The organism is Litoreibacter sp. GN1-5, from assembly GCF_055693805.1.
The window spans coordinates 1,637,343-1,691,483 of the sequence record NZ_JBVFUP010000001.1 but is presented as its reverse complement, the minus strand read 5'-3'; the positions used below and the strand labels follow the sequence as shown (position 1 = coordinate 1,691,483).

Annotated in this window: 58 protein-coding genes, 1 tRNA gene and 3 pseudogenes (2 of these 62 running past the window's edge); 26 read left to right on the top strand and 36 right to left on the bottom strand. The window is 54.1% G+C overall.

Annotated features, from left to right (window positions below; translation table 11 throughout):
* Positions 1 to 727, top strand: the 3' portion of a protein-coding gene (locus tag ACZ1HF_RS08715; RefSeq protein ID WP_472657122.1) for a hypothetical protein. Its footprint begins 404 nt before the window's first position; the window shows 727 of its 1,131 coding nt (coding positions 405-1,131); its start codon lies beyond the left edge, outside the window; the stop codon is at positions 725 to 727.
* 959 nt (positions 728 to 1,686) lie between these two features.
* Here ACZ1HF_RS08715 and ACZ1HF_RS08710 read toward each other — a convergent pair.
* The 4 genes from ACZ1HF_RS08710 to ACZ1HF_RS08695 form a co-directional block, all read right to left on the bottom strand.
* Positions 1,687 to 2,145 carry a hypothetical protein gene (locus ACZ1HF_RS08710; RefSeq protein WP_472657121.1) on the bottom strand — a complete coding sequence of 153 codons (459 nt, stop codon included), beginning with the start codon at positions 2,143 to 2,145 and terminating at the stop codon, positions 1,687 to 1,689.
* 40 nt (positions 2,146 to 2,185) lie between these two features.
* Positions 2,186 to 2,476, bottom strand: a complete 291-nt coding sequence (locus tag ACZ1HF_RS08705) for a hypothetical protein (protein ID WP_472657120.1) — start codon at positions 2,474 to 2,476, stop codon at positions 2,186 to 2,188.
* Positions 2,477 to 3,015: 539 nt separating this feature from the next.
* Positions 3,016 to 4,035 carry a quinone oxidoreductase family protein gene (locus ACZ1HF_RS08700; RefSeq protein WP_472657119.1) on the bottom strand — a complete coding sequence of 340 codons (1,020 nt, stop codon included), beginning with the start codon at positions 4,033 to 4,035 and terminating at the stop codon, positions 3,016 to 3,018.
* A 143-nt stretch (positions 4,036 to 4,178) separates the two neighbouring features.
* On the bottom strand, positions 4,179 to 5,282 hold the full coding sequence (locus ACZ1HF_RS08695; protein ID WP_472657118.1) for an acetoin utilization protein AcuC: 1,104 nt from the start codon (positions 5,280 to 5,282) through the stop codon (positions 4,179 to 4,181).
* Between the two features lie 143 nt (positions 5,283 to 5,425).
* On the opposite strand from ACZ1HF_RS08695, the gene ACZ1HF_RS08690 reads away from it, so the two are divergent.
* The 3 genes from ACZ1HF_RS08690 (at position 5,426) to ACZ1HF_RS08680 (ending at position 7,078) form a co-directional block, all read left to right on the top strand.
* Positions 5,426 to 5,902, top strand: coding sequence for an NUDIX hydrolase (locus ACZ1HF_RS08690; RefSeq protein WP_472657117.1), 477 nt, complete (start codon positions 5,426 to 5,428; stop codon positions 5,900 to 5,902).
* A 61-nt stretch (positions 5,903 to 5,963) separates the two neighbouring features.
* Positions 5,964 to 6,407, top strand: coding sequence for a DUF1178 family protein (locus ACZ1HF_RS08685; protein WP_472657116.1), 444 nt, complete (start codon positions 5,964 to 5,966; stop codon positions 6,405 to 6,407).
* Between the two features lie 14 nt (positions 6,408 to 6,421).
* Entirely contained in the window at positions 6,422 to 7,078 is a 657-nt protein-coding gene (locus ACZ1HF_RS08680) for an SDR family NAD(P)-dependent oxidoreductase (protein WP_472657115.1), read from the top strand.
* Positions 7,079 to 7,281: 203 nt separating this feature from the next.
* Here the strand turns inward: ACZ1HF_RS08680 and ACZ1HF_RS08675 are convergent, their stop codons facing one another.
* The 3 genes from ACZ1HF_RS08675 to ACZ1HF_RS08665 are packed head-to-tail and all read right to left on the bottom strand — an operon-like array spanning position 7,282 to position 9,107.
* Positions 7,282 to 8,361, bottom strand: coding sequence for a 5-(carboxyamino)imidazole ribonucleotide synthase (locus ACZ1HF_RS08675; protein WP_472657114.1), 1,080 nt, complete (start codon positions 8,359 to 8,361; stop codon positions 7,282 to 7,284).
* The gene (purE, locus tag ACZ1HF_RS08670; RefSeq protein WP_472657113.1) at positions 8,354 to 8,842 is read right to left on the bottom strand and encodes a 5-(carboxyamino)imidazole ribonucleotide mutase; all 489 of its coding nucleotides are present in this window, start codon (positions 8,840 to 8,842) and stop codon (positions 8,354 to 8,356) included. Before purE ends, ACZ1HF_RS08675 begins: the two co-directional genes overlap by 8 nt.
* Positions 8,843 to 8,888: 46 nt before the next feature.
* Positions 8,889 to 9,107, bottom strand: a complete 219-nt coding sequence (locus ACZ1HF_RS08665; protein WP_472657112.1) for a YdcH family protein — start codon at positions 9,105 to 9,107, stop codon at positions 8,889 to 8,891.
* Between the two features lie 173 nt (positions 9,108 to 9,280).
* Between ACZ1HF_RS08665 and ACZ1HF_RS08660 the strand changes: the two genes are divergently transcribed.
* The 3 genes from ACZ1HF_RS08660 to ACZ1HF_RS08650 are packed head-to-tail and all read left to right on the top strand — an operon-like array spanning position 9,281 to position 10,798.
* Complete coding sequence (locus ACZ1HF_RS08660; RefSeq protein ID WP_472657111.1) at positions 9,281 to 9,694, top strand: Hsp20 family protein; 414 nt, start codon at positions 9,281 to 9,283, stop codon at positions 9,692 to 9,694.
* Between the two features lie 4 nt (positions 9,695 to 9,698).
* Entirely contained in the window at positions 9,699 to 9,926 is a 228-nt protein-coding gene (locus ACZ1HF_RS08655) for a DUF1150 family protein (RefSeq protein ID WP_472657110.1), read from the top strand.
* Positions 9,923 to 10,798, top strand: coding sequence for a PhzF family phenazine biosynthesis protein (locus tag ACZ1HF_RS08650; RefSeq protein ID WP_472657109.1), 876 nt, complete (start codon positions 9,923 to 9,925; stop codon positions 10,796 to 10,798). The genes ACZ1HF_RS08655 and ACZ1HF_RS08650 overlap by 4 nt, the downstream gene beginning before the upstream one ends.
* 43 nt (positions 10,799 to 10,841) lie before the next feature.
* Here the strand turns inward: ACZ1HF_RS08650 and ACZ1HF_RS08645 are convergent, their stop codons facing one another.
* On the bottom strand, positions 10,842 to 12,548 hold the full coding sequence (locus ACZ1HF_RS08645; protein ID WP_472657108.1) for a bifunctional sulfate adenylyltransferase/adenylylsulfate kinase: 1,707 nt from the start codon (positions 12,546 to 12,548) through the stop codon (positions 10,842 to 10,844).
* Between the two features lie 66 nt (positions 12,549 to 12,614).
* Entirely contained in the window at positions 12,615 to 13,556 is a 942-nt protein-coding gene (gene trxB, locus ACZ1HF_RS08640; protein ID WP_472657107.1) for a thioredoxin-disulfide reductase, read from the bottom strand.
* Between the two features lie 184 nt (positions 13,557 to 13,740).
* Between trxB and ACZ1HF_RS08635 the strand changes: the two genes are divergently transcribed.
* Complete coding sequence (locus ACZ1HF_RS08635; RefSeq protein WP_472657106.1) at positions 13,741 to 14,241, top strand: Lrp/AsnC family transcriptional regulator; 501 nt, start codon at positions 13,741 to 13,743, stop codon at positions 14,239 to 14,241.
* 8 nt (positions 14,242 to 14,249) lie between these two features.
* Here ACZ1HF_RS08635 and ACZ1HF_RS08630 read toward each other — a convergent pair whose 3' ends face one another.
* Positions 14,250 to 15,050 carry a Hint domain-containing protein gene (locus ACZ1HF_RS08630; RefSeq protein WP_472657105.1) on the bottom strand — a complete coding sequence of 267 codons (801 nt, stop codon included), beginning with the start codon at positions 15,048 to 15,050 and terminating at the stop codon, positions 14,250 to 14,252.
* 311 nt (positions 15,051 to 15,361) lie between these two features.
* Here ACZ1HF_RS08630 and ACZ1HF_RS08625 point away from each other — a divergent pair.
* The 3 genes and pseudogenes from ACZ1HF_RS08625 to ACZ1HF_RS08615 all read left to right on the top strand — a co-directional run bounded on the left by ACZ1HF_RS08625 (position 15,362) and on the right by ACZ1HF_RS08615 (position 18,042).
* A pseudogene (locus ACZ1HF_RS08625) lies at positions 15,362 to 16,329 on the top strand (IS481 family transposase).
* A 40-nt stretch (positions 16,330 to 16,369) separates the two neighbouring features.
* Positions 16,370 to 17,335: a tetratricopeptide repeat protein gene (locus ACZ1HF_RS08620; RefSeq protein WP_472657104.1), complete on the top strand. Its 966-nt coding sequence runs from the start codon at positions 16,370 to 16,372 to the stop codon at positions 17,333 to 17,335.
* Positions 17,317 to 18,042 carry a sulfotransferase family protein gene (locus ACZ1HF_RS08615; RefSeq protein ID WP_472657103.1) on the top strand — a complete coding sequence of 242 codons (726 nt, stop codon included), beginning with the start codon at positions 17,317 to 17,319 and terminating at the stop codon, positions 18,040 to 18,042. The genes ACZ1HF_RS08620 and ACZ1HF_RS08615 overlap by 19 nt, the downstream gene beginning before the upstream one ends.
* A 4-nt stretch (positions 18,043 to 18,046) precedes the next feature.
* Here ACZ1HF_RS08615 and ACZ1HF_RS08610 read toward each other — a convergent pair whose 3' ends face one another.
* The 4 genes and pseudogenes from ACZ1HF_RS08610 to lgt all read right to left on the bottom strand — a co-directional run bounded on the left by ACZ1HF_RS08610 (position 18,047) and on the right by lgt (position 21,201).
* Positions 18,047 to 18,193, bottom strand: a complete 147-nt coding sequence (locus tag ACZ1HF_RS08610) for a hypothetical protein (protein ID WP_472657102.1) — start codon at positions 18,191 to 18,193, stop codon at positions 18,047 to 18,049.
* Between the two features lie 314 nt (positions 18,194 to 18,507).
* On the bottom strand, positions 18,508 to 19,260 hold the full coding sequence (gene pgeF / locus ACZ1HF_RS08605) for a peptidoglycan editing factor PgeF (protein ID WP_472657101.1): 753 nt from the start codon (positions 19,258 to 19,260) through the stop codon (positions 18,508 to 18,510).
* Positions 19,257 to 20,318, bottom strand: coding sequence for a class I SAM-dependent methyltransferase (locus ACZ1HF_RS08600; RefSeq protein ID WP_472657100.1), 1,062 nt, complete (start codon positions 20,316 to 20,318; stop codon positions 19,257 to 19,259). Before ACZ1HF_RS08600 ends, pgeF begins: the two co-directional genes overlap by 4 nt.
* Positions 20,315 to 21,201, bottom strand: a pseudogene (lgt, locus tag ACZ1HF_RS08595) (prolipoprotein diacylglyceryl transferase). The gene ACZ1HF_RS08600 and the pseudogene lgt overlap by 4 nt, the downstream one beginning before the upstream one ends.
* Before the next feature lie 95 nt (positions 21,202 to 21,296).
* Between lgt and ACZ1HF_RS08590 the strand changes: the two are divergent.
* The 5 genes from ACZ1HF_RS08590 to ACZ1HF_RS08570 all read left to right on the top strand — a co-directional run bounded on the left by ACZ1HF_RS08590 (position 21,297) and on the right by ACZ1HF_RS08570 (position 26,276).
* A complete protein-coding gene (locus ACZ1HF_RS08590; RefSeq protein ID WP_472657099.1) occupies positions 21,297 to 21,587 on the top strand; it encodes an accessory factor UbiK family protein in 291 nt (96 codons plus the stop codon).
* 97 nt (positions 21,588 to 21,684) lie between these two features.
* Complete coding sequence (locus tag ACZ1HF_RS08585) at positions 21,685 to 22,473, top strand: transporter substrate-binding domain-containing protein (RefSeq protein ID WP_472657098.1); 789 nt, start codon at positions 21,685 to 21,687, stop codon at positions 22,471 to 22,473.
* Between the two features lie 45 nt (positions 22,474 to 22,518).
* The gene (locus ACZ1HF_RS08580) at positions 22,519 to 23,313 is read left to right on the top strand and encodes an amino acid ABC transporter permease (RefSeq protein ID WP_472659010.1); all 795 of its coding nucleotides are present in this window, start codon (positions 22,519 to 22,521) and stop codon (positions 23,311 to 23,313) included.
* A gap of 114 nt (positions 23,314 to 23,427) precedes the next feature.
* A complete protein-coding gene (locus ACZ1HF_RS08575; protein WP_472657097.1) occupies positions 23,428 to 25,440 on the top strand; it encodes a M3 family metallopeptidase in 2,013 nt (670 codons plus the stop codon).
* Positions 25,440 to 26,276, top strand: a complete 837-nt coding sequence (locus tag ACZ1HF_RS08570) for an inositol monophosphatase family protein (protein WP_472657096.1) — start codon at positions 25,440 to 25,442, stop codon at positions 26,274 to 26,276. Before ACZ1HF_RS08575 ends, ACZ1HF_RS08570 begins: the two co-directional genes overlap by 1 nt.
* A 26-nt stretch (positions 26,277 to 26,302) precedes the next feature.
* On the opposite strand, the gene ACZ1HF_RS08565 is transcribed toward ACZ1HF_RS08570, so the two are convergent.
* Positions 26,303 to 26,797, bottom strand: a complete 495-nt coding sequence (locus tag ACZ1HF_RS08565; RefSeq protein WP_472657095.1) for an SH3 domain-containing protein — start codon at positions 26,795 to 26,797, stop codon at positions 26,303 to 26,305.
* A gap of 112 nt (positions 26,798 to 26,909) precedes the next feature.
* Here ACZ1HF_RS08565 and ACZ1HF_RS08560 point away from each other — a divergent pair, with 112 nt between their 5' ends.
* The gene (locus ACZ1HF_RS08560; RefSeq protein WP_472657094.1) at positions 26,910 to 27,896 is read left to right on the top strand and encodes a 2-hydroxyacid dehydrogenase; all 987 of its coding nucleotides are present in this window, start codon (positions 26,910 to 26,912) and stop codon (positions 27,894 to 27,896) included.
* 67 nt (positions 27,897 to 27,963) lie between these two features.
* Here ACZ1HF_RS08560 and ACZ1HF_RS08555 read toward each other — a convergent pair whose 3' ends face one another.
* Positions 27,964 to 28,587 carry a hypothetical protein gene (locus ACZ1HF_RS08555; protein ID WP_472657093.1) on the bottom strand — a complete coding sequence of 208 codons (624 nt, stop codon included), beginning with the start codon at positions 28,585 to 28,587 and terminating at the stop codon, positions 27,964 to 27,966.
* A gap of 310 nt (positions 28,588 to 28,897) precedes the next feature.
* Here ACZ1HF_RS08555 and ACZ1HF_RS08550 point away from each other — a divergent pair, with 310 nt between their 5' ends.
* Both ACZ1HF_RS08550 and ACZ1HF_RS08545 read left to right on the top strand, forming a co-directional pair.
* Positions 28,898 to 29,377: a hypothetical protein gene (locus ACZ1HF_RS08550; protein WP_472657092.1), complete on the top strand. Its 480-nt coding sequence runs from the start codon at positions 28,898 to 28,900 to the stop codon at positions 29,375 to 29,377.
* A gap of 281 nt (positions 29,378 to 29,658) precedes the next feature.
* Entirely contained in the window at positions 29,659 to 30,687 is a 1,029-nt protein-coding gene (locus tag ACZ1HF_RS08545; RefSeq protein WP_472657091.1) for an IS110 family RNA-guided transposase, read from the top strand.
* A gap of 323 nt (positions 30,688 to 31,010) precedes the next feature.
* Here ACZ1HF_RS08545 and ACZ1HF_RS08540 read toward each other — a convergent pair whose 3' ends face one another.
* The 3 genes from ACZ1HF_RS08540 to ACZ1HF_RS08530 all read right to left on the bottom strand — a co-directional run bounded on the left by ACZ1HF_RS08540 (position 31,011) and on the right by ACZ1HF_RS08530 (position 34,614).
* The gene (locus ACZ1HF_RS08540; RefSeq protein WP_472657090.1) at positions 31,011 to 32,375 is read right to left on the bottom strand and encodes a TolC family outer membrane protein; all 1,365 of its coding nucleotides are present in this window, start codon (positions 32,373 to 32,375) and stop codon (positions 31,011 to 31,013) included.
* A gap of 25 nt (positions 32,376 to 32,400) precedes the next feature.
* On the bottom strand, positions 32,401 to 33,054 hold the full coding sequence (locus ACZ1HF_RS08535) for a protein-L-isoaspartate O-methyltransferase family protein (RefSeq protein ID WP_472657089.1): 654 nt from the start codon (positions 33,052 to 33,054) through the stop codon (positions 32,401 to 32,403).
* 108 nt (positions 33,055 to 33,162) lie between these two features.
* A complete protein-coding gene (locus ACZ1HF_RS08530; protein WP_472657088.1) occupies positions 33,163 to 34,614 on the bottom strand; it encodes a cobyric acid synthase in 1,452 nt (483 codons plus the stop codon).
* A 52-nt stretch (positions 34,615 to 34,666) separates the two neighbouring features.
* On the opposite strand from ACZ1HF_RS08530, the gene ACZ1HF_RS08525 reads away from it, so the two are divergent.
* Positions 34,667 to 35,239: a cobalamin biosynthesis protein CobQ gene (locus tag ACZ1HF_RS08525; protein ID WP_472657087.1), complete on the top strand. Its 573-nt coding sequence runs from the start codon at positions 34,667 to 34,669 to the stop codon at positions 35,237 to 35,239.
* 30 nt (positions 35,240 to 35,269) lie between these two features.
* On the opposite strand, the gene ACZ1HF_RS08520 is transcribed toward ACZ1HF_RS08525, so the two are convergent.
* Positions 35,270 to 35,725, bottom strand: coding sequence for an Lrp/AsnC family transcriptional regulator (locus tag ACZ1HF_RS08520; RefSeq protein WP_472657086.1), 456 nt, complete (start codon positions 35,723 to 35,725; stop codon positions 35,270 to 35,272).
* Positions 35,726 to 35,845: 120 nt separating this feature from the next.
* Between ACZ1HF_RS08520 and putA the strand changes: the two genes are divergently transcribed.
* Both putA and ACZ1HF_RS08510 read left to right on the top strand, forming a co-directional pair.
* A complete protein-coding gene (gene putA, locus ACZ1HF_RS08515; protein WP_472657085.1) occupies positions 35,846 to 39,229 on the top strand; it encodes a bifunctional proline dehydrogenase/L-glutamate gamma-semialdehyde dehydrogenase PutA in 3,384 nt (1,127 codons plus the stop codon).
* Between the two features lie 42 nt (positions 39,230 to 39,271).
* Positions 39,272 to 40,012 (top strand): rhomboid family intramembrane serine protease, encoded by a 741-nt coding sequence (locus ACZ1HF_RS08510; RefSeq protein ID WP_472659009.1) that lies wholly within the window; start codon positions 39,272 to 39,274, stop codon positions 40,010 to 40,012.
* 37 nt (positions 40,013 to 40,049) lie between these two features.
* Here the strand turns inward: ACZ1HF_RS08510 and efp are convergent, their stop codons facing one another.
* Positions 40,050 to 40,613, bottom strand: a complete 564-nt coding sequence (gene efp / locus ACZ1HF_RS08505; RefSeq protein ID WP_472657084.1) for an elongation factor P — start codon at positions 40,611 to 40,613, stop codon at positions 40,050 to 40,052.
* A gap of 206 nt (positions 40,614 to 40,819) precedes the next feature.
* Between efp and ACZ1HF_RS08500 the strand changes: the two genes are divergently transcribed.
* On the top strand, positions 40,820 to 41,134 hold the full coding sequence (locus ACZ1HF_RS08500; protein ID WP_472657083.1) for a DUF6280 family protein: 315 nt from the start codon (positions 40,820 to 40,822) through the stop codon (positions 41,132 to 41,134).
* A gap of 50 nt (positions 41,135 to 41,184) precedes the next feature.
* Here the strand turns inward: ACZ1HF_RS08500 and ACZ1HF_RS08495 are convergent, their stop codons facing one another.
* The 5 genes from ACZ1HF_RS08495 to ACZ1HF_RS08475 form a co-directional block, all read right to left on the bottom strand.
* Positions 41,185 to 41,553, bottom strand: a complete 369-nt coding sequence (locus ACZ1HF_RS08495; protein ID WP_472657082.1) for a VOC family protein — start codon at positions 41,551 to 41,553, stop codon at positions 41,185 to 41,187.
* Positions 41,554 to 41,590: 37 nt separating this feature from the next.
* Positions 41,591 to 41,676: transfer RNA gene (locus ACZ1HF_RS08490), tRNA-Leu, on the bottom strand.
* Positions 41,677 to 41,717: 41 nt separating this feature from the next.
* Positions 41,718 to 42,266 (bottom strand): tetratricopeptide repeat protein, encoded by a 549-nt coding sequence (locus ACZ1HF_RS08485; protein ID WP_472657081.1) that lies wholly within the window; start codon positions 42,264 to 42,266, stop codon positions 41,718 to 41,720.
* A 52-nt stretch (positions 42,267 to 42,318) separates the two neighbouring features.
* The gene (gene metG / locus ACZ1HF_RS08480; RefSeq protein WP_472657080.1) at positions 42,319 to 44,028 is read right to left on the bottom strand and encodes a methionine--tRNA ligase; all 1,710 of its coding nucleotides are present in this window, start codon (positions 44,026 to 44,028) and stop codon (positions 42,319 to 42,321) included.
* A gap of 80 nt (positions 44,029 to 44,108) precedes the next feature.
* Complete coding sequence (locus ACZ1HF_RS08475; protein WP_472657079.1) at positions 44,109 to 44,687, bottom strand: YceI family protein; 579 nt, start codon at positions 44,685 to 44,687, stop codon at positions 44,109 to 44,111.
* A gap of 152 nt (positions 44,688 to 44,839) precedes the next feature.
* Between ACZ1HF_RS08475 and ACZ1HF_RS08470 the strand changes: the two genes are divergently transcribed.
* Positions 44,840 to 45,883, top strand: a complete 1,044-nt coding sequence (locus tag ACZ1HF_RS08470; protein WP_472657078.1) for an aldo/keto reductase — start codon at positions 44,840 to 44,842, stop codon at positions 45,881 to 45,883.
* Positions 45,884 to 45,937: 54 nt separating this feature from the next.
* Positions 45,938 to 46,462 carry a lipocalin family protein gene (locus tag ACZ1HF_RS08465; RefSeq protein ID WP_472657077.1) on the top strand — a complete coding sequence of 175 codons (525 nt, stop codon included), beginning with the start codon at positions 45,938 to 45,940 and terminating at the stop codon, positions 46,460 to 46,462.
* 71 nt (positions 46,463 to 46,533) lie between these two features.
* Here the strand turns inward: ACZ1HF_RS08465 and ACZ1HF_RS08460 are convergent, their stop codons facing one another.
* The 4 genes from ACZ1HF_RS08460 to ACZ1HF_RS08445 form a co-directional block, all read right to left on the bottom strand.
* Entirely contained in the window at positions 46,534 to 47,163 is a 630-nt protein-coding gene (locus ACZ1HF_RS08460) for a 3-oxoacid CoA-transferase subunit B (protein ID WP_472657076.1), read from the bottom strand.
* A gap of 1 nt (position 47,164) precedes the next feature.
* On the bottom strand, positions 47,165 to 47,431 hold the full coding sequence (locus tag ACZ1HF_RS08455; RefSeq protein ID WP_472657075.1) for a hypothetical protein: 267 nt from the start codon (positions 47,429 to 47,431) through the stop codon (positions 47,165 to 47,167).
* Positions 47,431 to 48,126 carry a CoA transferase subunit A gene (locus ACZ1HF_RS08450; protein ID WP_472657074.1) on the bottom strand — a complete coding sequence of 232 codons (696 nt, stop codon included), beginning with the start codon at positions 48,124 to 48,126 and terminating at the stop codon, positions 47,431 to 47,433. Before ACZ1HF_RS08450 ends, ACZ1HF_RS08455 begins: the two co-directional genes overlap by 1 nt.
* 233 nt (positions 48,127 to 48,359) lie before the next feature.
* Positions 48,360 to 48,587 carry a hypothetical protein gene (locus ACZ1HF_RS08445; RefSeq protein ID WP_472657073.1) on the bottom strand — a complete coding sequence of 76 codons (228 nt, stop codon included), beginning with the start codon at positions 48,585 to 48,587 and terminating at the stop codon, positions 48,360 to 48,362.
* 124 nt (positions 48,588 to 48,711) lie between these two features.
* Here ACZ1HF_RS08445 and ACZ1HF_RS08440 point away from each other — a divergent pair, with 124 nt between their 5' ends.
* Positions 48,712 to 49,407, top strand: coding sequence for a M48 family metallopeptidase (locus ACZ1HF_RS08440; RefSeq protein WP_472657072.1), 696 nt, complete (start codon positions 48,712 to 48,714; stop codon positions 49,405 to 49,407).
* 97 nt (positions 49,408 to 49,504) lie between these two features.
* Here the strand turns inward: ACZ1HF_RS08440 and ACZ1HF_RS08435 are convergent.
* From ACZ1HF_RS08435 to ACZ1HF_RS08410, 6 genes and pseudogenes are all read right to left on the bottom strand, one after another.
* A protein-coding gene (locus tag ACZ1HF_RS08435; RefSeq protein WP_472656335.1) for an IS630 family transposase occupies positions 49,505 to 50,465 on the bottom strand; the annotation gives its coding sequence in 2 pieces (ribosomal slippage) (positions 49,505 to 50,119 and positions 50,121 to 50,465; 960 coding nt in all).
* Positions 50,466 to 50,760: 295 nt separating this feature from the next.
* Positions 50,761 to 51,381, bottom strand: coding sequence for a 30S ribosomal protein S4 (gene rpsD / locus ACZ1HF_RS08430; protein ID WP_472657071.1), 621 nt, complete (start codon positions 51,379 to 51,381; stop codon positions 50,761 to 50,763).
* 131 nt (positions 51,382 to 51,512) lie between these two features.
* Positions 51,513 to 52,208, bottom strand: a complete 696-nt coding sequence (locus ACZ1HF_RS08425) for a M50 family metallopeptidase (RefSeq protein ID WP_472657070.1) — start codon at positions 52,206 to 52,208, stop codon at positions 51,513 to 51,515.
* 4 nt (positions 52,209 to 52,212) lie between these two features.
* The gene (locus ACZ1HF_RS08420) at positions 52,213 to 53,217 is read right to left on the bottom strand and encodes a Hint domain-containing protein (protein ID WP_472657069.1); all 1,005 of its coding nucleotides are present in this window, start codon (positions 53,215 to 53,217) and stop codon (positions 52,213 to 52,215) included.
* A 229-nt stretch (positions 53,218 to 53,446) separates the two neighbouring features.
* Positions 53,447 to 53,713, bottom strand: coding sequence for a hypothetical protein (locus tag ACZ1HF_RS08415; RefSeq protein ID WP_472657068.1), 267 nt, complete (start codon positions 53,711 to 53,713; stop codon positions 53,447 to 53,449).
* A gap of 286 nt (positions 53,714 to 53,999) precedes the next feature.
* Positions 54,000 to 54,141 (bottom strand): annotated as a pseudogene (locus tag ACZ1HF_RS08410) (IS5/IS1182 family transposase); its annotated part runs 356 nt beyond the window's last position; the annotation flags it as partial.

The window sequence follows — 54,141 nt, the reverse complement described above, 5'->3', positions numbered from 1 at the left end:
GCTTGTTGCTGTCTTCGCAAACCCGTGTTGCGAGGCAAGTTCTGTAGGGTTCTTCCATATGGGCACCACCAGTGTGGACGCTCAATTCGCCCTTACGCTTGACATACAAGACGCCGACGCACCGGGCAGTTGCGTCTGGACCAAAGATGAGACACGCGTGGTGGTGACAGATCAAACCGATCTTACAGGGCTATACCCTGACGACCTGACGCTCATCCCGGAGTATTGCGACTATTTTGGGAAGTTTGACGATGACGCGCTGTCACATCGTTTGACGTATTTTCAGGACATGCCGAATGATTATATCTCTGTCCCCGATGGCACGGTGTTTCATTGCACGCTCGACAATCGCACTCATGCGGTGACGGTCACGTTGGTGGACGACATCTATACCTACAGCTATGGCCCCCTTGATGGCCCGCCCGAGCTGGAGATGCGCCGCAACAAGGATCAGGTGAAAGTGCTGCCCGACAACGGCGCTGGCCCGTCCCGTTTCGGCTATATCGAGTTTGAAAATGACGGTTTTGTCTACGCGACCCACTATTCCTATGAGCTGTTCGAACTGGATGACAGGCTGATCCCTTCTGATCCCGGCTCACCCTTTCCGAACCGGACCTTTTCCCGCGCGCTGGTGGTCAGTGAGGGCAGGGCCTCTAACATCGTGTTTGACCGGGAATGTCTTCTGGACACGTCCTATGATGAGATAGGTTTTCTGGATCGTTCTTAGGCACCGAACGCAGGTGTCACCGAACCTTAACGGCTGGGCGCTAAAAGCCTTTCCCGAGCGCTCATCGCAGCGGGCATGGCAGAAATTCCCCGGCCCGCAGCACCCAAGCAGAGATCCGGCTTCTGAAGACAGCCCCCGCGTGTCCGCACGCATATCGGGTCGAGGCAGCCACCTGATTTTTGTACAAACCGCCGGGTGACGCCGGCACAGGTATGGGGGCTACCCCCATGGGCAACGCACCTCTGGCGGCGCCGCCATTTTGATTTGGGACAAGCGGCTCTGAGCAGCCCGGATGACCAATTCCACATGAAAGAGCCTGAACCATTCCTAAGCGCCCCGCGCATTGGGGGTTTAGGTGTTGCAGAACGTCAGATGGTTTTGATGCGCCGATGACCGCTCTGCGCAGAAAGCTGACGGCGCAAAATTGCAAAGCTCAGTTCAGACTTGAGGCGAGCCAAGCCTATAACCGCCTTCGAACCATGGAAGCGGTTTCTGCGGCTGCAACCCACAAAGCTGACGTTAGCCATCGTTCCTTAGCTTTCCATCCGGCTCGACCAAGGATTGTTGCAATATTGACTCGACTTGTCCGCGTCGGATTTGCTCGCGTTCAATTTAATTGTAGGTTAGGTGGGCGTGAGTCAGGTTGTGCCCATCGCTTTAGTGCATATCACCTTCTCAGGGCCTGTAATCCCTTACCGCGAAGGAGTCGAACGGCAGTGGGAAACGACAGTTTCCCACTTGCCAAACCTAAAACGCAGATAAGCGCGAACGCTTACAGGCATAGGCCAAGTACAGTGTGCCATAAATTGCACCTCCATAGCTAACGTCGAAATACAGTTCGACACTCGCGGATCACCTCATGCGGTCCACCAATAGGAGGCACTTGGTTCTAAGAGGGCGTGCGATGGGCACGTCGCATTAATACAAGCTGGGATTGTGATAGGCAAGAAATTGCCAGCTTAACTTACGTTGTTTGCCTTGCGTGCGTTTTTTGCACCTTGTGACGAAATCAGCACCCACGCCGAGAAGGCCTTCTTGTCGCCGTTGCTGGCTGATCTAAGCGCTCTCATGCTTAGCTGAGCAATCTCGTACCACGTTTCCCCATCTGCTTTGCTGAACTTGATATCTGGATCATAGTCATCCTTGTGGCGATATTCTTGCAGCTGATGAAATGCGTCTGCGAATTCTAGAATGCAGGGTGGAAACGCCACTGTATTTGCTTGCTCGCAAGCTTTCTTGCAAACGCCATGGTTTAGACCACGGTATACTTCCACCCATGCCTTGTTGGGTCGCTGGCTTGGTGTTCGCCCAACCAGCGAATTTGCACAAGTTCGCGCCAAAGCATGGAACACCGCATAGTAAGCTGAACTTATTGAACGACGAATTTCGGATTGTGATGGTCTTTTGGTGTTGGCCAATCGTCTAGCAACAGCCAAATGCCCATCCGCAAGTTTAGCGTCAGGCATGCACGCCCGAGTTGATCTGTGGTGTAATCACCGGGAAAAACCCTGACCATTCACTACCCAAGGCCTCACGCACCTTTCCAGTCAGCCCAAAGTAGCCTTTGGCCAGCGCCTCAGGTCGTTCAGTCGTGGTGATCAAGACTTCGATCCGAATTTTGTGTTCAACTCGATCAACTTCAATGGATGACACCTCGATTTTTGAAGCCGCATTCAGATCAAATTTCGTGCGAATTACATCTAATAATTCATCTGCCACGACCTTTTGCAACGTAGTTGGTACAGTCATCAATCTCTCCCATCAACAACGCCGTGTTGGTCCAGCGCTTGCACGAACACTATACACAGCTTTTCATGGTCATCTACAAAATATGTAGGCTCAATGTGTCGCATTCAAGGCGAACGCCAGGTAACACTGGTTCGAAGGTGATCACAAAAAGGTTCACAAAGGGTCAATTGTGAGCGTGTCGCCGATGTCTGCTTTGGCTATGTCGGTGCTTTGCCGGAGCGCTTGCAGCAAAGGTCCGGAATCCTCCCCGCCTGCGGGAATCAGAAGTTTCCACTCGCTGTAAAATCGTGTCCGCAAAGGGCTGATTCCAGTAGTTGGAGCGAGGGGGCAAACTGCAGCAATGTCCGCACAACCGACCTTGGGCTAAAAGTGTTCGACGTTTGGGTCAAGAGTAGCTAACGGTTACGCGCCTGCATATTCAGAAAACGGTGGCACCGAGTCAAAGGTCCGGAACGTTCCACAGGTGTGGCCGTTTTCGTGATCATAGCATCGCTTTAGATCGACCGGCTCACATATAATATCTGATTATATGACGGCTGTCAGATTGAGATAACTATCTTTCCGACATGATCCGCTCTTGCAAGGGCTGTAAAGGCGTCTGGCGCATCTTCAAACTTGTAGGTTTTATCCAGAACCGGGCTCAGCTTATCTGCGTAGGACATTCCGATCTCAATCATGTCTTGCAACAGGTCAGGATGTTGCAGGAGGCGGAAAATCGTGAAGCCGTGCAGGCTGGCGTCTTTCATCATCAGGTCCAGAATAGTGTAGCTGGCCGTCATGCCGGACAGCATCTCGTAACTGACATATTGCCCCTGCGGTCCAAGGCCCGCAATCGCGGCGGCGACGTAATCCCCGCCAAGCGGGTCGATGACGCCGTCGACACCATTCGGGCTGGTCTTTTGCAGCAAAGACGTCAGGTCATCGCTGGTTTCAACCACACCGGTATTGTCTGCCAGGTTTTCAAGGGCAGACAGTTTCGCCGCATGACGTGTTGTTGCGATTGTTTTAGCGCCCCAGGCCCGTGCCAGCTTCAGCGCCATCGTTCCCATGCCACCAGCCGCTGCGGTGAAGGCAATGGTCTTGCCCTGGCTTGTCTGTGGTCCGAACCCGGCCATCTGCATCGCGCCAGCCATTGTCAGGATTGCCATCCAATAGGCGGCCCCTTCAGCATCAGAAAATGCATCTGGAACCGGGATCAGGCAGGATAAGTCATAAAGGCCAACGTCCCGCAACACCCCCATATTCATCGTGTCGACAAGCATCGGAATGAAAGCGACCCGGTCGCCAACCTTCCAGTCATTTGAGTGCGGTTTGCTGTTGTCCTTGGGGCCAAGGGCGATGATCTCTCCTACGGCTTCATTTGCAAGACAGGAGGGAAAACGCTCGGGCGGGAAGTGCGTGCCAAGCAGATACCGAGTATCCGCCTGATTCAACCCTACAGCGCGCAACGCAATCAGGGCCTGCCCAGCGCCGGGCGCGGGCAAATTTTGTTGGTCCTTCTGCATGACCGTCTTAGCGTCGCCAAAGGAATTGAAATACCAATAAGTACTCTCGGTCATGTCTTTATCCTTTCATATATTTGCTGCGTTGAGGTGCAGAGAAAACCCTTGCGCACTGGTAGAAACAAAAATCTCAAAATTTGGCGTCCCGACAGAGTGTCGGGATATACTCATGCGCGCAACGATACGCAGATCATAGTGCCTTACAACTGTTTTAGGAGCAGTCTGACCCTTTGCCGTATGTTATCTTGTATATATCCACCCCTTGGCACATCCCTTAACGTTGTGAACCAATGTTCGGGCGGATTTTTGCCGCGTCTGTTGCCGTCAAATCTGAGGCCGCGCAGGACCTTCTCGGCATCGGTGGGCAGACGGTCCGGAAGTTCTTGCCCGCTCAGGATGCCCCAAACCCCGGTCCAGAGCCGCCCGACAGACCAGGGATTATACCCGCCACCGCCCAGCACGAGATAGCGTGGGGCAATATCGCGCAGCGCACGCACAACAGCCCAATGCGCATTGTTGGATAAGGACAGATGCGATTGCGGGTCTTCCTCGACCGCGTCCGCGCCACATTGCAAGACCACGGCGTCGGGGCGGAATGTCTCGACCACCGGGCCAATCAACTGGTCCAGAATGAATGCCATTTCATCGTCATTCAGCCTTTTTGGCACCGGCAGGTTGATGGCGCCCTGCGTGCCCAATGGTCCTGTCCTTGGCCACAACCCCTCTTCATGGACCGACAGAAGAAGCACGTCCGGGTCTTGCGCGAAAGCATGTTCCACCCCATCGGCATGATGTGCGTCGATGTCTATATAAGCGATACGTTGCACGCCATTGCGGCGCAGGGACAGCATCGCCAGAACCGGATCGTTGAGATAGCAAAACCCGTTGGCATAGCCGGGCATCCCGTGATGGGTGCCGCCTGCCGGATTGTAGATGACACCGCCATCTTTCAACAGCTCCCCCGCCAGAAGGGATCCGCCTGCCGCTGTCGCAGGACGGTCAAACATTTCAGGGAAAACCGGATTGTCGAGCGTGCCGATATTGAACCGCTTGCGATCCTCGGGGCTGACAGTCTGGGATATTTGCGCCTGCTGTAAGGCCGCGACATAAGCTGGCTCATGCCATAGATGCAATGCCGCTGGTTTGGCGCGCGGAGAGGTGATGTAGGTTTGGGACGGCAACCACCCCAAGGCGCGGCTGAGGTCCATCACTGTCGAGACGCGCGGCACCCGCAGCGGATGCCGTCGCCCATAGGTGGAGTTGCGGTAAATCTCGGAACCGATGAAAAGCGGGCGGGTCAGCATCCCCCTGAGCTATACGAATTGCAGGCCCCGCCAAGGGCGAAATCGGTAAATTAACGCATTGTTAACGCCTTATTTTGCATTTTATGTTCAAATAGTGTGAAAACATCGCTAACTTAGACAAAAATACCGGAGCAGAGTAACCCGTGTCACTTATTCGTCTGAAACAGGCACCCTTACAGATGTCAGATTTCCGGAAACGGGATGTGCGCAGCCAGTTTGGCGCGCTCTGTTATCGCGTGCATAAGGATGAGACGCAGGTTCTACTGATCACCAGCCGGCAATCGCGCCGCTGGATTATTCCCAAAGGGTGGCCGCTTGAGGGCGTAACCCCGGCTGAGACCGCAGCGACAGAAGCGTTTGAGGAAGCAGGCGTCGAGGGTAAGGCGTTCAACGTGTGTCTTGGGCTCTATTCCTACACCAAGATCATGGAAGAGGGCGATAACCTGCCTTGCGTCGTGTCTGTCTTCCCTGTTCGGGTCAAGGCATTGCGTGACAAATACCCTGAAGCTTCGGAACGCAAGCGCAAATGGTTCAGCACCAAAAAAGCCATGGCCCAGGTGCGTGAACCTGAATTGCGCAAAATCATCAAGCATTTCAATCCGGCCTTGCTGCAGGGATGAGCGTTACAGTATGCTGTCAGCCCTGCCGTCACAGGCAGGATGGTTTTGATCAGGTGAGCGAATGATCCGATATGCTTTGACATGTTCGAATGATCACAGCTTTGAAAGCTGGTTTCAGTCTGCGGCTGCGTTTGACAAACTACAGACTGCCGGGATGGTTGTCTGCGCCGTCTGCGCGGACACAGATATACGTAAATCGGTCATGGCCCCCCGGATCAGCAAGACGACTGATGCGCCTGCTGTGGATAAGCCCCCTGCAGAGAGGCCTTTATCCGCGCCTGCCTCACCTGCCGAGCAAGCTTTGAAGGAAATCCGTAAAACCATCGAGGCTCAGTCCGAGGATGTCGGGAAAAATTTCGCGCAAGAAGCCCGTCGCATCCATAACGGTGAAGCGCCCGAGCGGGCCATTTACGGCGAGGCCAAGCCGCAGGACGCAAAGGCGTTGATTGAGGATGGTATTAAGATCGCACCTCTGCCATTCATGCCGAACCGCAAAACCAATTAAAAAGGGCCGCCCCAATGCATGTTGTGATCACCGGAGCCAATCGTGGGATCGGGCGGGCTTTGCTGGGCCGCTATCTTGATCAGGGGGAACACGTGACCGGAACCTGCCGTGGCACGCCGCCCACGGATGGGGCTTGGGTCATGCTTGATGTGACGGACCATGATGCCGGGCAAAAGTTGGGCGCGGGCCTTGATGGGCAGGCGGTTGATCTGCTGATTTGCAATGCCGGTGTTTATCTCGATAAGGGCGAAAACCTTGCCGATGGCTACCCGGCGCAAATGTGGGCTGATACGTTTGCCGCCAATGTCACCGGGGTGTTCCAGACCGTGCAGGGTTTGCTGCCGAACTTGCAAATGGCCGATAATGCAAAGATTGCGATCATCTCGTCCCAGATGGCCTCGCACGAGCATGCGCCGGGCGGGTCTTACATTTACCGTGCCTCCAAAGCGGCGGCCCTGAATTTAGGGCGCAACCTTGCCTCTGACCTGCGGCCTTTGGGGATTGCGGTTGGTATCTATCATCCCGGCTGGGTGCAGACCGATATGGGCACTGCACGCGCTGAAATCACAGTTGATCAATCTGCGGATGGCCTGAAGGCGCGGTTTGATGCTCTGTCTGTGGCCACGACAGGATGTTTTGAGACCTGGGATGGGCGACAGCATCCTTATTAATAGGTGGTGAGACTAACCCCCTGCAAGCGCCCGGTTTTGTAAACGAGAATTTGCTTGCGAACCCTTCTGGGGTAGAATGGACCTGTCACTGTCTGATGCCGCTTCTTTAATAGCATTTACTGCAGCAAGAGAGGCTGGCTATAGGATTGAAGCGTACTGACGCATCGCGCAAGGATGCGGTGCTAATGGCGCTGAGCAGTGGGCTAACGCGTAAGCAGGTGGGTAATTTTGTTCATATGGCCCATCTTACGGCCAGGTTTTGCGTCGGATTTTCCATAGAGATGCAAGGCGACGGTTGGGTCGGCGGCCAGCTCTGGGACGCGGTTCATATCTTCGCCAATCAGATTTTCCATAATAACATCTGCATGGCGCGACCCATCCCCCAATGGCCAGCCCGCGACGGCGCGAATATGCTGCTCAAACTGGTCAATCAGACAACCATTCTGGGTCCAGTGGCCGGAATTATGCACGCGAGGCGCGATTTCGTTGACGATAAGACCTTGCGGGGTCACGAATAGCTCAACCCCCAGAACACCTACGTAATCCAGCGCGTTCAGAATCTGGCCCGTCAGGATCACCGTATCCGCCCGCTCGGATGCTGTCAGATTTGCGGGCACGGTGGTGGTGTGCAGGATACCATCGCGGTGTACGTTCTCGCCGGGATCAAAGCAGGCGACCTGACCATCCAGCGCGCGTGCGCCTATGACTGACACCTCGCTCGTAAAGTCAACGAACCCTTCGAGAACGCAAGAAGCGCCCTTCATCTGCGCCCAAAGCACGGCCGGATCATCGCCGGCTTTCACACGAATCTGCCCCTTGCCGTCATAGCCCATCTGACGGGTCTTCAGGATCGAAGGCGTGCCAATTTCGCTGATTGCCTTGATAAGGTCGGCTTCGCTCTCGACATTGGCATGAGGCGCGACGCGAAGGCCGATACCCTGAAGAAACGATTTTTCGTGCAGCCGGTCTTGCGAAGTCGAGAGCGCGCGTCGATTGGGGCGCACTGGGCAGGTCGGTTCCAATAGGTCAAACGCAGTTTCAGGGATGTTTTCAAACTCATAGGTGATAATATCGCAAGACGCTGCAAAGGCTTTCAGGGCGTCCTGATCATCATAGCTTGCCTTGAAATGATAGTTGGCCACATGCGATGCTGGGCAATCGCCGCCTGGCTCAAAAATGCAGGTTTTAAACCCAAGGCGGGAGGACGCAACCGACAACATTCGGCCCAACTGACCGCCACCAAGAATACCGATGGTCGCCCCTGTGGGCAGCGGATCAGTCATCGCTGGGGGTGTCCGGGATCGACGCTGACAAGGCCGCGCGCCAGTCATCCAGCCGCTGTGCAAGGGCACTGTCTTGCAATGCCAGAATCCCTGCCGCCATTAGTCCGGCATTGGCGGCCCCGGCAGCCCCGATTGCCATTGTTGCAACAGGGTAGCCACGCGGCATTTGCAGGATGGAATAAAGACTGTCCACACCTGATAGAGCTTTGGTCTGCACCGGCACGCCAATCACAGGAATGCGGGTTTTTGAAGCCATCATACCGGGCAGATGCGCAGCCCCACCAGCCCCGGCGATGATCACTTGCAAACCGCGATCCGCCGCCGTTTTCCCGTAATCCCATAGCCGATCCGGGGTGCGATGGGCCGAAACGATTTTTGTCTCATACGCCACGTCAAGTTCGTCCAGAATTTCTGCTGCTTCTTTCATCGTGGACCAGTCGGACTGGCTGCCCATGATGATCCCTGTTTTTATATCTGTCATACTGACCTCACCCCAAAGGAAGCGGCACTATAGCCATCTGCGAGCGTCACGCAATGATGTCTGGTGTTAACTCATCTTCAATGGCTGCGATGCGGTCTTTTAATACTAATTTTTGCTTTTTAAGTCGCTTGAGCGTCAGGTGATCTACGGCAGGCGCATCCTGCAGGGCGCGAATGGCTTCGTCCAAATCCCTGTGTTCGCGTTTCAGCACCTCAAGCTTGATGCGTAAGACCTCATTGTGGTTCATATTTTTGGGCTGGTCCATAAAGAGGCCTTGTTTGAAAATTGAAGCAACATGTTACCCAATTTATGCGTGTATATAAAGCAAATCTGATCGGTAGGGGGTTGCAGTTCGGTTTCCTGCGCACCATCTATTTAATGTGGCTGCCATAGCGGGGCCGCACAACCGCAAAGTCGCTGCAACTTAAGGACTGTGCCATGACAAAACTTGCCTTCGGGTCGCACCCGTTCCTGCTGGGGTTTGATCAGTTGGAACGCTTGGTCGAACGGACCGCCAAATCCGGCAATGATGGCTACCCGCCGTTTAATATCGAGCAATCCGCCGAAAACGCATTTCGCATTACCCTTGCTGTCGCAGGATTTGCAGAAGATGACCTGTCGATCACTTTAGAGGATCGGCAATTGGTCGTGCGCGGACGCCAAAGCGATGATGTAGATGACAGGGTTTTTCTGCATCGTGGGATCGCGGCAAGGCAATTCCAGAAGTCCTTTGTGCTGGCCGATGGGGTTGATGTGGCAGGGGCCACTATTGAAAACGGGCTTCTGCATGTGGACCTGCAACGATCCGCGCCAGAAACAGTGATGCAAACCATAGAGATAAAGAAAGGGTAAGGTCATGAACACGCCGTTTGATTTTGAAAGCATGACGAAGGGTCGCATCGTTTACGTGCGTCCGGTCGATGTCGCTGATCTACCTGACGAAATGCAGGCAGCGGCTCAGGGGTTGGACCAGCTTTATGCAGTGCATGCCCCTGATGGGGAGCGTTTGGCGATTGTCAAAGATCGCGATCTGGCTTTCGTGCTGGCGCGCCAGAATGACTTTGCACCTGTCACGGTGCATTGACCGCTTATCCCTTTGACTGGGTTGATGCCTTCGCAGACAAACCCTTTGGCGGCAATGGCTGCGCTGTCGTCCATGATGGCGGTGTATTGGACGTCGACACCTGTTTAAAATTCACCCGCGAAACGGGGCTGGTAGAATGTACCTTCGTCGGCCCATCGGATGTTGCCGATGCCAAGGTGCGTTACTTTTTCCCAACACATGAGATCCCTTTCGCCGGGCATCCGACCATCGCTTCGGTTTGTTCTCTTCTGGCACGGCAAGTTGTATCCGGGTCGTCCATTACGCTAGAGACGGGCGCAGGTGTCATCGACATTCATGTCGCAGATGACGGCTGGATCACCATGACCCAGAACGCACCGATTTTCGGGGCGCAAGTCGCGCCAGAAATGTTAGCAGAGGTCGTAGGCCTTGAGGCAGCTGATATACTTGGCGCGCCGCAGGTCGTCTCGACCGGTTTGCCGTTTTGCGTGACGGTAGTCCGTGATCTGGACGCCTTGCGCCGGGCCAAGCTTGACCATGAGAAGATAGTGGCGTTCCAACAAGAGGTTCGCCTTGACGATGCCCCAGTGATGGAGCCTTATCTTGTCACTTTGCAAGGGGCGACAAATGCGGGCAAGACGTTTGGCCGCCTGCTGCTTGCCCCGCCAAGCCCGCCCGAAGACCCGTTCACAGGCTCGGCCACCGGGTGTGCGGCAGCTTATCTATGGCATCATGGGCTGATAGCATCCCCCAGTTATATTGCCGAACAGGGCCACGATATGGGACGTCCCGGTCAAGCGCGGGTCGAAGTGCTGGGCCCGCCTGACGCAATTTCCGGCGTCAAGGTCAGCGGCAAAGGCGTGATCGTGATGCGCGGCGAGATGGTGGTTTGAACGATCTTATTTCAGAAATTGCAGAAATCGCTTTGATGACCCTTTACGCCGCAACCAATCCCATGCTTTCCAGCTTTAAGATCACTTGATGCGCACAATTGTCGACCTCGACATTTTCCGTCTCCAACCGCAATTCCGGTTTTTCGGGGATGTCATAGGGGTCTGAGATACCTGTGAATTCCTTGATTTTGCCTTCCCGCGCCAGTTTGTAGAGCCCTTTGCGGTCGCGGCGTTCGCATTCTTCTATACTGGTTGCGACATGGATTTCGATGAAGGCGCCGAATTGCTCCACATCTTCGCGCACAGCGCGGCGGGTTGTGGCATAGGGCGCGATGGGCGCGCAGATGGCGATACCACCATTCTTCGTGATCTCAGACGCAACGTAGCCGATGCGGCGGATGTTCAGATCGCGGTGTTCTTTGGAAAAGCCCAGCTCGGAGCTGAGGTTTTTACGCACGATATCGCCGTCAAGCAGGGTCACGGGGCGGCCGCCCATTTCCATTAATTTGACCATTAGCGCGTTGGCGATGGTAGATTTTCCCGAACCAGAGAAGCCAGTGAAGAACACGGTAAACCCCTGTTTAGAGCGGGCAGGGCGGGTTTTGCGCAGCTCCGACACCACATCGGGGAAGCTAAACCAGTCGGGAATTTCCAGGCCTTCTGCCAGACGGCGACGGAGTTCTGTACCAGAAATGTTCAGGACAGTTGCGCCTTTAGCCACTTCGTCGGCGGGCTGGTATTCGGCCCGTTCCTGCACATAGACCATGTGTTTGAAATCGACCATTTCGATACCCATTTCTGCCTCGTGCTGGCGGAACAGGTCTTGCGCGTCATAGGGCCCGTAGAAATCGTCGCCTTTTGAGTTCTTGCCGGGGCCGGCGTGGTCGCGCCCCACGATGAAATGGGTGCAGCCGTGGTTTTTGCGGATCAGGCCATGCCAGACAGCTTCGCGCGGGCCAGCCATGCGCATGGCAAGGTTCAGCAACGACATGGAGGTCGTGGTGGACGGATACTGATCCAACACAGCCTCGTAGCAGCGCACGCGCGTAAAATGATCGATATCGCCGGGTTTGGTCATGCCAACCACCGGGTGGATCAGCAGGTTGGCCTGCGCTTCCTTGGCGGCGCGGAAGGTCAGTTCCTGATGGGCGCGGTGCAACGGGTTGCGGGTTTGGAACGCCACAACACGCCGCCAACCCATTTTGCGAAAATAAGCGCGCAGTTCGTTCGGCGTGTCGCGCCGGCCGCGGAAATCATAGTGGACAGGTTGTTGGATGCCAGTCACCGGGCCACCCAGATAAACCTTGCCTGCGGCGTGGTGCAGGTAGTTGACCGCCGGGTGGGCGACATCATTGGCCCCGAATACTTGTTCAGCTTCATGCGATTTAACAGGCGTCCATTTATCGGTCACGGTCATCGTGCCAAGGATGACGCCTTCCTGATCGCGCAGGGCAATGTCTTGGCCCTCGACGATGCTGTCGGCGAAATCTTCGGTGACATCAAGGGTGACGGGCATGGGCCATAATGTACCATCGGCCAGCCTCATCGTATCGACGACGCTGTCGTAATCCGCCTGCCCGAGAAAGCCCTTCAGCGGGTTGAAGCCGCCGTTCATCAGCAGTTCCAAATCGCAAATCTGACGTGGGGACAGGTCCCATGAAGTTAATTCACCCGCTTCAACTTTCAGCTTCTGTGCGCTGTCATAGGAAACGAACAACTCTGGAATAGGGGCGAGGTTTGGTATGATCATGGGTATCCCTCGGGTTTTGGTGTGCGCGGTTTAACTGCACATTGGTTATAAGGTGCTTAACGCTGTTCAATCCTCTTCCGCAAGGAAACGCTCGGCCTCCAGCGCGGCCATGCAGCCCATTCCGGCGCTTGTAACGGCCTGACGGTATTTGTGGTCGGTCAGATCACCTGCTGCAAACACACCGGGGATTGAGGTCTCGGTGCTGTCGGGTTTGGTGATGACATAACCGCCCATATGGGTGTCCAGCACGTCTTTGACCAATTCATTGGCGGGGGCGTGGCCAATGGCAACGAAAACGCCCTTGCAAGGGATTTCCGTGATCTCGCCGGTTTTGGTATGTCTGACACGAACTCCTTCGACGCCCAAAGGCGTGTCAGTGCCGATAACCTCGTCAAGCTCATGGAACCAGAGCGGCTCAATCTTGGGGTTCTTGCGCAAACGATCTTGTAGAATTGCCTCGGCCCGCAATTCGTCCCGGCGATGGATCAATGTGACTTTGGAGGCGAAGTTGGTCAGAAACAGCGCCTCTTCAACAGCTGTATTGCCGCCGCCGATTACAACGATTTCCTGATCGCGGTAGAAGAACCCATCGCAAGTTGCACAGGCCGAGACGCCGAAGCCCTTGAATTTCTCTTCACTTGGCAAACCCAGCCATTTGGCCCGCGCGCCGGTTGCAAGGATCACTGCATCACAAGTGTAAACTGTTCCGCTATCACCTGTGGCCGTGAACGGCCTTTTGGACAGATCAAGGTTCGAGATAATGTCGCCTATGATCTCACAGCCCATCGCTTTTGCATGTGCTTCCATGCGGATCATCAGGTCGGGGCCCTGCACCTCTGTATCACCGGGCCAATTCTCGACCTCGGTTGTGGTGGTCAGTTGGCCGCCGGGTTCAATGCCTTGCACCAGAAGTGGATTCAGCATGGCGCGGGACGCATAGACGGCTGCCGTATATCCAGCAGGGCCGGAGCCGATGATCAGAACTTTGGTGTGTCGCGTATCGGCCATGATGTATCCCCAGAAATCAGTTGTTCAGCCCGTATAAATGGCGAGGAAGCTGGCGAAAAGGTCTTGTGTCAGGTTTTTCAGTTTCTTGCCTGTTATGGTTTAAAACGATAATTTGTTGCGCAGATGTGAAATATTATTGCGCAAACTGGGGTGCGCGCGTAAGTTGATCCGAGGGGAGATTTATATGGTAACGTCAAAACTGGACGAGATCGACCGAAAGATATTGGCAGAGCTGCAGGCTGACGGGCGCATGACCAATGTGGAGCTGGCCAAACGTGTCGGCATCTCGGCACCACCTTGCCTGCGCCGGGTGCGCACGCTGGAGGAAAGCGGTTTTATCCGGGGCTACCACGCCGATGTGGAAAGCCGCGCGCTGGGTTTTGAAGTGCAGGTCTTTGCCATGGTGGGGCTACAAAGCCAGGCAGAGGTGGATTTGTCAGCCTTTGAAGCGCGCTGCAAAACTTGGCCGCTGGTCCGCGAATGTCACATGCTAAATGGTGAGGTCGATTTCATTTTGAAATGCGTGGCTCCGGATCTGAGTACGTTTCAGAATTTCCTGACTGAAGAACTGACATCTGCGGAAAATGTGGCAAGCGTCAAGACATCGCTAGTCATTCGCTGCGCAAAAGATGAGCCCGGCGTTCCGTTCGATGTACTGGAAGAGCGGATGAACAACACCGCTTAGTCGTCTTTTTAGCTATGTCCTTCACGCAAGGCCCGGACCTCGTAACTTGTCAATCGTTCCGTGTTTTGGGGACCGAACGCGTCCAGTCCATGCGCATATGGAAAGAGCCGTAACATCGCTCGAAGTATTTCATCATCCAGAATGTTCTTTGCATTGATGCCTGGGTGGTAGCTTTCAATCTCGATCCCGTTTGCAATGATCGTCGCCTGACGATCAAAGGCGAGGTTATAGACGGAAATATTGGATACAGGCGCTATGCTTAGTACCTGCATGCCATCTTCAAAAGCCCGTATGGGGGCGAAGGCTGTCGCCATTCCATGGACATCTTTGCAAGCAGGATGGCGCATCAGAACATATGCACGTGAGGACAGCATCAGGTCTTGCATCGGTTTGCCAAGCCCGAATGCATCCGCTGTCACCCGGAACAGTTTCGGGCTTTCAACGTCGCTTTGAGTATCAGGCAATATGTCATACGAGCCAATCCATTGAAGTGTAAGCGGCCCATATTCGCTGGTGGTAATCTTCATGCCAGGGGTCAAATCTTCAACCGCAACGGGACCCTCGGGCGTCGAGATCAGGGCACCTCGTGCCATGTTGGAACAGGTACTTTCAATCAGAGGAAGGGCAGGGGCGCTGACATTCGCATGCGAGACGTGTTTATCCGCGTATAGCCAGGATATAGAATATCGCCGCGAAGTTGCGCGTTGACGAGGCAGAGGTCCTCTGTCAAACGCGCGGTCGTCGTCGAAGTTGGAAACGAAATCTCCATCAAATGGGTGATGTTTTTCAACATCCACGCGATAAGTCATGCGCCGTCCTTTTCAGGTCAATGCGTGATTTCGCCTATCCCACCAATGCGGAAGTCACTTCAATCTATATCCAAGACAATCGCCACTATATTGCCTTAAAGTCAATTCTTTATGTTAAATAAGGGCTGAATTATGGCCAATTTGGTAAATTTTTGTGGAACTGTTTCGAGATTAGATAAGGGCGTGAGGTCTGATTTCTGGGTAAGCCAAGGAAATTGTTTTGCTTTCTGACTGTGCTGGCGGAAGCTGCCTAGGTGTTTAGTCCCGGCATGTGGTGGTCTACTGATTTGTGACCATCAGAAGGGTGAACTATGGGACAAATTCTTCACGGGAGCGCCAAGACCACGCACGCCGTCCGAGCTCTCATACAGCGATCGCAAGCTTCGAACGCGGCGCTGAGTCGGGAACTGGGCATCAACGTCAAGACCGTCGCAAAGTGGCGCAAGCGTGACAGCGTTCAAGACGCTGCTATGGGGCCGAAGGAAGCCCATTCCACGGTTCTCAGCATCGAAGAGGAAGCCGTCATCGTCGCGTTCCGGCGGCACACGCTGCTGCCTCTGGATGATTGTCTCTATGCGCTGCAGCCCAGCATTCCGCATCTCACCCGATCATCATTGCATCGGTGCTTGCAGCGGCATGGGATCAGCCGTCTTCCAGATGTCGAGGGCGACAAGCCGAAGAAGAGGGCGACAAGCCGAAGAAGAAGTTCAAACGTTACCCGATTGGCTATTTCCACATTGACATCGCAGAAGTACGCACTGGAGAGGGGAAGATCCGTTTGTTCGTGGCCATCGACCGAACCTCCAAGTTTGCCTATGTCGAGCTGCATGAGAAGGCGGGCAAGATGATTGCCGCCCAATTCCTGCGCAATCTAATTGCCGCCGTGCCATACAGGATCCACACGATCCTGACGGATAACGGCATCCAGTTCACCAATCGCAAACAGGACACATCCGCATTCGAGCACATCTTTGATCGCGTTTGTCGCGAGCACGAGATCGACCACCGCCTGACAAAGGTGAACCATCCGTGGACGAACGGCCAGGTTGAACGCATGAACCGGACAATCAAAGAGGCGACGGTCAAGCGATATCACTATGACACACATTCACAGCTTGAAACGCACGTCACCGACTTCATTGCAGCCTACAATTACGCACGCCGATTGAAGACGCTGCAAGGCCTCACACCATTCGAATACATCTGCAAAATCTGGACAACCGAACCGGAACGCTTCAATGTCGATCCGACCCACCACATGCCGGGACTAAACACCTAGCCTATGATATGGGCAAGCAGCAAAAGAATTTGGACAGCACATGCCCCCCATGACTCAGGATCAGATCAAGCGCCAGTTTTCCAAAGCGCGCGCCGCTAAGGACGCGGGCAGGTTGGAAGAGGCCGAGAAAGGTTTCGTGCGCATTCTGCGAGCTGTTCCAAACCTACCAGAAGTGCATTTCAATCTTGGTGAAATCTCTGCGCGCAGAAAACGGACGTCAGAGGCCGCAGGGTATTTTGAAGCCGCATTGAAATTACGCCCGCAAGAACCTGCAATCTGGATAGCCTATCTTGATCTGGCGTCCCATTATCCTGATCCCGCAAATTTGAAGAAACTTTTAGGACGGCTCGGGACAGTCTTGGATAATCACGGGTCTGTCTGGTTTTTCCGTGGTGTCGCGGCCTCTCGCAGTGGTGATGCAAGTGCAGAACGGATGTTCAGAGACGCTTTGGAGAAAGGTTACAGAACGCCGCGTGTATATATTGAGTTGGGTATCTGCCTATCCGATACCACCCGTGATGATGAGGCTTTGGCGGCGTTCGACCAGGCTTTGCAGCTTGATCCCCGGAATGATTTTGCATTGTCACGCAAAAGCGACCTGCTGCGCAATATGGGTCAGTTCGATGAAGCGCTAGAGACAGCGCGCGAGGCTATCAAGGCCGCGCCAGGGACGGGACAGCATTACTACTCTTACGCGTCTATTCGGAAGATGCGGGCAGATGATCCGTTAATTGAGCAGATGAAGCGTGTTTTTAAAAGAAGAAGCCCGGGGATCGCGGGCTCACATATGTTGGGAAGGCTTTGGCAAAGGCGATGGAAGATACAGATCAGACACATCAAGTGTTTGGGTATCTCAAAACCGCTAATGATGAAACGAAACGTCTGTTTCCGTACAAACATTCAGCAGATGTCGAAACTGCTGAGCATGTGCGCGATGTTTATCAAAACCTTAAGGCCGCATTGCCAGATGGCGCGGGATTCGAAGGAATGCGCCCGATTTTCGTAACAGGTATGCCGAGGTCAGGAACGACATTGGTGGAGCAGATCATTGCCTCTCACTCGCAAGTCGAAGGCGGCGGGGAAATGGGCCTTTTGGGACCACAACTGAACAAAACCCTGAAGGCTTCATTTGATGATAGTGCGGATGGTTTCACGCAGATGCAGGCGGGTTTTGCGCAGGCAGGTCAAGACTATGCCGAAGCCGTTTCGGCGCGTTTTCCACATGCTATGCATGTGACTGATAAATCCATCAGCACATATTCTACGATTGGGTTAGTGAAGCGCGCCTTACCTCAGGCACGAATTGTGGTTGTGCGCCGTGATCCGCGGGACAACGCCCTGTCGATTTATAAAAACCAATTTAAAGATGGCGTGCATCGCTATTCCAGTGATCTGCATGATATTGCGAAGCTATACCACTTGTTCGAAGATCAGCTATCGTTCTGGAAGGCGCAAATCCCGGATGCGTTTTATGAGATATGGTATGAAGACCTTATCGGTGATCCCGAGACGCAGTCACGGGCGCTGATTGAAGCGGTTGGCCTTGATTGGGAAGATGCCTGCCTGTCATTCTATGAAAACAAGCGTCGCGTTGATACTTTATCTACTACCCAGGTCCGCCAACCAATCTATTCGTCCTCGGTTGGTGCGTGGCGACAATTCGAAACTGAATTGGCGCCGTTTATTGAGACATATGAAGGTCTGAAAACTTAGTAGATCAGGCGCTTTGGGCGATGGGAGCCTTGACGTCTTCGCGGTCTTTTGTGCTTTGACGTTCCTGACGATCCCATGGCATCGGAACCAGCGTTACGTCTGCTTTTGCGCTTTCTTCAACGACACGATCGAGCCAGCGTTGTTTACCCATGTTTCCCACTCCGTATTTATTTGTTTTACAAAGCGTGCAGCCTTGAGATGCTGCGTTTTACTTTGCGACTATGTTACCGTCTTTAGATGACTATATTTCTAACGATCTTTCAGGCGCTAAAATGACAGGTCGAAAAATAATTAACACTTTATTCAATTCAAATATGACGTGGTAAAATTGGTAAATATTTGGTTAAAGCTGTTGTTTTCTAAGGGCAATACGTGACGACAATACAGAGATGCATCTTCATTTAAGGCAAGAATGCGACGCTGCTTGCCGCTTCATTGTCACGAAGTAGAAAACAGACGATGGAATCAAAGTCGGATTGTTGAAATCAACCGCCCGTAATCAGCCTCTTTTTCATGGACAGACCGGCGGTAGGAAAAGAAGCGGTCCGGGTCCGAATAGGTGCAATGTCTGATCCATTCCGCATTGACGCCGGCGTTACGCAAGCGATGTATGCCATAGCCGGGCAGATCGAATTGCATCTTGTCCCCGGTGCCATTCGCAAAAAAACGGGTATTGTCGGGGTCTTCGTCCATGAAGCGGTCGAAATATTCGGGGCCTATTTCGTAAGCACGCTGGCTGATTGCAGGGCCAATAACGGCGGTGATCCGATCCCGTGCCGCGCCAAGCGCGATCATCGCATCGATCGTTTCTTCCAGAACGCCTGCCATGGCCCCTGACCATCCCGCATGGGCGGCACCAATCACGCCTGCTTTTGCGTCAGCGAACAGAACCGGCTGGCAATCTGCGCTGAGCACCCCAAGTGCTATGCCGGGTGTGGCACTGACCATTGCATCAGCCTTATGCTGTTTTGTCAGAGGCGCCGTAACCGTTACCACATCTGGCGAATGCACCTGATGCAATGTGACAAGCATATCCGGGTCTATCTGCATTGCTTCGGCGACCCGGGTACGGTTGGTCGCCACAGCCTCGCGCTGATCGGAGGACCCGAACCCGCAATTCAGCCCCTTAAACACCCCTGACGATGCGCCGCCTTTGCGGGTGAAAAACCCGTGGCGTAAGGGGGACAGGCTGTCGGCGGTCAGTATTTCCAATGTCATAGATCAAATCCCAGTGGCGCATTTGCCCCCTTTGGGAACAGGGCAATCGCTTTGAACAGGCTCCCCATTTCTTGCGGGTGGGTCAAGCGCCGATGTGCTGCTATGTGGGTTTCCAGCGTCTCTGCAGTCAGCTTTTTTGCCAAAGCCTGCGCGCGAGCGGTAATACCGAGACGTTCCAGCAAAACCCCTTGTGGGGTCATCGCAGTCGTGGCGCAATGGGGCGCGGCTGCCAGCGCTAGTGCTTCAAAATCCACATGAGCCGTCAGGTCTGCGTCCCCCGGTGTGGCAAGAGGATCGACCGGTTCATGGGATTTGAGAGCTTGAAACGTATCGCCACGCGAACGCCAGTCGCCGTAATCAACGAAAATCGCGGCCCCGCTATGGGTTTGGATATGGGTTGCGATGTGGCTCACGATAGGGGCTGAGGCAGTGCAAATCTCGACTACATCGCCTGAATGCGTATCCTCAAGTCGGTGCGCAAGAGCGTCTATGGAAGTAGGTTTCGTCAAGCCAAAGCCGAGCTGATCGTCATCAACCCCAATGCGCCGTTCAGACCAACCTTGCGGTCTGCGCACGAACTGGCGGATGGGCAGGGCATCGAAGAACTCATTTGCAATTAGAAACAACGGCCCGGGGGGCAGATCGGTGACATGGTCATGCCATGTAACGTCATGACCTTTCAGAGTATCTTGTTGGATGCCGCGCAAGGTCGCGCTGGCTTCAACCAGATGGATGCTGGGCGCAAATCCCGGTATTTTGGCGGTGGCGCGCAGTATATCGCGCATCAAGCTGCCGCGACCGGGTCCAAGTTCGGCAAGGTGAAAGCGGGCAGGGCTACCTTGATCCATCCATGCCTGTGCGATGCATAGCCCCAGAACTTCACCAAACATCTGACTGATCTCGGGTGCTGTGATAAAATCTCCCGCGATACCGAATGGATCACGGGTGGCATAATAGCCGTGTTTCGGGTGCAGCAGGCATGTGGTCATGTAGGTGGCCAAGCTGATTGGCCCATCCGCCTGAATTTGTCGGATCAGGATGTCCGCCAGCGCAGTCATATCCTGCGGCGGGCCATGACAACAAAGATCAACCCAAGCAATATCATTGGTAGGGACAGAATTTGCCCCATTGTCAGGCCTGTGTTGCCAAATTGCAGGGCGTAGCCTAGCAGATTGCTTTCTGACACAAACTGCGCGTCGGGTTGGCGAAAGAATTCGACGATAAACCGCGAAAGCCCGTAACCTGCAAGGAAAACCCCGATCATCGCACCGGGTGCTTTTAGTCCACCACTCCGAAAGGCAAGCCACAGCAGGACCGCGCCCAGCAACAGCCCCTCTAACCCAGCTTCATAAAGTTGCGAGGGATGACGGGTGCAAATACCTTCGACATCCGGACAGTTTTGCGCAGCAGAGCCGGGGAAAGCCACGGCCCAGGGCACATCTGTAGGACGCCCCCACAGTTCTGCATTGATGAAATTTGCAATACGCCCCAGAAACAGCCCCGGCGGTGCAGAGATGGCAACAGCATCACCAACGCTCGCGATAGACAGCCCGTTTCGGTAGCAATAGATGGCGGTGGCAAGTATCACCCCCAGAAGCCCACCATGAAAAGACATACCACCTTCCCACACCTGAAGGATTTCAGAAGGATTGGCAAAATAATAGGCGGGTTGGTAGAACAGGACGAAGCCAAGCCGCCCCCCAGAATAACGCCGATAATGATCCACGTCAGCAGATCTTCAGGCTGCTCCGGTGTCATGGCAGGGCTGTCATCGCGCCACAGGCGCGGACGCTTGACCATGGCCACCACAAGCCGCCATGCGATGATCAACCCGGCAATATACGCCAGCGCATACCAGCGCAGGGCAAGATGGAAACCGCCTATATCAAAGGCAAAAATCTCGGGATCGATATCGGGAAAGGGCAAGGCAAATACTGTCATGGCGCTTTCGTGCGTGTCCCCCTGCGACGAAGTCAACCTTGAGGTTGGGCTTATGTCTCCCCATATAGTCATCATGAACAAGAATTGAGGATGCCATGCAGACCCGTAATAAATTTTTCGACGATATGTCTCAGCTGATGACAAATGCCATGGGCGTAGCTCAGGGTGCCAAGACAGAGGCCGAGACGGCGATGAAAAGCCTGATGGATCGTTGGCTGGCAGACCGTGATTTCGTGACGCGCGATGAATTTGATGCGGTGCGTGCAATGGCCCAGAAGGCCCGCGAAGAAAATGAAGCGCTCAAAGCCAGATTGGATGCGCTTGAAACGAAAAAACCTGCCGCTAAAAAACCGACAGCCAAGAAGGCAGCGCCCAAGAAAAGCTGACCTTTCGAAAATGGTGTGGCGTGGCATGTTGTACGCCTTGCCAAGACCTGCGGGCACCCCATAGTCTTGAGCATATCAAGACGGGAGTCTCAACCTCATGAAACATTTAGCTGCCGCAGTGCTTTGCGCTGTTTTCGCAACCTCTGCTTCTGCTGACGGGCACTTGCCCGACCTTGCAGGTAAGGATGTGGTGATTGTCACAGAAAACGCATATCCGCCGCTCCAATTCATTGAACCCGGAACAGGAAATGCGATCGGCTGGGAATATGACGCCATTACCGAGATTGCTGCGCGCATAAATATCAATGTGACTTATGAGAATATTAGCTGGGACGCGATGATCCCTGCCGTCAGTGATGGTCAATATGACATGGGTATGACTGGCATCACGATTCGTGATGACCGGAAAGAGCAAGTGGATTTTTCTGATGCCTATATGCGCTCGGAAATGGTAATGATGGTGCGCGGCGATGAGGATCGATTCACGGATGCTGCCTCTTTTGCTGCCAATGACGATCTTCTGATGGCAGCGCAGCCCGGCACGACACCGTTTTATGTTGGCGTTTATGATGTGCTCGATGGGGATGAAGCCAATCCGCGCATCGTGAAGTTTGAAACCTTCGGTGCAGGCGTCGCTGCGTTGCGTGCGGGTGATGTTGATCTTGTCCTGACCGATGGTACGGCGGGCAATGGCTATGTCTCTGCCTCGGACGGGGCATTGAAAATCGTCGGCGAAAAGTTGGGAACCGAGGATTTCGGATTTATCTTCCCGAAAGGTTCGGACCTTGTGGAGCCGATGAATGCAGCTATTGCGGATATGAAGGCGGATGGCACTTTGGATGCGCTGAACAAGAAGTGGTTTCTGGATTACAAACTTGGTGGATAGGCCCAACCGTTTGGCTGGCATATTCATGCGTCATAGTATCGGATGATGGGCCCATCCCGCCCTGATGAGGATTTTCCCTATTGGCTGGTTTTGCTGGCGGGGATCGGGCTGTGGCTTGGCTACCGGGTTGTGGCGGATGATCTGTATACGCAGGTTTTAGGAACGCTGAGCAAAGGTATCCGCATCACCGTTCTTGTGACACTGATCGGATTTACCCTAGCCTCGCTAACCGGGCTTGGGCTGGCTATGATGAGCCTGTCGCGCAGTATCGTTCTGCGCCAAATTGCGCGGTTCTATATCGAAGTTGTGCGCGGCATTCCGATCATCGTTCTATTGCTCTATGTTGCCTTCGTTCTGGCGCCGGGGTTGGTCATGCTGATCAATTGGGGGCTTGAGCCGCTCAACTTTGATCTTGTTAGAACCCGTGACTTCCCGCTGCTCTGGCGCGCTGTGCTGGCGCTTGCCATCGGCTACTCGGCTTTCATTGCCGAAGTATTTCGTGCCGGGCTGCAATCGGTAGATAAAGGACAGATCGAGGCTGCTAAAGCCTTGGGTCTCAACCGGTTGCACAGGTTTCGCTTCATTGTCTTCCCCCAGGCAATCCGCACGATCCTGCCACCTTTGGGCAATGATTTCGTCGCGATGGTGAAGGATAGCAGCCTTGTCTCGGTCTTGGGGGTCAGCGATATCACACAGCTTGGCAAGGTCACGGCGGCGGGAAATTTTCGCTATTTCGAGACTTATAATATTGTCGCGCTGATCTATCTGACGCTTACCGTGACCTTGTCCCTGATGCTCAGACGATTAGAGACTAAAATCCGCCAAGGGCCCTATGATTAAGCGGTGTTTTCCGCGTTCATCGGGTATTACGCCCACGGTTGCGTAAACCTGACTGGCACATTGCGATGCATCCTCTTAGGGTCGAGACAATCCAAAAACAGGAGATGCGCCACCATGACTAATCCGCTTCTGACCGACTGGACAACACCATTTGAATTGCCGCCATTCGACATGATCTCGGATGATGATTTCGCGCCGGGGCTTGAGCAGGCCCTGACGCTTGCACGTGCGGAACTTGCCACGATAACGACCAACCCGGATGCGCCGACATTTACCAATACGATTGAGGCGCTGGAATTGATGGGGGACAAACTGAACAAGGTTTTGTCGCCCTTCTACACACTGGCTGCGGTCGACAGCACCCCAAAGCGGGAAGCGTTGCAGCGCGAATTTTCCCCGAAACTGGCTGCCTGGGGATCAGAGGTTATGATGAACCGCGCGTTGTTCGAACGTGTCGAAGCACTGTATCAGGCGCGCGATACATTGGACCTAACCGCCGAACAGTTGCGCGTGCTGTATCTGAGCCGCCGCAATTTTGTCCGGGCCGGGGCGCAGTTGGAAGGTGGTGCGTATGAACGGTTGAAACAGGTCAAGGAACGCCTTGCGGTGTTGGGAACCGAGTTCACCCAGAACCTTCTGGCTGATGAACGGGATTGGTTCATGGAATTGTCTCAGGATGATCTGGAAGGCTTGCCGGATTTTTTAAAAGCAACTGCCAAGGCGGCGGCTGCGGAAAAAGGGGTTGAAGGTCATGTGCTGACCTTGTCCCGCTCGCTGATTGTGCCGTTCCTGCAATTCTCGCCCCGTCGCGATCTGCGGGAAGTGGCCTACGAGGCGTGGGTTGCTCGTGGGGCCAATGGCGGCAAGACGGATAACCGTGAAATTGCTGCCGAGATTCTGGCGTTGCGACATGAACGGGCGCAGCTTCTGGGCTATGAAAATTTCGCGGCCTACAAGCTGGAAACCGAGATGGCGAAAACGCCTGACGCTGTACGCAAACTGTTGATGGATGTCTGGGGGCCAGCCAAGACGCAGGCAGAAGCGGATGCGGCGATCCTGACCGAGATGATGCATGGTGACGGCGTAAACGGCGATCTGGAAGCCTGGGATTGGCGCTATTACTCCGAGAAACGCCGGGCGGTGGAACATGATCTGGATGAAGCGGCTTTGAAGCCGTACCTGCAGCTTGAGAATATGATTGAGGCGGCGTTTGATTGTTCCAGCCGCTTGTTCGGGCTCAACTTCAAACCGCTTGAAGTGCCGTTGCACCATCCAGACGCAAAGGCTTGGGACGTCACGCGTGATGGACAGCATGTCGCGGTTTTTATCGGCGACTATTTTGCGCGCTCCGGCAAACGGTCCGGTGCGTGGTGTTCGGCCTTCAGGTCACAACAAAAGCTCAAGGGCGATATTCGCCCTCATGTAATTAATGTGTGCAATTTCGCCAAGGGCGAGCCTGCGCTGTTGTCTTATGATGACGCGCGCACTTTGTTCCACGAATTTGGCCATGCCCTGCATCAGATGCTCAGCAATGTGACCTATGAATCGATTTCGGGGACGTCAGTTGCCCGTGATTTCGTGGAATTGCCCAGCCAGCTATATGAGCACTGGCTTGAAGTGCCGGAAGTTTTGCAGAAACATGCGCGTCATGCGGACACGGGCGCGCCCATGCCTGAGGCACTGCTTAAACAGATGCTTAAGGCCGCCAATTACGATCAGGGTTTTGCGACTGTCGAATATGTAGCCTCGGCATTGGTCGATCTGGCTTTCCATGACGGTCCAGCGCCCACGGATCCGATGGCCAAACAGGCTGACGTCTTGGACAGTATAGGTATGCCACACGCTATTCGGATGCGCCATGCGACGCCTCATTTTGCCCATGTCTTTGCAGGGGACGGATATTCGTCGGGTTATTACAGCTATATGTGGTCCGAGGTTATGGATGCAGATGCTTTTGAAGCGTTTGAAGAGGCGGGTGGCGCCTTTGATCCTGACATGGCGGCTAAGCTGGAGCAGTTTATCCTGTCAACAGGCGGGTCTCAGGAGGCCGACGCGCTTTACATGGCTTTCCGTGGTAAGATGCCGGGGGTCGAGGCGTTGTTGAAAGGCCGGGGGCTTGCTGCCTGATGGCGGTCAGCAAGGCTGAAGCAGAGGCATTGATCGAGGCAGTGCGCGGGGTAGCGCGGACCGAGATATTGCCATCATTCCGACGGCTTGGCGCGGATCAGATCAATACGAAATCTGCCCCTGATGATCTTGTCACGGACGCCGATCGCGCAGCAGAGCACGCCCTGACTGAAGCCACCCAACAGATCATGCCGGATGCGGCCATTGTCGGGGAGGAAGCTGTTGCCGCAGATCCTGCCGTTCTGAAGCGAATTGGCCAAGGCGGGCGTGTGGTAATCATAGACCCTATTGACGGCACTTGGAATTATGCCAATGGGGTTGCCAGTTTCGGCGTTATTCTGGCGGTGGTCGAGGATGATGAGACGGTTTTCGGGCTGCTCTATGACCCAAGCCATGACGACTGGATCATGGCCCATGCGGGACAGGGTGCGTGGTTCTGCGCACCGGGGCGGGCGGATGTAAGGCTGTCGGTTGGCGCATCGCCAAGTGAGCTTGAGCAATGTTTTGGGTTCGTCGGGATGTATCTTTATTCCAAACCCGATCAGGTCCAGATCGCTGAAACGTTACCGCAGTTCCGCCGCACGATGTCTTTGCGGTGTTCCTGCCACGAATACCGTTTGCTCACCGAAGGCCGCGCAGATTTCTGTCTGAACGGAATGCTGAACCCGTGGGACCATGCGGCAGGCGTATTATGCCTGCGTGAAGCAGGGGGCGTGGCCCGTCTGCTGGTGGACGGATCGGAGTATACCCCAACGATGACAGAAGGTCTGCTTCTGACCGCTGCGTCTGAAGCGTTGTGGGAGGTTTTGGCGGATACCTACAGATTTCTGAAGTGAGACAGATGTCTTGGAGTTGGGCCGTACTAATCCCGCACTTCGCCGGGTGCGACGCCCCACAGCGCTGTTTTGCTGATCCAGCCTTTTGCGCCATCGGCTGTCACCCAGCACCATTCGGCATCACATTCCCCCAACCGGGCGATCACACCTGCTTCGCTATGGGCATTGACGGGCGCGTCAGGGGTGGGTTTGGATAAAAATGGGGCCATGTCCTGTTCAATCAGCACAGTGCGCACACCGGATAACAAGGTGTAATGAACCCAGCCGCCAGCACCGTCGCGGTCTACCACGCGTCGCCAATGGCCGTATTCGGCCACGATCTGCAAGGGCATGCTGCGATGCTTGAACACCCAGTCGATACGGTGGCTCAGGCTGGGGCCGCGCCGCACATTACCCTCGGCTGCTTTCAGGGACACGTAACGAGGCAGAGGCAGGTTTGTCACCGGGCCACGCTCTGCCGCAATGGTCGGGGCACAGGCCAAACACGCGATCAGAGCCGCGATAATCGTACTTTGTCTCATGTGCCGTCCTGCTCTGACTGCCATTTTGCCTTTTCAGGGCTTTTGTGTCTTGCCCCTTTGTGTTTGATCTTGTCACTATAGGTCACAGATTTCCATAACAGGATTTCCAAATATGCCAAACCAGAAGCTGAGTGTTGTCGTGACGCGACGGTTGCCCGAAGTCGTCGAGACACGGATGAGCGAGCTGTTTAACGTCCAGTTGCGCGAGGATGATAGCCCGATGTCCGGCCCCGAGCTGGTACAGGCCGTGCGCGAGGCCGAGGTTCTGGTGCCAACACTCAGCGATCAGATTGATGCGGGCCTTCTGGGGCAGGCGGGTGAGCAGCTGAAGTTGATCGCCAATTATGGCGCCGGGGTAGATCATATTGATGTCCAGACGGCCCGCCAGCGGGGTATTCTGGTGTCAAACACGCCGGGCGTGCTGACCGAAGACACTGCCGATATGACACTGGCGCTGATCCTGGCGGTAACGCGCCGCATCCCGGAAGGGTTGGCGCTGATGCAGTCGGGTGCGTGGGAAGGGTGGTCGCCAACAGCGCTGTTGGGCGGTCGCATTGCCGGGCGACGTCTGGGCATTCTGGGAATGGGTCGGATTGGGCAGGCCGTTGCCCGCCGTGCGCGGGTTTTCGGAATGCAGATTCACTATCACAACCGTAAGCGGGTTCATGCCGGAATAGAGGAAGAATTAGAGGCCACCTATTGGGACAGCCTTGATCAAATGATCGCACGGATGGATGTCGTGTCGGTCAACTGTCCGCATACGCCGTCCACGTATCACCTGATGAATGCACGGCGTTTGAAGCTGATGAAGCCATCAGCGGTGATCGTGAATACCTCGCGCGGCGAAGTGATTGACGAGAATGCGCTGACCCGCATGCTGCGCGCGGGCGAGCTTGCCGGTGCTGGACTGGACGTGTTCGAGCATGGCACGCAGGTGAATCCCCGTTTGCGGGAACTCCCCAATGTGGTGCTGCTGCCCCATATGGGCTCTGCCACCGAGGAAGGTCGGGTTGAGATGGGCGAGAAGGTTCTGTTGAATATCAAGACCTTCGACGACGGCCACAGGCCGCCCGATCAGGTTGTGCCAGGGATGTTGTAAGCGGCGGCGGCTCTGCGTTGCGGATTACCGATAATCGGTGAAAGTGATCGTCGTTCAGGTCGTCAGCCTAATCAAACTCACGGCTCATCATAACGCGGTGAATTTCGCGGCGGACCAGTTTGCGCACGTTGCGGGTCACGCGTTCGCCCAAAGCGCCGGTGAGTTCTTCGCGGACAATTTCAGCGACCATATCGCGCAGAAGCTCTTCATCGACAACGCTACCATCGAGATCCGCAAGGTCAAAATCGTCGAAATCATCAGCCCCTTCGTTTGCGCTATTTGGCTTTGCCTGTTTCATCTTCGCGCTTTTGTCCAAGTCCGCGTCATCCACGTAGAATACCTCATCTTCATAATACTCGTCTTCAGGCGGTTCTAAGCGCCCATTAATGTTTGCCTCGGTTTCCTGAACATCGCCTTCGGACGTCGCCGACAGATGCAGCCGATGCGTATTCTCACTGCTTTTTTCGATTCCGGATAAAATGGATTGTACATCCGCGGTTTTTTTCGGCGCGTCATAATCTGTGTCTTTGACGCGTAGAGCCGTTGTTAACATCAGAGCATCTTTCGATGATGCATCGATATCGTTCGTTGAGTCCTGCCCCTGCTTTGATGGCGGCGCAGTATCGGCTACAAGCCGTTTGACAGAGGACAGCACATCCTCGTCACTTACGTTTGTCACTGGATCAGACATAGCTACCCTCGTTTAGACTCTACGACGATAGCGTCCATGTGGCCCTATGGCAACGAGTCGTTCAGGCTCTCAGATGTGGTACAAGAAACCGATCCATCAAATGCCAGAACTGAATATCTAGTTTGTGCGTCTCTCATGGGCGCCCTAGACCTGACCGTTGTAGAATGGAAATTTCAACCGATTTATTTCCAATTTTGACGAGATAAAAAAGCATTTTCTGTATGTACCTTCAGACACTATGCCCCTAAATGGGAAAACACCAATTTATAAGAGAGATTGAACACACATGTGGATCAGGTCCATTTTTCTGATGATATTGGCGACATCAAGTGCCGCAGATGACCTTGGTACTTGGCAGGTCTTTCAGACGCGCTGTTTAACTCCGGTCGAAAATAATCGTGCTTCTGATATTTCGAGCCTGACAATCACTGACTCTTTTCAGGACGAAGATGTTACTGTGAAGCACTACGAAATACCCAGCTTCGATGGCTATCTTGAAATACTGCAGACCGACAGCGAAGGAATATTTTGCAACGTATTCGGACCCATCGATCAAGTAGGACAACAGCAACTATTTGACGAATGGTATGAAACAGAAAAAGAGTTAGGGCGCATTGAAAACATCGGTTTCCTATTCAATTTAGGGCTATGGACTAAGGGCAGAAGCGGCTTCCTGTGGAATGCGGATAATGGAAAAAGAGCCCTCGTGGTTTGGTCTCCTGACACGGAACAAGAAAGAAAAGGTCGGACCAGCGAGTTTCTGGGTTTCTCTGTCAGTTTAATGGACTAGGAGTTGTTGATGTTTCACAAATTTCAAGAGTTTTGCTTCAACGTAGCAAACAGGGGAGAGCAGCCTTGGCTCGTCGTGTGCTAACCGATGCCCAATGGGCGATCATCGCACCTTTTTGCCTTGGCAAATAGACCAACCCCGGACAAACTGACGTAGATTGCGCCGGGTTTTGGTTATGAGATGCTGTAACGGGCCCTGCGTCACGCACCGCCGTTGCCACTTGTCAGATCAGCGCCGCGCTGCCGTCATTCCCGTATTGAAACCATATGGAGGATGACAAGATGAGATTGTTTGTTGGATTGGATGTATCGCTGGACAAAACCACGATCTGCGTGATCAGCGAGCATGGTGAGATAATCAGAGAGGCTGAGGCCGCGAGTGAACCGGAAGTTTTGTCGCGTTGGCTGTACGAACTGGACGGGCGCATTGCAGTGGTTGGCCTGGAAGCTGGGCCTTTGTCGCAATGGCTGCATCGTGGTCTGATGGAGGAGGGCTTGGATGCTGTACTGATGGAAACGCGCCAGGTGAAGGGCGCTTTGAAGGCCATGCCGATCAAGACGGATCGACGCGATGCCGAAGGGATCGCTCGACTTCTTCATCTCGGTTGGTTCCGTCCGGTTCACTGCAAATCTGTCTCTGCTCAGGAAACTCGCGCTGTACTCGGCGCTCGGAAAGCCATTCAACAGAATATGATCGCCTTGGAAATGTCTCTGAGAGGGCTGCTCCGGAACTTCGGCCTCAAGGTCGGCGCGATCTCTCGCGGTCGGTTCGAGATCCGGATCCGGGAATTGGCAGATGGCAATCCGATGCTGGAAACCGCTACAGCACCAATGCTACGTGCCAGGGAAACCCTGCGACAGGAGCTTGCGACCCTTGAGAAGCACGTGCGCCAGTTTGCTCAAGACGATCCAGTTTGCCGCCGTCTGATGACGATTCCTGGGGTCGGTGCGGTCGTGGCACTGACCTTCCGCGCAGCCGTAGATGATCCGACGCGCTTTCGGTCTTCGAAGAGGATCGGTCCCTGGGTCGGCCTGACGCCTTCGCGCAATCAGTCTGGTGAGCGGGATGTGTCCGGCGGCATCACGAAGGCTGGGGATGTCAATCTGCGGCGAGCACTGTGCCAGGCTGCGACCGTCATGATGAACCGTGGCCGGTCGACATGGCTGAGAACATGGGGAGCCCAACTTGCGCAGCGGCGTGGTCGGAAAATTGCGATGGTCGCCCTCGCGCGCCGCATTGCTGTCATTCTCCATCGGATCTGGATCGATGGCTCTGTGTTCCAACCAGATACAGCGCCGAAAATGATCTGATCTCCAGCCCAGAACCGTTGCCTGTTTAATCGCAAGCTTTCGAGGTCCCGCAGGGACGTGGTTCCGATAATGCCGTGGTCAGGACCGTCGCTGACATCGTCAAGCACGCCTATGAGATGGGCACATCGGAATTACATCGAACCAGCATCATGTTGGCAGCCGTCGCGCTGACCACGAACCGAAGCATGTACCCAAAGGACCTCAGCCAAAGGCTATGTGAGAAAGCAGGGCGGACACGACGACCCAAAAGCACCGCTCTGGCGGATCACTCTGTTTGCGCGAAATCTCTTGACAGAAGTGGTCCCGTTACCGAAGTCCTGACCCTAATTGTCAGAATAGCGCTTTAGAATTCGGTCAAGCTTTTTGCCTTGGGGGGTAATAGGTACAGGGGCAGACTTCACGGCATTATAATAGTCGGAAGGATCGTACCGTTCGACTGGCAGATTAAGGTTATCTGCTGTCAGAAGTCCCATGGCCGCCAGAAGGCTATAGGCGGCTGAATAAACCTGTGTTTCAAACACAATGCGGTTGGTACGGGCATCCAGAAGTGCCTGTTCCGCATCAAGCACATCCAGAGTTGTGCGGGCCCCGAGTTTTGCCTCTTCACGCACACCATCAAACGCAATTTGTGCGGCCCTGATTTGACGCTCACTGGCTTGTACCTGAGCGTTCGCGACGGATAGCTGAGACCAGCTATCGCCAACATTCTGGCGCACAGTCAGGGCTGTTTGGTTGAGATTTGCACGGGACGCGTGAACCTGCGCTCTGGCCTGACGCGTCAACGCGCTGAGTTGACCACCCTGATAGATCGGCACATTCAATTGCAACCCGATTGAACTGTTATTGTCGAGCCTGTCAGAATGACCAATACGACCCTCCACAGACAGGTTGGGGCGCGTGCTGGCTTTTGTTGCTGCCGCCGCAAGTTCATTCGCTGTTATCTGATGCTGTGCTTGCTGAATGAGAGGGTTCGTGCGCACCCCTACATTACGCGCCTTTTCGACACTCGACGGAAGTTCAGGCAGGGACCGGATGGCCTGCAAGTTGTTTGGGGCCACGCCTACAGTCGCGACATACAATTCCCGTGAAATCGCAAGATCACCTTGCGCTGCAGACAATGCGCCACGGGCCTCTGCCAGTCGGGCTTCCGCCTGAGCAACATCCGTCCGGGTCACTTCGCCAACTTCGAACCGATCACGGGCAGCGCGCAGTTCCTGTGTAATCAGGCGCAAATTGTTCTCGCGCAGCGAAACCACACGCGAGTCGCGCAAGATAGACAGATAAGCGTTTACAGCATCAAAAAGAACTTGTTGCTCCTGACTAACCAGCGCGGCGCGACCAGCCAGAACTGCTTCCTTGGCGGCCTCGATATTGAAACGTGTCCGACCGCCATCCAAGAGCAATACCCTTGCAATAAGGTCAACCGTCGAGCTCAGGCTATCTGTCAATGGCGTTGGATCTGTATGGGTCACACTGGCTTGCGCGCTTATCTGCGGGCGCAAAGCAGATAGAGCGATCGCAACATCTTCATCGGTGGAGCGCAACAGGGCACGGTTTTGTTCCAAAAGATTGCTATTGTTATAAGCCGCGACCAAGGCATCGCGCAGGCTGTCCGCATGACCGGGTACGGTTAGCGCACAAGCTATAAAAACACCCTGTAATGTTTTGAAAAACCCTCTACTCAGCATTTTTACCCCACCTTGATAAGTGCTACTATAGACTAAAGCCTTTGTCTTTTCCAAACCCTGGAAGAAGTGGTGCGTTGGCATTGAAAGCCATACGCCAGCTTATCTGCCCGTCAATCTTATAACCAATCCGGACGGTGCCCAACGCACCATTTGCGAAAATGGTCCCGATGCGCCCACTATCTTTGAGCTGGTCCAGAAGGTTTTGCGGAATTTGCTCGACTGAGCCTTGCAAGATGATCACATCATAAGGCCCGTGTTTGGCGGCACCTTCGCTCAGCACGCCTTCAATGACAGCGACATTGTCGATGCCTTGTTCGGTCAAGGCCGTCTCGGCCTTAACTGCCATATCATGGTCTTCTTCAACCGCGATAACAGCATCACACATCCGGGCGATAACAGCGCTGGAATAGCCCAGACCACAACCAATATCCAAGACAAGCTCATCTTGCGTAATGTTCAATGCATCAAGCATCTTGGCTAGGGTGCGTGGCTCAAGCATTATGCGCCCACCACCAAGATCAACATTTTCCTCCGCATAAGCGACACCGCGTTTTGTTTCCGGCACGAATGCCTCGCGTTTGATGGTCAACATCGCATCAATGATAGGAAATTTCGTAACATCAGACGGTCTGATCTGTGTGTCGACCATCATTGTTCTGTTTGCGGTAAAATCAATCATACTAAACTCATCAGTCTAGTTTCCATTCCCCTCCGTTTGCCACAGAAACAAAAGCGCTACAACTCACCATCTGCGAAGTCGTTGTGATAGTTGCAATTTGATCTGAGCTTATATCTCATAGCCAAGGTTAAGTAGCAGGTCTGTATCAAGATGAGTGCTTAAATGATCTGCCAGATCGTCCAGAGTGTTTTCAACTGTTTCGTCATAGCGCAGATCGCCAGCGTTTTGGCCAAGTTCTGCCAGATACGCATGACGCAGACCGTCTGACGCAAAAAGCCCGTGCAGATAGCATCCTTTGATGCGACCATTGGCCGAGGTCGCACCCGCTGGGTGATCTGCAACCGTCAGCCAGGGCCGGGCGCAATCCGGGCCAGTTGTTTGACCGATGTGGATCTCATAGCCGGTAAGCGCCGCACCTGATGCGATATGGTTGCCCGAAACTTCGGCCAGACGTTTCTGAGGGTGCATTGTTGTTGTAATATCTAGCAAACCCAGACCGGACACAGTTCCACTGGTGCCTTCTATTCCGTCCGGGTCATTTATCGCGCGGCCCAGCATCTGATAGCCGCCACAAACTCCAAGCACGTGCCCACCCCGGCGGACATGGGCGAACAGGTCAATGTCCCAGCCTTGGGCACGGAAAAACTGTAGATCACCAATCGTGGATTTCGACCCCGGTATCAGGATCAGCGCCGCATCAGTGGGAAGGGGGCGACCGGGCTCTATCATTTCGACCGTGACGCCGGGTTCTTGTGACAAGGGATCAAGATCATCGAAATTTGCAATGCGCGCCAGTTTCGGAACTGCGATTTTTAATGATCCACCGGGGGTGGAGCTTACGTCCATCACATCTTCTGCGGGTAATTTCCACGCATGCTCAAACCACGGCAGCACGCCAAGCGAAGGCCAACCCGTGCGGGTCATGATCTCTTCAAGCCCCTCATCAAACAGCGTTGGATCACCGCGAAACTTGTTAATCAGAAAAGCCACTATCCGATCTCTGTCCTCTACAGGCAGCACTGCGTGCGTGCCGACCAATTGCGCAATGACACCGCCCCGGTCAATGTCACCGACCAGAACAACGGGGGCGTTAATCGCTTCGGCGAAGCCCATATTGGCGATATCGCCTGCGCGCAAATTGATCTCGGCCGGACTACCGGCCCCTTCAATGATCACCAGATCAGCGTCATTCGACAGTCGGCGAAAGCTTTCGACAGCTTTACCAAGAAGCGTTGGCTTCACCTTTGAATATTCGCGCGCTTTGAGCGTAGCAAACCGTTCCCCCTGCACAATAACCTGCGCGCCAATATCTGTTTCGGGTTTCAGCAGAACCGGGTTCATGTCAATCATAGGGGCGACACCGCAAGCCTTGGCTTGCAAAGCCTGCGCGCGCCCGATTTCGCCCCCATCTGCGGTCACAGCGGCATTGTTTGACATATTCTGCGGCTTGAACGGACGCACGATCAGACCCTGTTGCGTAAACAGACGGCAGAGCCCGGCCACCACCATGGATTTTCCCACATTGGACCCGGCCCCTTGGATCATGATTGCTTTGGTCATGCAGGCTCCTTTAGGGTTTGGGTGACGTGGTTTGGCGAGGAAGTAAAGAGCGATGAACACAGGGGCACACCTGATCCTTGGGGCAGCGGTCTTTGCCAAGCCGGATGCACCGCGTGTGACAGCGGCAGCGCTGCTTGGGGCATTCGCGCCGGACGCGTCGCTCTACCTTATGGCGGGATGGCATTTGTTAGTGCTTGGCACCTCGGAAATTATCGTCTTTCGGGATCTGTATTTCTCGGATGCGTGGATGCGGGTGTTTCGCGTTGATAATTCTTTCCTATTATGGGGCGCATGGTTTACGGTGGCTCTGCTGTTCAGAAGTCAGTGGGCGATTGCCTTGACCGGCGCTGCCTTGTTGCACCTTTTGTTCGATTTTCCGTTGCACCATGATGATGGCCGCCCGCATTTCTGGCCCCTGTCGGATTGGATATATCAAAGCCCGGTAAGTTATTGGGACAGCCGACATTATGGCAATATTATTGGCCCGCTGGAGCTGACCTTCAGCCTTGTTTTGCTGGCCATACTCTGGCGCAGGTTTCAGGGCCTTTGGGCCAAGCTTGCTATCGGGGCAGGGGTGTTGCTGCAATTGGCCCCGTTGATTGTGTGGGCGCTGGTGTTCAGGTGAGACAGCCAGAACAGGCACAAAACCCAGACTTTAAAACGACCCCTCCTTGACGGCCTCCATGACCACATGGGTTGAAGTATGGGCGACGTTGGGCATGTTGGATATCTTCTCACCCAGCACCTTGCGATAAGCGCGCATGTCGGAGGCGCGAATTTTCAGCAGGTAGTCGTAATTTCCCGCAATCATGTGGCATTGCTCAATTTCCTGAATTTTCAAGGCAGCAGCGTTGAAGGCGGCCAGTGCCGCCTCGCGCGTATCGTCCAGTTTGACCTCTACAAAAGCGATGTGGGCCAGCCCCAGTTTTACCGGGTCCAACTGTGCCGTGTAGCCGGTGATATAGCCTGTTGCTTCCAGACGTTTCAGCCGTGCCTGCGTCGGGGATTTTGACAGATTGATCTTATCCGCCAGTTCTGTAACTGTGATCCGCCCATTGGCCGAAACTTCCCGCAAGATTGCGGTATCGAACTGGTCTAGCTCCTCAATCATTTTACCTTCCGCTTCAACATTTTTTAAGATATTTTCCTGCGATATTGGCATGATCAGAAAAATAATAACACCATACATGCTATAATGCTTCTCAAATGATCTTTTGAGAGCTTTAATTTCATGCTTCATGACCCTATCTCTGATCTTCGAGCGAAGATCCGCGCTCACACCTTGCCTGACGAAAGGGCAATAGTGGCTGACTTGATTCGTCAGGCTGGGCTATCACCCGAAGACATCGCACGTATTTCCGCTAAGGCTACACAGCTTGTGAAAGATATCCGTGCCAGTGCAAAGCCGGGTCTTATGGAGGCGTTTCTGGGCGAATATGGTCTCAGCACCGATGAAGGCGTGGCGCTGATGTGTCTGGCCGAGGCACTGCTGCGTGTGCCGGATGCGGATACGATGGATGCGCTGATCGAAGACAAGATTGCGCCATCCGACTGGGGCAAGCATCTGGGGCAGTCTGCGTCGCCTTTGGTAAATGCCTCTACTTGGGGATTGATGCTGACAGGCAAGGTTCTGGACGATGACCGCCCCGGCATCGCAGGGCATCTTGGCGCGATGATCAAACGTCTGGGGGAACCGGTCATTCGTGCAGCCGTCGCCCGTGCAATGAAGGAAATGGGCCGTCAGTTCGTATTGGGCGAAACCATTCAGGCCGCGATAGAGCGTGCCAAGACACTTGAGGGGCAGGGCTACACCTATTCTTATGATATGTTGGGGGAGGCCGCGATTACAGATGCGGATGCGCTGATCTATCTGGAAGCCTATCATGAGGCTATCGCCGCCGTAGCACAGGCTGCCAAAAGCAAAGACATCCGGGAAAACCCTGGTATCTCGGTCAAGCTATCTGCGCTCTACCCGCGCTACGAATGTCCGCAGAAAGACGCTGTAATGGATGTTCTGGTGCCGCGCCTATCTGTACTTGTCCGGGCAGCGGCGCGGGCGGGTGTCGGGTTGAATATAGACGCTGAGGAAGCTGATCGTCTGGACGTGTCGCTAGATGTGATTGAGGCCGCGTTGAACGATCCGGCCTTAGCAGGTTGGGACGGGTTTGGGGTTGTTGTGCAGGCCTATGGTCCGCGTGCAGGGTTTGTGATTGACTGGCTCTATGATCTGGCAGAGCGGCTTGACCGCCGCATTATGGTGCGGTTGGTCAAGGGTGCGTATTGGGATACCGAAGTCAAACGCGCGCAGGTTATGGGGTTATCCGGTTTCCCGGTCTTCACCCGCAAGGCAGCAACGGATGTGTCCTATATTGCCAATGCACGCAAACTGCTTGGGATGACTGACCGGATTTACCCGCAATTCGCCACTCACAACGCGCATACGGTAGCCGCTATTCTGGATATGGCGGAAGACATAACCTCGTTTGAATTCCAACGCTTGCATGGCATGGGGGAACGTCTGCATGACCTGGTGCTTGACGCGCATAAGACCCGTTGCCGCATCTATGCCCCCGTGGGGGCACATCGTGACCTTTTGGCGTATCTTGTACGTCGGTTGCTAGAGAACGGGGCGAACAGCTCCTTCGTCAACCAGATCGTGGATGAAGATGTTCCGCCCGAAGACGTCGCGGCCAGCCCTTTCGAGGCTTTAGATGGCGCAGAATTTCCTGCGATTACGCCTCCAGCGCAGATATTTCCGGGGCGGCAAAACTCTGCGGGTTGGGACTGGACCGATCCGGTGGATTGTCAACGCATAGATAAGGCGCGCGAGCCATTTGAAACCGTACAGTTCACCGCAGCGCCGATGCTTGTGCCAGATGTGCCTGACGTGCCTGATGTGGTTGACGGACAGGGCATCGTTGTCTCTTCGCCGTCTGATCCGAAGGACAGAGTTGGAACCGTGCTGGCTGCAACCCCACAGAACGTGCTGGACGCCATCTCTGCGGCGCAATCATGGAATGCTGATATCAAAACCCGCGCGGCAATCTTGCGTAAGGCGGCTGATCTCTACGGGCAAAATGCAGGTCAGATATTTGCCATTCTCGCAAGAGAGGCTGGGAAGACCATTCTCGACGCCATAGGGGAATTGCGCGAAGCCGTGGACTTTTTACGCTACTATGCAGACGAAGCTGTGCATCTGACGACGCCGGCGCGCGGTCGGTTTGTTTGCATTTCCCCTTGGAACTTCCCGCTGGCGATTTTCACCGGTCAGGTTGCAGCGGCTTTGGCGGCTGGCAATGCTGTCCTTGCCAAACCTGCTGAACAGACCCCATTGATTGCAGGCTTTGCAGTCAGGCTGCTTTACGAAGCTGGGATACCGCAAGCCGCCCTGCAACTACTGCCCGGCGGTGGAGATATTGGCGCTGCCTTGACGCGCGACCCGCAGATAGATGGCGTCTGCTTTACCGGTTCGACGTTAACGGCGCAGCGTATTCATAAATCATTGGCAGAGGAGGGCAACCCGCACGCTGTCCTGATTGCCGAAACTGGTGGCCTCAACGCGATGATCGTCGATAGCACAGCGCTGCCTGAGCAAGTGGTGCGCGATATCGTGGCCAGCGCTTTTCAGTCGGCTGGGCAAAGATGCTCGGCCTTGCGATGCCTTTATGTACAGGAAGATATTGCCGACGATCTGACACATATGCTGATGGGTGCGATGGATGCCTTGCGTGTCGGCGCGCCGTGGCGTGGGGCGACAGATGTGGGGCCGATCATCGACGGCCCCGCGCAGGAAAAGATTGCAAACCACATCGAAAACGCTCGTGCTGAGGGTCGCGTTCTGCACCAGATCAAAACCCCTGAAACAGGTACATATATTGCACCAACGCTGATACGTGTGGATGGCATTGAGGATCTGGAAGAAGAAATTTTCGGCCCGGTTTTGCATATCGCGACCTACAAAGCCGCTGATCTGGATCGCGTGATCAATGCGATCAACAACACTGGCTACGGTTTGACTTTCGGTCTGCACAGCCGCATCGATGACCGTGTGCAGCAGGTCATAGACCGTATTCATGCGGGCAATATCTATGTGAATCGTAACCAGATTGGCGCAGTTGTCGGCGCGCAACCCTTCGGCGGGGAGGGTCTGTCCGGCACAGGCCCCAAGGCAGGCGGGCCACATTATCTGTCGAAATTCACGCGAGCCCAAAGCCCAGTACATTCCATTGTGTTTGGCACTGAAAACATGCCCGGTCCAACGGGCGAGGCGAACCGGTTGACCCTTCTTCCCCGAAAACCAATGCTCTGTTTTGGCCCGGGTGTTGAGGCGCAAATGAAGTCCGTACAGGACGCCGGGGGACAGGCCGAGGATGCAAGTCATCTTACCTTCTCGGACCTTGCGGCCCGTGATGATTTTAGCGCTGTTCTGTGGTGGGGCGATCAGGACAAAGCGCGCGCCCTCAGAAAACAGCTGGCCAATCGTGCCGGTGCCATATTACCTTTGCTTTCTGGCCCGCCCGGCACCGCAGACTTGGTGACTGAGCGTCATGTTTGCATCGATACGACCGCATCCGGCGGTAATGCGGCTTTACTGGCCGAGGTCTCGGGTATGTAACTTTGCTTGACCGATCCACCTGGATCGGTCAGCTTCGCGCCCATGTTTCCAATCCGCGATCACAATCCATCGACCCGCACACCCTACATTACCTATGCGTTGATTGCGATTAATGTCGTTGTGTTTATCAGTTACTGGCCATTATTCAGCGATGAAGTTGCAATTGCCGGGTTTTTCGATGACTGGGCGATGATCCCGTCTGAAGTGATGCAGGGCGGGGAAAGTCACACGTTACTGACCTCGATATTCCTACATGCAAGCATCATGCACTTACTGGGCAATATGCTTTTTCTTTGGATATTTGGCGATAATATGGAAGATCAAATGGGCCATCTTGGCTTTTTGGCCTTCTATCTGGCTTCAGGTATTGGCGCGGATATTTGTCAGCTTATGGCGGATCCAAATTCTGACATTCCGACTGTTGGTGCGTCAGGTGCAATCGCTGGCGTGATGGGGGGGTATCTGCTTTTATACCCCAAAGCACGCGTGGATATAATTTTTATCTTCATCGTGTTCTTTAAAATTTTCCCGATCCCGGCGTGGGTGATGTTGATTTTCTGGTTAGGTTTGCAGCTTCTAAACGGTGTTCTGTCTGACCCGAACACAGGCGGGGTCGCTTATTGGGCCCATGCTGGCGGGTTTGTTTTAGGGCTGTTGCTGGCCATTCCGATCTGGCTGAAACTTGGCGCGACAGAATTCTGGCACCGCACACATGGCCACCCGCCGCATCCGGATGCTGTCTATGATCGCAGCTCAATCCCGACGGTCACACGCAGGAAGTGATGTGGCTGAACGGTTCAGCCCGACCTTGAACCTCGATTTATGCGCGCTCTGAATATTCCATTGTCTCGGTGTTGACGATGATATCCTCATCCTGACCAACAAAAGGCGGCACCATCACTTTGATACCATTGTCCAGCAGGGCCGGCTTGAAGCTGTTGGCTGCCGTCTGACCTTTGACCACAGGTTCTGTCTCGATAACCTTACACGTCACTTTTTGCGGTAAAGTGGCATTGAGCGCTTCGCTTTCGTGATATTCGATCACGACAGTCATGCCATCTTGCAGGAATGGGCGACGCTCTCCAAGAATATCTGCAGGCAGTTCGATCTGATCATAAGTCTGGGTATCCATAAAGGTGAGCATACCGTCAGATTCGTATAGAAACTGCTGATCTTTCTGTTCCAGCCGGACCTTATCTACCTTGTCGGCGGACCGGAAGCGTTCGTTCAACTTCGAACCATTGCGCAGGTTCTTCATCTCGACCTGAGCAAATGCGCCGCCTTTGCCCGGCTTTACATGGTCAACCTTGACCGCGACCCACAGGCCACCATTATGTTCCAGAACATTGCCTGGACGGATTTCGTTCCCGTTGATCTTAACCATTGTGGCATTTCCTTGACGAAAGCTTGATAATGAATTGGACAAACCTATATCTTGGCAACAATACGCAGGCAAGACGGCTATATACAGTGATAAGGTATGCATTTATTGCATGGGTGCCATTCCAAATTTGCAATGACGAATCGTAAACTTTCATCCATATTGTGCCTCACGCCAAATATGCAAGACCAATAATAAAAGGAAGCGAAATGGCTGCTGATTTCGTAGATGGTACGGCCTTCAATTTCGAACAGGGACAACGCTCACGCAAACTATTTGCTGCTGTTGTACTGGCTGCATTGGATGATGCCATTGCAGATGACAAGAAATATGGAAACGGCCCGGAACAGATCGCCCGTTGGGCGCGGTCTCGTGATGGCCGGGAAGTGTTAAGCTGTGCTGGCATCGACCCGAATGAACGGGTTGTAACCGGATTGATGAATTTTGTTGGAAATGGCGTTCGGACGTCCGTGGCGCTGTCGCGCGAAGAAAGCGAGCGCCGTTCACAGGCCGAAGCCGCCTGACATTAGATTATATCTTCTATGAAGAGCGCGTCTCAACTGAGGCGCGTTTTTTATTTGGCTCTGCGAAATGTGCGACTTGAAACTGATATGGAATTTTTGGCAGGGTCTTTTGCATTAGCAAACATGTAGCCATCTGCCTGATGCAATGGTCCGAATTCCAGCCCCTTGGCGCGACATTTTTCACAAAATGCTGAGACATCGGAAACATCGAAAACCAGTTTAACCAGACTTTGCCCGGCCTTCTGACCTTTACCTGTGGGGTGCAACATGAGGGTCATGCCGCCTACTGGGTGACGCAGCTCAATAATGCGATCTTTGTCAGATCGGTGAATTTCATAGCCGAAATAGGTTTGATAGAACTCTGCTACCTGCTCAATATCTTTCACATAAAGTAGAACACGGCCCAAAACGGCTGTCATTGCCTCAGCTTCCTTGCATCAAATATCGATATCAAAGTGGTACCCGCGGCCGGACTTGAACCGGCACGACCGTTAGGTCCAGGGATTTTAAGTCCCATGTGTCTACCATTCCACCACGCGGGCATGACGTTTACCTTAACCTGCCGTGATCGCGGGGAAAAGGGTCAGAGATCGGTTTCAGGACCAGTTTGTTGCGGTTCCAGTCGATTTCTTTCCGGCAACCACGGGTTAAGCTTCAATGCAGCGCGTAATGCGGACTGCCCTTCGTCGTTTCGGCCCAGCTGGATCAGTGCCAGGGCGCGCCCAACGGCGGCGCCGATATGATCTGGGGTGCGTTCCAAAGCATTGTCCAGATCAATAAGTGCTGTCTCATAGTCCTGTCGGATGAAGTTGACGAAAGCGCGCTGATTATAGCCTTCGGCGTAGTGGGGGCAGTAGTCGATCAGAGCGTCGAAATCCTCGATCGCGCCTTTGAAGTCGTAAGATGCACGCCGTTCCATCCCGCGTTGCAAAATCTCTTGGGCGGTCTCGTCAGGCGCTGTTGCCCATACTTCCCAAAGTTCATTTGTCAAAAGCCGTGCTGTGACTTCATCCGGGGCTTGCGCAACCTGTTCCATCAGCTCGACATGACGTTCTGAGCGTTCTTGCACAGGCGGGCACTCCGCCAGCAAGGCCGTGGGTGCAAGGATCAGGACCGGGATCACACGTATCATAACCCCAAACCTGCCATGTCCTGCGTATAGGTCAAGTCACGAGGATGTGGGGTCAGTCCCTGACGCCTGAAAACCTCTGTTGCCAGTCTTCACGATCCTCATCACTGATTTTGGCGAACAGCACCTCTGGCACAGTAAAACTGTGACCCGCAGGCAAGGCGTTCAGCGCAGCAGAAATATCTGTTGGCCAATCCGTGTTACTGGTATTCATTGCACGCAGTATAGTCGCGGATGCACCGGGAATGAATGGGGCCGACAGCACTGCGTAAAGCCGGATCAGGTTCAGCCCCAGCCGAACATGGGCGGCGGCAGTTTCGGGGTCATCCTTAAACACCGTCCACGGGGCCGCAGATTGCAGATATTCATTGCCCGCAACCCATATCGCGCGCAGGGCAGCGGATGCTTTGCGGACTTCCATCTTGTCCATGAACTGCTCATAGCTGCGGATATCTTTGTCAAGGCTTTCGATCAGCGCTTGTTCCGCCGCGCCGTAGGCACCACCTTCAGGCACCACCTCACCGAATTTCGACCGGCAGAATTTAGTGACGCGCGAGACAAAGTTTCCAAGCACATCCGCCAGATCTTTGTTGACCGAGACTTGGAAGTTCTCCCATGTGAACTCACTGTCGGAACTTTCAGGCGCATGGCTCAGCAACCACCAACGCCAGTAATCGGCCGGTAATATCTCCAAAGCCTGATCCATGAACACGCCGCGCCCCTGAGAGGTGCTGAACTGTCCGCCATCGTAGTTCAGGTAGTTGAACGATTTGATATAATCGACCAGCTTCCATGGCTCGTCTGATCCCATAATTGTTGCGGGGAAAGACAGTGTATGGAACGGTACATTGTCTTTGCCCATGAACTGCACGTAACGCACGTCATCAGCGCCTTTGTCGGTACGCCACCAGCGTTCCCAATCGCCACCGGTTTTATCGGCCCATTCTTTGGTGGCTGCAATGTATTCAATTGGGGCGTCGAACCAGACATAAAATACTTTGCCCTGCATCCCGGGCCAGTCCTCTGTGCCTTTCTTGACCGGTATGCCCCAGTCAAGATCACGGGTAATACCGCGATCCTGCAGGCCATCGCCATCATGGAGCCATTTCTTGGCAATCGATGTGGTCAGGATCGGCCAATCGGTTTTGCTATTGATCCACGCGTCCAACTGATCTTTCAGCTGGGATTGGCGCAGATAAAGATGCTTGGTTTCGCGGACTTCCAGGTCGCTTGATCCGGATATGGCACTGCGCGGGTCAATCAGGTCAGTCGGGTCAAGCTGCTTGGTGCAATTCTCGCACTGATCACCACGGGCCTTGTCATAACCGCAGTTGGGGCAGGTGCCTTCGATATAGCGATCCGGTAGAAATCGGCCATCGGCGTTGGAATAAACCTGCTTTTCATTAACCTCTTCGATCAACCCCGCATCCGCCAGACGGCCAGCAAAATGCTGGGTCAGCGCATGGTTTTGCGGGCTGGAGGATCGCCCGAAATGATCAAAGCTCAACTGGAATCCGTCTGCAATTGCAGACTGAACTTCGTGCATTTCTTCGCAATATACTGCCACTGGTTTGCCTGCCTTGGCGGCTGCAAGCTCGGCGGGGGTGCCGTGTTCATCTGTGGCACAGATGAACATCACCTCATGACCACGTGCGCGGCAATAACGGGCATAAAGATCGGCGGGCAGTTGACTACCTACCAAGTTGCCCAAATGCTTGATCCCATTAATATAAGGAATAGCTGAAGTTATCAGAATACGCGCCATGGGTAAGGTCCTTCAAAATCGTTCAGACCCTTTATCCGATGGCAGCCCCGACCGCCAGAGCTTCTATGGGCAGAAAAATATCATTGCGCTTGCTGAACGCGTGCAATGATGTCCAATGTAATGGCATCCGCAACCAAATTACTGTACCCGGACGCACCAAAATCTGATCGCCTTATCGCGCCGGTTACGCGAAAACTCAAACGGCGCAGGTCGCCTGCGTCAGTTCCGGCTTGCCTGTAGAGCGCAGCATTCAATGTGACAGGGCGTGTTACGCCGCGAATTGTCAGATCACCGTCGATCTTTGCCCCGTCTGACAGCCGACCTGAGCCGTTGAGGCGAATGCGTTTGGACACAAACCGAATGGTCGGATGTTTGGAAGTGTTCAATACGCTTTTAGCTTTCAGGGCTTCTGTCGCAAAGATCAGCCCTGCTTTTGCGCGGGCTGCATTGACGGTTATGTCAATGCTTGAGCTTTGCAGCCTTTGCGGGTCGATCCTAACCTGTGCGGATTGAACTGGCATAGCGCCCTTATTTGCTTTTCCGCTAAGCTCATAGATAAAGCCTACGGTCGATTTATCCGGTTCCAGATCATATTGTGCCGGCGCTGCAAAAGCGAAACCCGCCCAAAAGCCGAATAGGAGTACGAACATGTGTTTCATTGCAAATCCTCTAGAGCGTTTGCATGTGACATAGCACGCCTGAGCGCGGCACGTGTTCACTGTGATTTCACAATGGGTTGTTTTCGGCCTTGCCGTGCCGACGCGTTGCGTTAGGCTCTGCCGCAACTGTCTTTTAAACATAGGGTTTTTGCATGAAATACGTCCCTCTTGGCCGTAGCGGTCTGACTGTCTCTCAGTTGTGTCTTGGATCCATGACGTGGGGCACCCAGACGGATGAAGCTGGCGGTCATGCCCAGATCGATGCCTGTCTGGATGCTGGTATCAACTTTATAGATACGGCTGAGGTCTATCCGGTCAATCCGATGACCAAGGAAGGCGCTGGCCGGACCGAAGAAATCATCGGAACATGGATTGCCAAAACCGGACGGCGTGACGACATAATACTCGCCACAAAAGTATCTGGTGCGGGCAACAGAAATGTTCGTGATGGCGCGCCGATTTCCTCCAAGACCATCCAGCAGGGAGTTGAGGGGTCATTGAAGCGTTTGCAAACGGATGTGATCGACCTTTATCAACTGCACTGGCCCAACCGCGGCAGCTATATGTTCCGCCAAAACTGGGAGTATGATCCGTCTGGTCAGGTGTACGCCGACACGATCGCCCATATGGAAGATGTGCTGGGCGAGATGATGCGTCAGGTCGAAGTGGGCAAAATTCGTCATTTAGGTTTGAGCAATGAAACTGCGTGGGGCACTGCCATGTGGCTGCAAATGGCAGACCGCATGGGCGCACCGCGCGTGCAATCAGTGCAAAACGAGTATTCGTTACTATGTCGCCTCTACGACACGGATATGGCCGAGATGAGCTGCAATGAAGATGTCGCGCTACTGGCGTTTTCTCCGCTGGCCGCGGGTTATCTGAGCGGTAAATACCAAGACGGTGCTGTGCCAGACGGCTCGCGTATGTCGCTTAACCCGCAGATGGGCGGTCGTGCGTCAGCGCGAGTGCTGGACGCAACACAAGCTTATCTGGATGTTGGGGCGAAGCACGGGCTGGATCCTGTGCAGATGTCTTTGGCCTGGTGTTGCCAGCGGCCTTTCCCCACGATCCCAATATTCGGGGCGACCACCATGGATCAGTTGCAGGTCATACTTGAAGGCAAAGATCTCGTTATAGGGCAGGAGGTCTTGGATGATATTGCGGCTGCGCATAAAGCGCATCCAATGCCATATTGATCAATAAATTTTATACAATAAGATAAGCTTGGGGATGTTTAGAGAGGTAATAGTTTGAGAAGTTTCAGTATTGTCATATGTTTTCTAATGCTCTTATCAGCATGTGCTAAGCCGACCGAGCCACGCAATAGCTATCGAGATACGTCAAAAAATATATCTTCCAGTACCCGGTTTGAGCCAGCAAATTTCGCGGGTGACTGGTATCTGATCGAAACTTTTGCGTCAGATGCTGCAACGCCGGATGCGGTGATCATGTCCTTCCGTGATGACGGCAATGGTCAGCTGTCCTATAGCGAGACATCATTTGAGGACTCTGGCAAGCCAAAAGACTGGCTGGCATTGCAGGTGAACGGTCCGGGCAGGCTCAGCATTCCAAAAGCAAAAGCCGATGATGATCCGATCTGGGTGCTTTGGGTGGATGATGATTTTCGCACCGCGGTGCTTGGCACGCCTTCGGGGCAGTTCGGCCATATCATTAACCGAACGCCTGATCTGCGCGCCGACCGCCTGAAAGCAGCACGCGAGGTTTTGGTTTTCAATGGGTATGATCTATCCCAACTCAGAGGCTTGCAGCCGTAATCCATTGGGGTTGGGTCAGCCATAAAACTGAATACCGCTCTTTCGGTGAAGTCCAAGTGCGCGGGGAAACGTCAATTGACGATTTTCGCTTCTGTCGCCGCGCGCAATTCGTCTTCGGTCACGCCTTCGGCGGTTTCCACGATTTTCAGACCGCCCTCAGTCACATTGAGAACGCCCAGATTGGTGATGATCCGGTCCACGACTTTTTGCCCGGTCAGGGGCAGGGTGCAGGCCTTCAGCAGCTTGCTGTCGCCATGCTTGTTGGTGTGGTCCATCACCACCACCACGCGGCCAACGCCCGCCACCAGGTCCATCGCGCCGCCCATGCCTTTGACCAGCTTGCCGGGGATCATCCAGTTGGCCAGATCACCGTTTTCGGCCACTTCCATAGCCCCCAGAATGGCCATGGCAATTTTGCCGCCACGGATCATACCAAAGCTTTGGGCGCTGTCGAAATACGCGGTCTGGGGCAGCTCTGTGATGGTCTGCTTGCCTGCGTTGATCAGATCAGGGTCGATCTCATCTTCGGTCGGGAAGGGACCCATGCCCAGCATCCCGTTTTCCGATTGCAGCGTGACCTCAATGCCCTCGGGGATGTAATTGGATACCAGCGTCGGAATGCCGATCCCGAGATTCACATACCAGCCGTCTTGAAGTTCTTGCGCGGCCCGTGCGGCCATTTGGTTGCGATCCCAAGGCATATCAAGCTTCTCCTCTCGGTGAAAAAATGACAACTGGAAATTCAATAAATTCATGTTCTCCATGAGATGTGGAGACTGATCGGCTATCCATTTGTTCTATGCTTTCTCGGCCTGTTTGTTTGCAAATGTTTTCAATAAGCTGTTTGCGATTAGAGCTCTTTTGACTTGCCCAAATATCAATTTTATTTGCCAATTCAGTGAAGCTGGCAGCCGGATTTTCATTTAGTTCTGCTATAAACTCTTCTACCGAGCTAGGCCCATCATCCATCACGCTGCCCTCACTGTACGTTGTTCAATCCGTTTCTCGTGCTCGCCCTGGATCAGGCGGTGCACATAGATGCCGGGCAGGTGGATGGTGTCAGGGTCCAGGCTGCCGACGGGCACGATTTCCTCGACTTCCACCACGCAGGTTCTGCCACACGTAGCGGCGGGCGGGTTGAAGTTGCGGGCGGTTTTGCGGAACACCAGATTGCCCGTCTCGTCGCCCTTCCACGCCTTCACGATGGCCAGATCGGCGAAGATACCTTCCTCCATGATGTAGGTCTCGCCGTTGAAGTTTTTATGCTCCTTACCCTCGGCAATCACGGTGCCGACGCCGGTCTTGGTATAAAATCCTGGGATGCCACTGCCCCCCGCACGCATGCGTTCGGCCAGGGTGCCTTGGGGGTTGAATTCCAGTTCCAGCTCGCCCGACAGATACTGGCGCATAAATTCAGCATTCTCGCCAACGTAAGAGCTGATCATCTTCTTGACCTGCCGCGTCTGCAGCAGGATGCCGATGCCAAAATCGTCCACGCCCGCGTTGTTGGAGGCAAATGTCAGATCCTTTGTGCCAGCGTCCTTGATTGCGCCAAGAAGCAATTCGGGAATACCGCACAGGCCGAACCCGCCTGCGGCAATGAACATGCCGTCGAACAGAAGACCGTCCAAAGCCTCCGCCGCGTTACTATAGACTTTTTTCATGGGGGCACTCCGCGAAACTCAGTTGTAGATGTTGTCGCGCGTGCAGCATGGGAGTCAATTGAGAGCGGGTTTACCCACATCCCCTTAACAGCACGTTGAGAAACTGTGAAAGTAGCCACTGCAGGTCGTCTGAGAACTGGCAGCCCTTAGACTTAGTTTAGGTGAGTTAGCACTAAAGCCAATCTTATAGTCGTTCACCCCAGAAAAATGCCGTTGTCATACCTGCGCGCCCTTCATGGCAATCGATACGCCCCCTCAGGCAGATTAAGCGCTGCGGCCAGGTCTTTGACCTGCCTCATCGACAGCGTGATCCGTTGCAATTTGTCTGTCACGGGGTCCAGTTGTTCGAGCGTAATGCATTCCTCGAAACCGTTGATGCTGACATCACCTTGCAGATGGGGGCTGCCCTCATCAATCAATGTCACTATGGTTGCGTCAAATTCGTGCTCAATTGTGAACATGTTAAGCCCCTTATTTTATGGGATAAACAAATCAGTGCTGGCAGAAAAAGGCAAATATCAAAACACTGCACTTGGCGAGATCACATTGGCCCGCTAAGTTTTACTGCCAAAGATGAGGACACATATGCGATATATAGCTCTGACATTTGCAGCCATGGCGCTGGGCGCCTGCACTGTCGATTCTCCACCGCCAAGTCAGGATCCGCCCAAACAGGTCGCGGCTCCGCCAAAATTGTCGCAAGCGCAGGCAGCGCGGAACTTTTCAAGCGTGGTTCGCCGGGTTGAACCCGTTGCCGAGGCGCAATGCAGGGCGCGTGCCCCAAATCTGAATTGTGATTTCAAGATCGTCGTTGATGATCGCAAAGGCTTGCCACCCAATGCGTTCCAGACGCTGGATCGGTCTGGCAGACCAATCATTGGCTTCACGCTGGCGTTGATCGCCGATGCGCGAAATGCGGATGAGCTTGCCTTTGTGATGGGTCACGAGACGGCCCACCATATTGAAATGCATCTTGCCCGACAAAGACAGTCTGCTCAGGGTGGCGCGCTTGTGGGCGGGCTTATCGCTGCCGGGCTCGGGTTGAATGTGGATACGGGCGCGCAAATTGGTGGCACTGTCGGCGCGCGCGCCTATTCCAAGGATAATGAGCTTGAAGCCGATGCGCTGGGAACTGTGATCACCGCGCGGGCAGGGTATAATCCTGTGCGTGGGGCTCAGTTCTTTACCCGCATCCCTGATCCCGGTGATCGCTTCCTTGGTACACACCCGCCCAACGCAGCCCGTATCGAAACCGTGCGCCGCGTGGCATCTCAACTTTAAGTTAAGGGGCGATCTTTATAGTAAAAGATCGCCCTTTTTTACTATTAAACATCTTCATCGTGATGCAGGCGGTTAATCTGGCTAAAGCGTTTTGCATTTAATCTGAGGCGTATCCGGCGGCTTTGAGGAAGTTCCAGCATTCGTTTGGATTGAACATGTTGCAGATATCGCCAAGAGCCTCGAACAAGGCATCGAAAGTTCTTGCTCCGATGCGGCGAAGGTGCGCTTTGAGTTTGGAGAAGGCCATTTCGATCGGATTTAGGTCGGGGCTGTAGGCGGGCAGGAACAGGAACCAGCAGCCTCGCTTGCGCATGGCTTCGGCGGCGCGCGGGCTTTTGTGGGTGGACAGGTTGTCGAGGATGACGACTGTTCCGGGATCAAGCACTGGAGCCAGCTGTGTGTCGACGTAAGTGTCGAAGGTAGGTCCGTTCATCGGACCATTGATCACCCAAGGAGCGATCAGCCCGTCTTGCGTCAGACCGGCAATGAATGTCTGCGTCCCCCATCTGCCAAAGGGAGCGGTGCCGTAGAGCCTCTCCCCGACTGGAGCTCGCCCGCGCAGGCGTGTGAGGTTGGTCTTCACCGCCGTCTCGTCAATGAAGACCAGTCTGTGCGGCTCCTGGCGCATGCGGGGCTGACGGCGCGTGATCCAGTCACGGCGGGCTTGACGCACCACGGGCCGATCACGCTCTGCCGCGATCAGTCCTTTTTTTATATGAAAGCCCGGCGCGATGGAGGGCGCGGTGCAACGACGATAGCTGAACGTCTACGCCATGTGTTTGCAGGAGGGCAGCAGCCAGTTCCTTGAGCGTGATATCCGGTTCGGCCTTCACGATCTCCAGCAGAAAATCCCGGTGCGGCGCAAGCTTGCCAAATTGACCAGACGGGCGGCCTTGAGGCTTGGGCGCTATCGCGCCGCGTTCACGATGCTCTGCCGCAAAACGGACCGCCGTCGCAGCGCTAACTCCAAAAAGCCGCCCAGCCGAACGCGCTGAGTTTCCCTTGGCAATGTAAGCGCAAATCCGTTCCCGAAGGTCCAAAGAGTAGGGTTTGCCCATGATCCACCTCCCAGAGGAAGTGAAGCACACAAACAGCTCCGTGTGAATCCCCCTTCGATTCAGATCAAACGCAAACCGCTTTAGGCAATCCCATGCCGTGGGAGTTCGCATTGAAATTGAGACCGGAAATGAAGGTCGCGTAAGGTCAGAAAATCAACCGACGGGTCCTACCAATAACCGGACAGAAGTCGGATCTCAGGTCGCATGGCGCAACTCAAGCGCAGCACCGACACTCACTCACAAAAAGACCGCCCTGCGCGGTGCAGAGCGGGCCTGAATGTTTGGTGCGGAACGCTTAGTTCTGCGCGTAATATTCGATGACGAGGTTTGGTTCCATCATCACAGGGTATGGTACATCACCTAGCCCCGGTGTGCGGGTGAAGGTTGCCTTCATCTTGGAATGGTCGACCTCCATGTAATCCGGAACGTCACGCTCTGGTAGGCCTGCGGCCTCCAGAACCAGCACCATTTGCTTGGACCGGTCACGCACTTCAATCACGTCGCCTTCGGCGACGCGGTAGAACGGGATGTTGACCTTCTTGCCATTCACCGTGACGTGGCCGTGGTTCACAAACTGACGGGCGGCAAAGATCGTCGGGACGAATTTCGCGCGGTAGACGGCGGCGTCCAGACGACGCTCCAGAAGGCCGATCAGGTTTTCACCAGTATCACCTTTGACACGCTCGGCCTCTTTAAAGATGCGGCGGAATTGCTTCTCGGTCAGATCGCCGTAATAGCCTTTCAGCTTCTGCTTTGCGCGCAATTGCAGGCCGAAGTCAGACAGTTTACCCTTGCGGCGCTGGCCATGCTGGCCGGGGCCATATTCACGACGGTTCACTGGGGATTTTGGGCGACCCCAGATGTTTTCGCCCATCCGGCGGTCAATTTTGTATTTGGCAGCAGTACGTTTCGTCACTTGCTGATCTCCTTCTTAGGTATGCAGAAGGGCGTTGTCCTTTCCTGCGATTTTGCGCAGGCGACAGGCATCCCCTTGCAGGGGCCACCAACACCAATGAAGCCGCGCTTATATAACCCGCACAATCAGAGTCAAGCGCGCACTGTGCGGAATGTAATATTGCTGTTCTGTCCAAGCTGCGTGCGCAGCGTCCACACGATGATCGCAAGGCTTACCAACATCCATATGCCACCCCACAGGATCGTTGCGCCGCCAATCTCTTCGGCCAGCTTCCGTGCATCTGAACGCAGATGGGATCTTAAAATCGTATCGCTGACAATATCATAAGGCACATAGATCATGCTGGTCAGACCAATGACGCGCAAGGCCAGATCATTGACTGCGTGGCGCAGATATCGTGCGGTTGCCAGCAGCGCCACCCCTGTGACAAGTCCAAAAGCAATGGTGAAAACATCGCGCATGTAAAGCAGCGTCACCAACAATGTCAGTCCACCCAAGGCCGCCATAACCCACCGGTCAGCCGTTGATTTCAGCGCCAGAAGCAAAAGCGCCACCCCAATGCACAAAGACCCGATATATCCTGCGGTCAGGATCGCAAATCGGTTGCCACCACGGCTTATGACAAACCCGCCTTGCCGTGGCGAGACACTAATTTGCTCGACCGAGCCGCCCGTCAGCAAGGTTGCGGCCGCATGAGATAATTCGTGCAGATACACCACGAGTATCTTCAGAGGCACCACAACCGAGGTGCCCCAGAGCGTAAAGATAAGGCAAAGTAGTCCCAGTAGCTGCCAATGGCCTTTCAGCCATGCCATCAAGGCGGACATATACTTAGCCGTGCATCAAAATCGCTGCTTCCGAGGCATCAAGATTGCGCCGGGCGAAGGGGCCATAGGCATGTAGGTCCTGACTGATATGCGGCATCATCTCCAGCAGGCCCATACGCTGCGTCGGCTCTACCAGCTCCAGCGACGTGTTGGCCGGGTGATAGCTTTCCGTTTGCACACCGTTCGCCCAGAGGATTTGATGGTTTTCCAGAAGGATGTGCAGATAGGTCAGATTGCTGACCCCGTAATCTACGTGAACCGAGTGGTCATTGACCAGATCACGTGCCGCGACCAGAACTTCGGGCTGGTTGAACAGCGCCTGCGCTTTGGCCCCCTGAATCAGCACCCGATGGTGGGGCGAAACCAGCAGATCGTCGGTCGGCACGTCATGATCCAGCGCGTCCGCGCGAATACGGATCGGACGCAGCCGCGGTGCGGCGTGCAATGCGCTGTGGGCCAGACTACGATGGCCGATCCAGATGATCTCTTGCGGGCCATTATCCTTGGTCAGAACTTTGTCACCCGCCGAAAGCTCCTCGACCGGAATCGCGCCATCGGGGGTCGCAATTCTGGTACCTTCCGTGAAGCAGATCATATCATCGCTGGCATCGTCCTGCGCATAGAATGGCTTGTAGGACACCGAAACGACGCGGTATTCCTGCCCTGCAATCGGGGCGCCAGTGGCGCACCAAAGCACCTGTCCTTCAATCTTAGATGTTTCCAGCACGATCATCGTATGCTGCACTTGCCCATCTGATATCACAAAGGAGGTTCCAAGTCTGTAGCGGTCATCCCGCGCATAGGCCTGCCTGCGTATCTTGCCCGGATTGAAAATCCGGTCCCGTAGTGTAATTGCAACTTTTGGCGCAGCTTGATCCAGCCGTATTGGCTGGCCGTGATACGCCCATGTCTGTCCAAGTTCGGGCGCAATATCGCCCGCACACCACATGTCATCCAGTCTTGTCTGATTGAATCGCAGAACATACGTGCCGCTGAAGCTCGTCGTCATTTTACCCACCTGCTCAATATTTATTTGTTTCTTTTCTGAACCCTATCGCAGGAAGTTCACTTAAAGAAGTTCAGCATTGTACAGAGTTTGGAAACGGTGACTCAACGGCAACAGGAGGCTTATATAGTAGCTAAAAACAAATATGGCCCCTGTCAGGGGCCATATCTATGTCTCGTCTGTCGCGGGAAATTCTGAATATTCGACCGCGACGAAAAATTTGTGGAACGCCTTAGCTTTTCATTTCTTCCAAAAGCTCATCATACAATGCGCACAGTGCTTCCGGGTCGTTCTTCTCTTGTGCCTCAAGAGTTCCAGTCTGCATCTTGGTGGCAATTTCCTGAACTTTCGTTGGATCCGTGGCCGCAAGCTTTTGCATCTCAGTGGAGAGTTCGGCAATTTTACCGGTCGCTTCTTCGGTCGTGCATTCGGCCATCGCAGTTCCGGCGAATAGGAGTGACATTGTAACAGCAAGGCAGCCTGTGATATTACGCTTCATTATTCATTTTCCTTCTAATAACCTTTTTGGTTAAAATAATTAATATACCGAACATAAATATGCGGCAAGCACTTAAAGACCGTATGTGTGGAACATCAGCTGACTTCGGCCTTCACGTTACAAACTGACCCAATCATGTAATAGCGCGGGTGCTGTTAATGTTGGAAGTGAGCTGTTTCTTCAAGAAAGTATATGTTGTCGGCGCAGAAGGTGGGGTCTTGAACACGATGCAAGCCCCTTTCTGATCAGATTTTTGTGTTTTCTGTGGTGCAAGAGTGATCTAGCACGCATTGGCATTTGGGCAGCATTTCATCGGCGATGGGTGCGTCTGGCAGGTAAGTTGAGGGTCTGATACTTGGCCACCCATTTGCCAATCGGTCTTCAATTGGGATCAGAGTAGTTCCGGCGGAACTTTTTAAGTGCTTCAC

What these genes read in the sequence shown, in the direction of transcription:
- ACZ1HF_RS08705 (WP_472657120.1), bottom strand. Translation starts at nt 2,476, where the DNA reads ATGACTGTACCAACTACGTTGCAAAAGGTCGTGGCAGATGAATTATTA.
- ACZ1HF_RS08700 (WP_472657119.1), bottom strand. Translation starts at nt 4,035, where the DNA reads ATGACCGAGAGTACTTATTGGTATTTCAATTCCTTTGGCGACGCTAAG.
- ACZ1HF_RS08695 (WP_472657118.1), bottom strand. Translation starts at nt 5,282, where the DNA reads ATGCTGACCCGCCCGCTTTTCATCGGTTCCGAGATTTACCGCAACTCC.
- ACZ1HF_RS08685 (WP_472657116.1), top strand. Translation starts at nt 5,964, where the DNA reads ATGATCCGATATGCTTTGACATGTTCGAATGATCACAGCTTTGAAAGC.
- ACZ1HF_RS08680 (WP_472657115.1), top strand. Translation starts at nt 6,422, where the DNA reads ATGCATGTTGTGATCACCGGAGCCAATCGTGGGATCGGGCGGGCTTTG.
- ACZ1HF_RS08675 (WP_472657114.1), bottom strand. Translation starts at nt 8,361, where the DNA reads ATGACTGATCCGCTGCCCACAGGGGCGACCATCGGTATTCTTGGTGGC.
- purE (WP_472657113.1), bottom strand. Translation starts at nt 8,842, where the DNA reads ATGACAGATATAAAAACAGGGATCATCATGGGCAGCCAGTCCGACTGG.
- ACZ1HF_RS08665 (WP_472657112.1), bottom strand. Translation starts at nt 9,107, where the DNA reads ATGGACCAGCCCAAAAATATGAACCACAATGAGGTCTTACGCATCAAG.
- ACZ1HF_RS08660 (WP_472657111.1), top strand. Translation starts at nt 9,281, where the DNA reads ATGACAAAACTTGCCTTCGGGTCGCACCCGTTCCTGCTGGGGTTTGAT.
- ACZ1HF_RS08655 (WP_472657110.1), top strand. Translation starts at nt 9,699, where the DNA reads ATGAACACGCCGTTTGATTTTGAAAGCATGACGAAGGGTCGCATCGTT.
- ACZ1HF_RS08645 (WP_472657108.1), bottom strand. Translation starts at nt 12,548, where the DNA reads ATGATCATACCAAACCTCGCCCCTATTCCAGAGTTGTTCGTTTCCTAT.
- trxB (WP_472657107.1), bottom strand. Translation starts at nt 13,556, where the DNA reads ATGGCCGATACGCGACACACCAAAGTTCTGATCATCGGCTCCGGCCCT.
- ACZ1HF_RS08635 (WP_472657106.1), top strand. Translation starts at nt 13,741, where the DNA reads ATGGTAACGTCAAAACTGGACGAGATCGACCGAAAGATATTGGCAGAG.
- ACZ1HF_RS08630 (WP_472657105.1), bottom strand. Translation starts at nt 15,050, where the DNA reads ATGACTTATCGCGTGGATGTTGAAAAACATCACCCATTTGATGGAGAT.
- ACZ1HF_RS08620 (WP_472657104.1), top strand. Translation starts at nt 16,370, where the DNA reads ATGCCCCCCATGACTCAGGATCAGATCAAGCGCCAGTTTTCCAAAGCG.
- ACZ1HF_RS08615 (WP_472657103.1), top strand. Translation starts at nt 17,317, where the DNA reads ATGCGCCCGATTTTCGTAACAGGTATGCCGAGGTCAGGAACGACATTG.
- ACZ1HF_RS08610 (WP_472657102.1), bottom strand. Translation starts at nt 18,193, where the DNA reads ATGGGTAAACAACGCTGGCTCGATCGTGTCGTTGAAGAAAGCGCAAAA.
- pgeF (WP_472657101.1), bottom strand. Translation starts at nt 19,260, where the DNA reads ATGACATTGGAAATACTGACCGCCGACAGCCTGTCCCCCTTACGCCAC.
- ACZ1HF_RS08600 (WP_472657100.1), bottom strand. Translation starts at nt 20,318, where the DNA reads ATGACTGCGCTGGCGGACATCCTGATCCGACAAATTCAGGCGGATGGG.
- ACZ1HF_RS08590 (WP_472657099.1), top strand. Translation starts at nt 21,297, where the DNA reads ATGCAGACCCGTAATAAATTTTTCGACGATATGTCTCAGCTGATGACA.
- ACZ1HF_RS08585 (WP_472657098.1), top strand. Translation starts at nt 21,685, where the DNA reads ATGAAACATTTAGCTGCCGCAGTGCTTTGCGCTGTTTTCGCAACCTCT.
- ACZ1HF_RS08580 (WP_472659010.1), top strand. Translation starts at nt 22,519, where the DNA reads ATGGGCCCATCCCGCCCTGATGAGGATTTTCCCTATTGGCTGGTTTTG.
- ACZ1HF_RS08575 (WP_472657097.1), top strand. Translation starts at nt 23,428, where the DNA reads ATGACTAATCCGCTTCTGACCGACTGGACAACACCATTTGAATTGCCG.
- ACZ1HF_RS08570 (WP_472657096.1), top strand. Translation starts at nt 25,440, where the DNA reads ATGGCGGTCAGCAAGGCTGAAGCAGAGGCATTGATCGAGGCAGTGCGC.
- ACZ1HF_RS08565 (WP_472657095.1), bottom strand. Translation starts at nt 26,797, where the DNA reads ATGAGACAAAGTACGATTATCGCGGCTCTGATCGCGTGTTTGGCCTGT.
- ACZ1HF_RS08560 (WP_472657094.1), top strand. Translation starts at nt 26,910, where the DNA reads ATGCCAAACCAGAAGCTGAGTGTTGTCGTGACGCGACGGTTGCCCGAA.
- ACZ1HF_RS08555 (WP_472657093.1), bottom strand. Translation starts at nt 28,587, where the DNA reads ATGTCTGATCCAGTGACAAACGTAAGTGACGAGGATGTGCTGTCCTCT.
- ACZ1HF_RS08550 (WP_472657092.1), top strand. Translation starts at nt 28,898, where the DNA reads ATGATATTGGCGACATCAAGTGCCGCAGATGACCTTGGTACTTGGCAG.
- ACZ1HF_RS08545 (WP_472657091.1), top strand. Translation starts at nt 29,659, where the DNA reads ATGAGATTGTTTGTTGGATTGGATGTATCGCTGGACAAAACCACGATC.
- ACZ1HF_RS08540 (WP_472657090.1), bottom strand. Translation starts at nt 32,375, where the DNA reads ATGCTGAGTAGAGGGTTTTTCAAAACATTACAGGGTGTTTTTATAGCT.
- ACZ1HF_RS08535 (WP_472657089.1), bottom strand. Translation starts at nt 33,054, where the DNA reads ATGATTGATTTTACCGCAAACAGAACAATGATGGTCGACACACAGATC.
- ACZ1HF_RS08530 (WP_472657088.1), bottom strand. Translation starts at nt 34,614, where the DNA reads ATGACCAAAGCAATCATGATCCAAGGGGCCGGGTCCAATGTGGGAAAA.
- ACZ1HF_RS08525 (WP_472657087.1), top strand. Translation starts at nt 34,667, where the DNA reads ATGAACACAGGGGCACACCTGATCCTTGGGGCAGCGGTCTTTGCCAAG.
- ACZ1HF_RS08520 (WP_472657086.1), bottom strand. Translation starts at nt 35,725, where the DNA reads ATGATTGAGGAGCTAGACCAGTTCGATACCGCAATCTTGCGGGAAGTT.
- putA (WP_472657085.1), top strand. Translation starts at nt 35,846, where the DNA reads ATGCTTCATGACCCTATCTCTGATCTTCGAGCGAAGATCCGCGCTCAC.
- ACZ1HF_RS08510 (WP_472659009.1), top strand. Translation starts at nt 39,272, where the DNA reads ATGTTTCCAATCCGCGATCACAATCCATCGACCCGCACACCCTACATT.
- efp (WP_472657084.1), bottom strand. Translation starts at nt 40,613, where the DNA reads ATGGTTAAGATCAACGGGAACGAAATCCGTCCAGGCAATGTTCTGGAA.
- ACZ1HF_RS08500 (WP_472657083.1), top strand. Translation starts at nt 40,820, where the DNA reads ATGGCTGCTGATTTCGTAGATGGTACGGCCTTCAATTTCGAACAGGGA.
- ACZ1HF_RS08495 (WP_472657082.1), bottom strand. Translation starts at nt 41,553, where the DNA reads ATGACAGCCGTTTTGGGCCGTGTTCTACTTTATGTGAAAGATATTGAG.
- ACZ1HF_RS08485 (WP_472657081.1), bottom strand. Translation starts at nt 42,266, where the DNA reads ATGATACGTGTGATCCCGGTCCTGATCCTTGCACCCACGGCCTTGCTG.
- metG (WP_472657080.1), bottom strand. Translation starts at nt 44,028, where the DNA reads ATGGCGCGTATTCTGATAACTTCAGCTATTCCTTATATTAATGGGATC.
- ACZ1HF_RS08475 (WP_472657079.1), bottom strand. Translation starts at nt 44,687, where the DNA reads ATGAAACACATGTTCGTACTCCTATTCGGCTTTTGGGCGGGTTTCGCT.
- ACZ1HF_RS08470 (WP_472657078.1), top strand. Translation starts at nt 44,840, where the DNA reads ATGAAATACGTCCCTCTTGGCCGTAGCGGTCTGACTGTCTCTCAGTTG.
- ACZ1HF_RS08460 (WP_472657076.1), bottom strand. Translation starts at nt 47,163, where the DNA reads ATGCCTTGGGATCGCAACCAAATGGCCGCACGGGCCGCGCAAGAACTT.
- ACZ1HF_RS08455 (WP_472657075.1), bottom strand. Translation starts at nt 47,431, where the DNA reads ATGGATGATGGGCCTAGCTCGGTAGAAGAGTTTATAGCAGAACTAAAT.
- ACZ1HF_RS08450 (WP_472657074.1), bottom strand. Translation starts at nt 48,126, where the DNA reads ATGAAAAAAGTCTATAGTAACGCGGCGGAGGCTTTGGACGGTCTTCTG.
- ACZ1HF_RS08445 (WP_472657073.1), bottom strand. Translation starts at nt 48,587, where the DNA reads ATGTTCACAATTGAGCACGAATTTGACGCAACCATAGTGACATTGATT.
- ACZ1HF_RS08440 (WP_472657072.1), top strand. Translation starts at nt 48,712, where the DNA reads ATGCGATATATAGCTCTGACATTTGCAGCCATGGCGCTGGGCGCCTGC.
- ACZ1HF_RS08425 (WP_472657070.1), bottom strand. Translation starts at nt 52,208, where the DNA reads ATGTCCGCCTTGATGGCATGGCTGAAAGGCCATTGGCAGCTACTGGGA.
- ACZ1HF_RS08420 (WP_472657069.1), bottom strand. Translation starts at nt 53,217, where the DNA reads ATGACGACGAGCTTCAGCGGCACGTATGTTCTGCGATTCAATCAGACA.
- ACZ1HF_RS08415 (WP_472657068.1), bottom strand. Translation starts at nt 53,713, where the DNA reads ATGAAGCGTAATATCACAGGCTGCCTTGCTGTTACAATGTCACTCCTA.